Origin of the sequence: Streptomyces sp. NPDC016640, from assembly GCF_043076215.1 — a bacterium.
Lineage (GTDB): Bacteria > Actinomycetota > Actinomycetes > Streptomycetales > Streptomycetaceae > Streptomyces.
Window position 1 is genome coordinate 112,317 of sequence record NZ_JBIBRG010000004.1, and the last position, 49,886, is coordinate 162,202.

80 protein-coding genes and 1 pseudogene (2 of these 81 cut by a window edge) are annotated in these 49,886 nt (G+C 69.7%); 61 read left to right on the forward strand and 20 right to left on the reverse strand.

Translation table 11 applies throughout. The features are described from left to right. Positions 1–558: the final stretch of a sensor histidine kinase gene (locus ACF07S_RS09870; protein WP_391964220.1), read on the forward strand. Its footprint begins 648 nt before the window's first position; the window shows 558 of its 1,206 coding nt (coding positions 649–1,206); the start codon falls outside the window, past its left edge; it ends in the stop codon at positions 556–558. 22 nt (positions 559–580) lie between these two features. Here ACF07S_RS09870 and ACF07S_RS09875 read toward each other — a convergent pair whose 3' ends face one another. The 7 genes from ACF07S_RS09875 to ACF07S_RS09905 form a co-directional block, all read right to left on the reverse strand. Then, a complete protein-coding gene (locus tag ACF07S_RS09875) occupies positions 581–757 on the reverse strand; it encodes a hypothetical protein (protein WP_391964219.1) in 177 nt (58 codons plus the stop codon). 13 nt (positions 758–770) lie between these two features. After that, positions 771–2,579 carry a protein kinase gene (locus tag ACF07S_RS09880; protein ID WP_391964218.1) on the reverse strand — a complete coding sequence of 603 codons (1,809 nt, stop codon included), beginning with the start codon at positions 2,577–2,579 and terminating at the stop codon, positions 771–773. Between the two features lie 4 nt (positions 2,580–2,583). Then, positions 2,584–4,038, reverse strand: coding sequence for a DUF6777 domain-containing protein (locus ACF07S_RS09885; protein ID WP_391973864.1), 1,455 nt, complete (start codon positions 4,036–4,038; stop codon positions 2,584–2,586). Positions 4,039–4,160: 122 nt separating this feature from the next. Continuing rightward, positions 4,161–5,111, reverse strand: a complete 951-nt coding sequence (locus ACF07S_RS09890; protein ID WP_391964216.1) for a cytochrome c oxidase assembly protein — start codon at positions 5,109–5,111, stop codon at positions 4,161–4,163. Positions 5,112–5,234: 123 nt separating this feature from the next. Then, complete coding sequence (locus ACF07S_RS09895) at positions 5,235–6,260, reverse strand: 6-phosphofructokinase (RefSeq protein WP_391964215.1); 1,026 nt, start codon at positions 6,258–6,260, stop codon at positions 5,235–5,237. A gap of 224 nt (positions 6,261–6,484) precedes the next feature. Next, entirely contained in the window at positions 6,485–7,213 is a 729-nt protein-coding gene (locus tag ACF07S_RS09900) for a type 1 glutamine amidotransferase (RefSeq protein WP_391964214.1), read from the reverse strand. Between the two features lie 23 nt (positions 7,214–7,236). Next, entirely contained in the window at positions 7,237–8,475 is a 1,239-nt protein-coding gene (locus ACF07S_RS09905; protein ID WP_391964213.1) for a MurT ligase domain-containing protein, read from the reverse strand. 147 nt (positions 8,476–8,622) lie between these two features. On the opposite strand from ACF07S_RS09905, the gene def reads away from it, so the two are divergent. After that, on the forward strand, positions 8,623–9,168 hold the full coding sequence (gene def, locus ACF07S_RS09910) for a peptide deformylase (protein ID WP_391973865.1): 546 nt from the start codon (positions 8,623–8,625) through the stop codon (positions 9,166–9,168). 4 nt (positions 9,169–9,172) lie between these two features. Here the strand turns inward: def and ACF07S_RS09915 are convergent, their stop codons facing one another. Continuing rightward, positions 9,173–9,814, reverse strand: a complete 642-nt coding sequence (locus ACF07S_RS09915) for a TetR family transcriptional regulator (RefSeq protein ID WP_391964211.1) — start codon at positions 9,812–9,814, stop codon at positions 9,173–9,175. 172 nt (positions 9,815–9,986) lie between these two features. Here ACF07S_RS09915 and ACF07S_RS09920 point away from each other — a divergent pair, with 172 nt between their 5' ends. After that, entirely contained in the window at positions 9,987–11,213 is a 1,227-nt protein-coding gene (locus ACF07S_RS09920) for an acyl-CoA dehydrogenase family protein (protein WP_391964210.1), read from the forward strand. 94 nt (positions 11,214–11,307) lie between these two features. On the opposite strand, the gene ACF07S_RS09925 is transcribed toward ACF07S_RS09920, so the two are convergent. The 3 genes from ACF07S_RS09925 to ACF07S_RS09935 form a co-directional block, all read right to left on the reverse strand. After that, positions 11,308–12,600, reverse strand: a complete 1,293-nt coding sequence (locus tag ACF07S_RS09925; protein ID WP_391973866.1) for a tyrosine-type recombinase/integrase — start codon at positions 12,598–12,600, stop codon at positions 11,308–11,310. 29 nt (positions 12,601–12,629) lie between these two features. Then, positions 12,630–12,818 carry a hypothetical protein gene (locus tag ACF07S_RS09930; RefSeq protein ID WP_391973867.1) on the reverse strand — a complete coding sequence of 63 codons (189 nt, stop codon included), beginning with the start codon at positions 12,816–12,818 and terminating at the stop codon, positions 12,630–12,632. 139 nt (positions 12,819–12,957) lie between these two features. After that, positions 12,958–13,506, reverse strand: coding sequence for a hypothetical protein (locus ACF07S_RS09935; RefSeq protein ID WP_391973868.1), 549 nt, complete (start codon positions 13,504–13,506; stop codon positions 12,958–12,960). A gap of 291 nt (positions 13,507–13,797) precedes the next feature. Here ACF07S_RS09935 and ACF07S_RS09940 point away from each other — a divergent pair, with 291 nt between their 5' ends. From ACF07S_RS09940 to ACF07S_RS10050, 23 genes are all read left to right on the forward strand, one after another. Then, on the forward strand, positions 13,798–14,034 hold the full coding sequence (locus ACF07S_RS09940) for a helix-turn-helix domain-containing protein (RefSeq protein ID WP_391973869.1): 237 nt from the start codon (positions 13,798–13,800) through the stop codon (positions 14,032–14,034). Continuing rightward, on the forward strand, positions 13,988–14,317 hold the full coding sequence (locus ACF07S_RS09945) for a helix-turn-helix domain-containing protein (protein WP_391973870.1): 330 nt from the start codon (positions 13,988–13,990) through the stop codon (positions 14,315–14,317). The genes ACF07S_RS09940 and ACF07S_RS09945 overlap by 47 nt, the downstream gene beginning before the upstream one ends. Positions 14,318–14,423: 106 nt before the next feature. Then, positions 14,424–14,702 (forward strand): hypothetical protein, encoded by a 279-nt coding sequence (locus ACF07S_RS09950; RefSeq protein ID WP_391973871.1) that lies wholly within the window; start codon positions 14,424–14,426, stop codon positions 14,700–14,702. Next, complete coding sequence (locus ACF07S_RS09955; RefSeq protein ID WP_391973872.1) at positions 14,699–15,466, forward strand: hypothetical protein; 768 nt, start codon at positions 14,699–14,701, stop codon at positions 15,464–15,466. Before ACF07S_RS09950 ends, ACF07S_RS09955 begins: the two co-directional genes overlap by 4 nt. 14 nt (positions 15,467–15,480) lie before the next feature. Next, a complete protein-coding gene (locus ACF07S_RS09960; protein WP_391973873.1) occupies positions 15,481–15,771 on the forward strand; it encodes a hypothetical protein in 291 nt (96 codons plus the stop codon). Next, a complete protein-coding gene (locus ACF07S_RS09965; RefSeq protein ID WP_391973874.1) occupies positions 15,768–16,619 on the forward strand; it encodes a hypothetical protein in 852 nt (283 codons plus the stop codon). The genes ACF07S_RS09960 and ACF07S_RS09965 overlap by 4 nt, the downstream gene beginning before the upstream one ends. Then, on the forward strand, positions 16,619–16,786 hold the full coding sequence (locus ACF07S_RS09970) for a hypothetical protein (protein WP_391973875.1): 168 nt from the start codon (positions 16,619–16,621) through the stop codon (positions 16,784–16,786). The genes ACF07S_RS09965 and ACF07S_RS09970 overlap by 1 nt, the downstream gene beginning before the upstream one ends. Further along, positions 16,786–17,022 (forward strand): hypothetical protein, encoded by a 237-nt coding sequence (locus tag ACF07S_RS09975; RefSeq protein WP_391973876.1) that lies wholly within the window; start codon positions 16,786–16,788, stop codon positions 17,020–17,022. The genes ACF07S_RS09970 and ACF07S_RS09975 overlap by 1 nt, the downstream gene beginning before the upstream one ends. A gap of 1 nt (position 17,023) precedes the next feature. Next, entirely contained in the window at positions 17,024–17,227 is a 204-nt protein-coding gene (locus ACF07S_RS09980; protein ID WP_391973877.1) for a hypothetical protein, read from the forward strand. Further along, complete coding sequence (locus ACF07S_RS09985) at positions 17,224–17,490, forward strand: phiSA1p31-related protein (RefSeq protein ID WP_391973878.1); 267 nt, start codon at positions 17,224–17,226, stop codon at positions 17,488–17,490. The genes ACF07S_RS09980 and ACF07S_RS09985 overlap by 4 nt, the downstream gene beginning before the upstream one ends. A gap of 91 nt (positions 17,491–17,581) precedes the next feature. Next, positions 17,582–17,938 (forward strand): hypothetical protein, encoded by a 357-nt coding sequence (locus tag ACF07S_RS09990; RefSeq protein ID WP_391973879.1) that lies wholly within the window; start codon positions 17,582–17,584, stop codon positions 17,936–17,938. Beyond that, on the forward strand, positions 17,935–18,252 hold the full coding sequence (locus ACF07S_RS09995; protein WP_391973880.1) for a hypothetical protein: 318 nt from the start codon (positions 17,935–17,937) through the stop codon (positions 18,250–18,252). Before ACF07S_RS09990 ends, ACF07S_RS09995 begins: the two co-directional genes overlap by 4 nt. A 109-nt stretch (positions 18,253–18,361) precedes the next feature. Further along, positions 18,362–18,904: a hypothetical protein gene (locus ACF07S_RS10000; RefSeq protein ID WP_391973881.1), complete on the forward strand. Its 543-nt coding sequence runs from the start codon at positions 18,362–18,364 to the stop codon at positions 18,902–18,904. A gap of 126 nt (positions 18,905–19,030) precedes the next feature. After that, positions 19,031–19,153, forward strand: a complete 123-nt coding sequence (locus ACF07S_RS10005; protein WP_391973882.1) for a hypothetical protein — start codon at positions 19,031–19,033, stop codon at positions 19,151–19,153. Further along, complete coding sequence (locus ACF07S_RS10010) at positions 19,150–19,650, forward strand: hypothetical protein (protein WP_391973883.1); 501 nt, start codon at positions 19,150–19,152, stop codon at positions 19,648–19,650. Before ACF07S_RS10005 ends, ACF07S_RS10010 begins: the two co-directional genes overlap by 4 nt. Then, positions 19,647–20,519: a PD-(D/E)XK nuclease-like domain-containing protein gene (locus ACF07S_RS10015; RefSeq protein ID WP_391973884.1), complete on the forward strand. Its 873-nt coding sequence runs from the start codon at positions 19,647–19,649 to the stop codon at positions 20,517–20,519. The genes ACF07S_RS10010 and ACF07S_RS10015 overlap by 4 nt, the downstream gene beginning before the upstream one ends. Beyond that, positions 20,516–21,376: a hypothetical protein gene (locus tag ACF07S_RS10020; protein ID WP_391973885.1), complete on the forward strand. Its 861-nt coding sequence runs from the start codon at positions 20,516–20,518 to the stop codon at positions 21,374–21,376. The genes ACF07S_RS10015 and ACF07S_RS10020 overlap by 4 nt, the downstream gene beginning before the upstream one ends. Before the next feature lie 74 nt (positions 21,377–21,450). Further along, complete coding sequence (locus tag ACF07S_RS10025; protein ID WP_391973886.1) at positions 21,451–22,026, forward strand: hypothetical protein; 576 nt, start codon at positions 21,451–21,453, stop codon at positions 22,024–22,026. Between the two features lie 68 nt (positions 22,027–22,094). Continuing rightward, on the forward strand, positions 22,095–22,856 hold the full coding sequence (locus tag ACF07S_RS10030) for a hypothetical protein (RefSeq protein ID WP_391973887.1): 762 nt from the start codon (positions 22,095–22,097) through the stop codon (positions 22,854–22,856). Continuing rightward, the gene (locus ACF07S_RS10035) at positions 22,853–23,218 is read left to right on the forward strand and encodes a hypothetical protein (RefSeq protein ID WP_391973888.1); all 366 of its coding nucleotides are present in this window, start codon (positions 22,853–22,855) and stop codon (positions 23,216–23,218) included. Before ACF07S_RS10030 ends, ACF07S_RS10035 begins: the two co-directional genes overlap by 4 nt. Continuing rightward, a complete protein-coding gene (locus ACF07S_RS10040) occupies positions 23,218–24,117 on the forward strand; it encodes a hypothetical protein (RefSeq protein ID WP_391973889.1) in 900 nt (299 codons plus the stop codon). The genes ACF07S_RS10035 and ACF07S_RS10040 overlap by 1 nt, the downstream gene beginning before the upstream one ends. Continuing rightward, positions 24,114–24,365, forward strand: coding sequence for a WhiB family transcriptional regulator (locus ACF07S_RS10045; RefSeq protein ID WP_391973890.1), 252 nt, complete (start codon positions 24,114–24,116; stop codon positions 24,363–24,365). Before ACF07S_RS10040 ends, ACF07S_RS10045 begins: the two co-directional genes overlap by 4 nt. 83 nt (positions 24,366–24,448) lie before the next feature. Continuing rightward, entirely contained in the window at positions 24,449–25,135 is a 687-nt protein-coding gene (locus ACF07S_RS10050) for a Bro-N domain-containing protein (RefSeq protein WP_391973891.1), read from the forward strand. A gap of 66 nt (positions 25,136–25,201) precedes the next feature. On the opposite strand, the gene ACF07S_RS10055 is transcribed toward ACF07S_RS10050, so the two are convergent. After that, positions 25,202–25,777 carry a type II toxin-antitoxin system prevent-host-death family antitoxin gene (locus tag ACF07S_RS10055; protein ID WP_391973892.1) on the reverse strand — a complete coding sequence of 192 codons (576 nt, stop codon included), beginning with the start codon at positions 25,775–25,777 and terminating at the stop codon, positions 25,202–25,204. A 15-nt stretch (positions 25,778–25,792) separates the two neighbouring features. Beyond that, positions 25,793–26,053 carry a hypothetical protein gene (locus ACF07S_RS10060; protein ID WP_391973893.1) on the reverse strand — a complete coding sequence of 87 codons (261 nt, stop codon included), beginning with the start codon at positions 26,051–26,053 and terminating at the stop codon, positions 25,793–25,795. Between the two features lie 176 nt (positions 26,054–26,229). Here ACF07S_RS10060 and ACF07S_RS10065 point away from each other — a divergent pair, with 176 nt between their 5' ends. From ACF07S_RS10065 to ACF07S_RS10140, 16 genes are all read left to right on the forward strand, one after another. Continuing rightward, a complete protein-coding gene (locus ACF07S_RS10065; RefSeq protein WP_391973894.1) occupies positions 26,230–27,201 on the forward strand; it encodes a hypothetical protein in 972 nt (323 codons plus the stop codon). Continuing rightward, the gene (locus ACF07S_RS10070; RefSeq protein ID WP_391973895.1) at positions 27,198–27,815 is read left to right on the forward strand and encodes a hypothetical protein; all 618 of its coding nucleotides are present in this window, start codon (positions 27,198–27,200) and stop codon (positions 27,813–27,815) included. Before ACF07S_RS10065 ends, ACF07S_RS10070 begins: the two co-directional genes overlap by 4 nt. Further along, a complete protein-coding gene (locus ACF07S_RS10075) occupies positions 27,812–28,198 on the forward strand; it encodes a hypothetical protein (protein WP_391973896.1) in 387 nt (128 codons plus the stop codon). The genes ACF07S_RS10070 and ACF07S_RS10075 overlap by 4 nt, the downstream gene beginning before the upstream one ends. Then, positions 28,195–28,512 (forward strand): helix-turn-helix domain-containing protein, encoded by a 318-nt coding sequence (locus ACF07S_RS10080; RefSeq protein WP_391973897.1) that lies wholly within the window; start codon positions 28,195–28,197, stop codon positions 28,510–28,512. Before ACF07S_RS10075 ends, ACF07S_RS10080 begins: the two co-directional genes overlap by 4 nt. Positions 28,513–28,609: 97 nt before the next feature. Further along, positions 28,610–31,378 carry an LAGLIDADG family homing endonuclease gene (locus ACF07S_RS10085; RefSeq protein WP_391973898.1) on the forward strand — a complete coding sequence of 923 codons (2,769 nt, stop codon included), beginning with the start codon at positions 28,610–28,612 and terminating at the stop codon, positions 31,376–31,378. A gap of 184 nt (positions 31,379–31,562) precedes the next feature. After that, entirely contained in the window at positions 31,563–32,543 is a 981-nt protein-coding gene (locus ACF07S_RS10090) for a DNA adenine methylase (RefSeq protein ID WP_391973899.1), read from the forward strand. Positions 32,544–32,589: 46 nt separating this feature from the next. Further along, a complete protein-coding gene (locus ACF07S_RS10095; RefSeq protein WP_391973900.1) occupies positions 32,590–33,858 on the forward strand; it encodes a hypothetical protein in 1,269 nt (422 codons plus the stop codon). Positions 33,859–34,004: 146 nt separating this feature from the next. Further along, on the forward strand, positions 34,005–34,328 hold the full coding sequence (locus ACF07S_RS10100; protein ID WP_391973901.1) for a MazG-like family protein: 324 nt from the start codon (positions 34,005–34,007) through the stop codon (positions 34,326–34,328). Further along, on the forward strand, positions 34,328–34,597 hold the full coding sequence (locus tag ACF07S_RS10105) for a hypothetical protein (RefSeq protein WP_391973902.1): 270 nt from the start codon (positions 34,328–34,330) through the stop codon (positions 34,595–34,597). Before ACF07S_RS10100 ends, ACF07S_RS10105 begins: the two co-directional genes overlap by 1 nt. A gap of 58 nt (positions 34,598–34,655) precedes the next feature. Further along, positions 34,656–34,883 carry a hypothetical protein gene (locus ACF07S_RS10110; protein ID WP_391973903.1) on the forward strand — a complete coding sequence of 76 codons (228 nt, stop codon included), beginning with the start codon at positions 34,656–34,658 and terminating at the stop codon, positions 34,881–34,883. Next, positions 34,880–35,059 (forward strand): hypothetical protein, encoded by a 180-nt coding sequence (locus ACF07S_RS10115; protein WP_391973904.1) that lies wholly within the window; start codon positions 34,880–34,882, stop codon positions 35,057–35,059. The genes ACF07S_RS10110 and ACF07S_RS10115 overlap by 4 nt, the downstream gene beginning before the upstream one ends. Continuing rightward, the gene (locus ACF07S_RS10120; protein ID WP_391973905.1) at positions 35,056–35,244 is read left to right on the forward strand and encodes a hypothetical protein; all 189 of its coding nucleotides are present in this window, start codon (positions 35,056–35,058) and stop codon (positions 35,242–35,244) included. The genes ACF07S_RS10115 and ACF07S_RS10120 overlap by 4 nt, the downstream gene beginning before the upstream one ends. Then, complete coding sequence (locus tag ACF07S_RS10125; RefSeq protein WP_391973906.1) at positions 35,241–35,558, forward strand: hypothetical protein; 318 nt, start codon at positions 35,241–35,243, stop codon at positions 35,556–35,558. Before ACF07S_RS10120 ends, ACF07S_RS10125 begins: the two co-directional genes overlap by 4 nt. After that, positions 35,549–35,938, forward strand: a complete 390-nt coding sequence (locus ACF07S_RS10130) for a hypothetical protein (protein ID WP_391973907.1) — start codon at positions 35,549–35,551, stop codon at positions 35,936–35,938. Before ACF07S_RS10125 ends, ACF07S_RS10130 begins: the two co-directional genes overlap by 10 nt. Continuing rightward, on the forward strand, positions 35,895–36,194 hold the full coding sequence (locus ACF07S_RS10135; RefSeq protein ID WP_391973908.1) for a hypothetical protein: 300 nt from the start codon (positions 35,895–35,897) through the stop codon (positions 36,192–36,194). Before ACF07S_RS10130 ends, ACF07S_RS10135 begins: the two co-directional genes overlap by 44 nt. Positions 36,195–36,443: 249 nt before the next feature. After that, positions 36,444–37,268 (forward strand): DUF3800 domain-containing protein, encoded by an 825-nt coding sequence (locus tag ACF07S_RS10140; protein WP_391973909.1) that lies wholly within the window; start codon positions 36,444–36,446, stop codon positions 37,266–37,268. 333 nt (positions 37,269–37,601) lie between these two features. On the opposite strand, the gene ACF07S_RS10145 is transcribed toward ACF07S_RS10140, so the two are convergent. After that, positions 37,602–38,327, reverse strand: a complete 726-nt coding sequence (locus ACF07S_RS10145) for a hypothetical protein (protein ID WP_391973910.1) — start codon at positions 38,325–38,327, stop codon at positions 37,602–37,604. Positions 38,328–38,357: 30 nt separating this feature from the next. Further along, positions 38,358–38,912, reverse strand: a complete 555-nt coding sequence (locus ACF07S_RS10150; RefSeq protein WP_391973911.1) for a hypothetical protein — start codon at positions 38,910–38,912, stop codon at positions 38,358–38,360. Positions 38,913–39,098: 186 nt separating this feature from the next. Here ACF07S_RS10150 and ACF07S_RS10155 point away from each other — a divergent pair, with 186 nt between their 5' ends. Further along, complete coding sequence (locus ACF07S_RS10155; RefSeq protein ID WP_391973912.1) at positions 39,099–39,581, forward strand: DUF4429 domain-containing protein; 483 nt, start codon at positions 39,099–39,101, stop codon at positions 39,579–39,581. 50 nt (positions 39,582–39,631) lie between these two features. Here the strand turns inward: ACF07S_RS10155 and ACF07S_RS10160 are convergent, their stop codons facing one another. The 5 genes and pseudogenes from ACF07S_RS10160 to ACF07S_RS10180 form a co-directional block, all read right to left on the reverse strand. Then, positions 39,632–40,105 (reverse strand): GntR family transcriptional regulator, encoded by a 474-nt coding sequence (locus ACF07S_RS10160; RefSeq protein WP_391973913.1) that lies wholly within the window; start codon positions 40,103–40,105, stop codon positions 39,632–39,634. Between the two features lie 27 nt (positions 40,106–40,132). After that, positions 40,133–40,369 (reverse strand): annotated as a pseudogene (locus tag ACF07S_RS10165) (GIY-YIG nuclease family protein); the annotation flags it as partial. Between the two features lie 77 nt (positions 40,370–40,446). Continuing rightward, entirely contained in the window at positions 40,447–40,746 is a 300-nt protein-coding gene (locus ACF07S_RS10170; RefSeq protein WP_391973914.1) for a hypothetical protein, read from the reverse strand. A gap of 893 nt (positions 40,747–41,639) precedes the next feature. Next, positions 41,640–42,401 (reverse strand): GntR family transcriptional regulator, encoded by a 762-nt coding sequence (locus ACF07S_RS10175; RefSeq protein ID WP_391973915.1) that lies wholly within the window; start codon positions 42,399–42,401, stop codon positions 41,640–41,642. Between the two features lies 1 nt (position 42,402). After that, positions 42,403–42,909 carry a UTRA domain-containing protein gene (locus ACF07S_RS10180; RefSeq protein WP_391973916.1) on the reverse strand — a complete coding sequence of 169 codons (507 nt, stop codon included), beginning with the start codon at positions 42,907–42,909 and terminating at the stop codon, positions 42,403–42,405. Positions 42,910–43,123: 214 nt separating this feature from the next. Between ACF07S_RS10180 and ACF07S_RS10185 the strand changes: the two genes are divergently transcribed. The 18 genes from ACF07S_RS10185 to ACF07S_RS10270 form a co-directional block, all read left to right on the forward strand. Next, the gene (locus ACF07S_RS10185; RefSeq protein WP_391973917.1) at positions 43,124–43,345 is read left to right on the forward strand and encodes a helix-turn-helix domain-containing protein; all 222 of its coding nucleotides are present in this window, start codon (positions 43,124–43,126) and stop codon (positions 43,343–43,345) included. Continuing rightward, entirely contained in the window at positions 43,345–43,626 is a 282-nt protein-coding gene (locus ACF07S_RS10190; RefSeq protein ID WP_391973918.1) for a hypothetical protein, read from the forward strand. Before ACF07S_RS10185 ends, ACF07S_RS10190 begins: the two co-directional genes overlap by 1 nt. Beyond that, the gene (locus ACF07S_RS10195; protein ID WP_391973919.1) at positions 43,623–43,838 is read left to right on the forward strand and encodes a hypothetical protein; all 216 of its coding nucleotides are present in this window, start codon (positions 43,623–43,625) and stop codon (positions 43,836–43,838) included. Before ACF07S_RS10190 ends, ACF07S_RS10195 begins: the two co-directional genes overlap by 4 nt. Beyond that, on the forward strand, positions 43,835–44,008 hold the full coding sequence (locus ACF07S_RS10200; RefSeq protein WP_391973920.1) for a hypothetical protein: 174 nt from the start codon (positions 43,835–43,837) through the stop codon (positions 44,006–44,008). Before ACF07S_RS10195 ends, ACF07S_RS10200 begins: the two co-directional genes overlap by 4 nt. Then, positions 44,005–44,163, forward strand: coding sequence for a hypothetical protein (locus ACF07S_RS10205; RefSeq protein WP_391973921.1), 159 nt, complete (start codon positions 44,005–44,007; stop codon positions 44,161–44,163). Before ACF07S_RS10200 ends, ACF07S_RS10205 begins: the two co-directional genes overlap by 4 nt. A 98-nt stretch (positions 44,164–44,261) precedes the next feature. Next, positions 44,262–44,579, forward strand: coding sequence for a hypothetical protein (locus tag ACF07S_RS10210; protein ID WP_391973922.1), 318 nt, complete (start codon positions 44,262–44,264; stop codon positions 44,577–44,579). A 37-nt stretch (positions 44,580–44,616) separates the two neighbouring features. Continuing rightward, the gene (locus ACF07S_RS10215; RefSeq protein ID WP_391973923.1) at positions 44,617–44,841 is read left to right on the forward strand and encodes a hypothetical protein; all 225 of its coding nucleotides are present in this window, start codon (positions 44,617–44,619) and stop codon (positions 44,839–44,841) included. A gap of 88 nt (positions 44,842–44,929) precedes the next feature. Next, a complete protein-coding gene (locus tag ACF07S_RS10220) occupies positions 44,930–45,118 on the forward strand; it encodes a hypothetical protein (protein WP_391973924.1) in 189 nt (62 codons plus the stop codon). A gap of 146 nt (positions 45,119–45,264) precedes the next feature. Continuing rightward, the gene (locus ACF07S_RS10225; protein ID WP_391973925.1) at positions 45,265–45,639 is read left to right on the forward strand and encodes an ATPase; all 375 of its coding nucleotides are present in this window, start codon (positions 45,265–45,267) and stop codon (positions 45,637–45,639) included. A 45-nt stretch (positions 45,640–45,684) separates the two neighbouring features. After that, on the forward strand, positions 45,685–45,903 hold the full coding sequence (locus ACF07S_RS10230; RefSeq protein WP_391973926.1) for a hypothetical protein: 219 nt from the start codon (positions 45,685–45,687) through the stop codon (positions 45,901–45,903). A gap of 62 nt (positions 45,904–45,965) precedes the next feature. After that, on the forward strand, positions 45,966–46,223 hold the full coding sequence (locus ACF07S_RS10235; protein ID WP_391973927.1) for a hypothetical protein: 258 nt from the start codon (positions 45,966–45,968) through the stop codon (positions 46,221–46,223). A 61-nt stretch (positions 46,224–46,284) separates the two neighbouring features. Beyond that, the gene (locus ACF07S_RS10240) at positions 46,285–46,419 is read left to right on the forward strand and encodes a hypothetical protein (RefSeq protein WP_391973928.1); all 135 of its coding nucleotides are present in this window, start codon (positions 46,285–46,287) and stop codon (positions 46,417–46,419) included. Positions 46,420–46,444: 25 nt separating this feature from the next. Next, the gene (locus ACF07S_RS10245) at positions 46,445–46,597 is read left to right on the forward strand and encodes a hypothetical protein (RefSeq protein ID WP_391973929.1); all 153 of its coding nucleotides are present in this window, start codon (positions 46,445–46,447) and stop codon (positions 46,595–46,597) included. A 28-nt stretch (positions 46,598–46,625) separates the two neighbouring features. After that, the gene (locus ACF07S_RS10250; RefSeq protein ID WP_391973930.1) at positions 46,626–47,729 is read left to right on the forward strand and encodes a hypothetical protein; all 1,104 of its coding nucleotides are present in this window, start codon (positions 46,626–46,628) and stop codon (positions 47,727–47,729) included. A 189-nt stretch (positions 47,730–47,918) separates the two neighbouring features. Then, positions 47,919–48,152: a hypothetical protein gene (locus ACF07S_RS10255; protein WP_391973931.1), complete on the forward strand. Its 234-nt coding sequence runs from the start codon at positions 47,919–47,921 to the stop codon at positions 48,150–48,152. A 131-nt stretch (positions 48,153–48,283) separates the two neighbouring features. Next, positions 48,284–48,751, forward strand: coding sequence for a hypothetical protein (locus ACF07S_RS10260; RefSeq protein WP_095749940.1), 468 nt, complete (start codon positions 48,284–48,286; stop codon positions 48,749–48,751). A 1-nt stretch (position 48,752) separates the two neighbouring features. Next, complete coding sequence (locus ACF07S_RS10265) at positions 48,753–49,583, forward strand: hypothetical protein (RefSeq protein ID WP_391973932.1); 831 nt, start codon at positions 48,753–48,755, stop codon at positions 49,581–49,583. Positions 49,584–49,666: 83 nt separating this feature from the next. Then, positions 49,667–49,886: the start of a hypothetical protein gene (locus tag ACF07S_RS10270; protein WP_391973933.1), read on the forward strand. The gene runs 1,808 nt beyond the window's last position; only the first 220 of its 2,028 coding nucleotides appear in the window; it begins with the start codon at positions 49,667–49,669; its stop codon lies beyond the right edge, outside the window.

Here is a 49,886-nt window from a genome sequence, read left to right on the forward strand (position 1 = left end):
ACCGACCCCGAACGCGCCCGCGAACTGCTGCTGGAGTTCGCCGACTTCACCCGCTACTCGTTCCGCCGGCACGGCGACTTCACCACCCTGGCCGACGAACTGCACGCCATCGACCACTATCTGGCGCTGGTGCGGGCGCGCTTCGGCGACCGCCTCTCCGTCACCCTGCAGATCGCCCCCGAGGTGCTGCCGGTCGCCCTGCCCTTCCTCTGCCTCCAGCCGCTCGTGGAGAACGCCGTCAAGCACGGCCTGGAGGGCAAGGCCGACACCTGCCGCATCCAGATCACGGCACAGGACGCCGGCGCCGAGGCCCTGGTCGTCATCGAGGACGACGGCGCCGGCATGGACCCCGGCCTGCTGCGCCGCATCCTCGCCCGCGAGGTCAGCCCCACCGGCGGCATCGGCCTGTCGAACGTCGACGACCGGCTCCGTCAGGTCTACGGCGACGACCACGGCCTCGTCATCGAGACCGCCGTCGGCGCGGGCATGAAGATCACCGTCCGGCTGCCCAAGTACCAGCCGGGCGTGCATCTGGCGGGGCGGCTCACCCCGAGGTGAGGCGAGGCCGCCCGAGGGGTCCTCAGGTGCCGCGTGTGCCGGCCATCGCGAGGGTGATCAGGCCCAGGACCACCCAGCCGAACCACAGCCAGCCGTTGCTGCCGAGCGCAACCGTGTAGGCCGTCACGGCGACGAGGCCGCCGAGGGTGAGCACTCCCATGGTCTTCGTCGACGTTGAACCGTTCGTGGAACCGGGCATCGCGGCACCCTCCTCATGGTCCGACTCCCTCCATGGTGCCCCCGTTCTGCCTCCTTACGGTGCACACGACGACATGTGTGCCCGATTTCCACGGTCCCGCGCCGGTCCACGACCCGGCCTCGTGGACCGAGGGGTCGAAGCCGTAGTCGCGCGGCGGCACCTCCCGCGCGCACGCCGCGTCCGACTCGGTGCGCGCCTCGGCGAGCGTGACGTCCCCGCCCAGCCGGGTGAACCCGAGCACCTGCTCGTCGTACCGCCCGCCGCACGGCACCAGCCGCGCCTCCCGACGGGAGCGCACGTCCAGACAGTCCCGCCGCTGCATCGTCGCGGTGTCGGCGAACGCCGTCCCGAACCGGCGCCGCTCGCCGAGGGGCCCGTACACCGGCCCGTGCGCCCCCAGCACCAGACAGGCGGTCCGCCGCCCGGCCGCCTCGAACCCGTCCGACGCCGGTACGACGGCCAGCGCGCGCACGTCGGCCAGCCGGCCGCGCAGCTCGCGCGTGCGCTCCTCGCAGCCCGCCGGCCCCAGTTCCCGTGCCTCCTGCGCGGAGACGGCCCCGACGAACGCCACGACCTGCCCGTCGGGTGCCTCGTCCGCGCAGGTCGGGTCGAGGGTCAGCCGGGGCGTGCCGGCGAACCGGGTGCCGCCGGGCCAGTCGGCCAGCACGCAGTCGCCCTCCTCCAGCGGCTGCACCAGCCCGACGGCCTCGCCGTACGGCGCCGCTTCGCCGCCGCCCTCCCGGCCGGCCAGCGCGTACCAGGCGCCGCCCAGTGCCAGGACCAGGCCGAGCCCACCGGCGAGGACACCCCGCAGGGCGCGCGGGCGGGCGCGGCGGCGCGTGCCGGTGGCGCCGCCGGGGCCGTGGGTGTCCGCGCGGGGCGCCGGGGCGCCGGGGGCCTCCCAGGGCGACAGGGACCCGAGGTCGTTCCGCGTCCGCGCGTACGCCTCCGACTGGGGCGTGACGATCCGCGCCAGCTCGGTCTCCACCTCCCGCGCGGTGCTGCGCAGCTCCGGATCCTTGCCGAGCAGTCCGCGCAGCACCGGCTCCAGCGCACCGGCGCGCACGGGTGGACGCGGGTCCTCCGTCACCACCGCCGTGATCGACGCCAGGGGGGACGGACGGGCGAAAGGGGCGCGGCCCTCCACCGCGTGGTAGAGCGTGCAGCCGAGCGAGAACAGGTCGGCCGCGGGGGCGGGCGGGCCGCCGGTGGCCCGCTCCGGCGCGAGGTAGCCCGCCGTGCCGACCAGCGCGGACGCCATGGTGTGGCGCGTCTCCCCGGTGTCCGGCTGCACGGAGATGCCGTAGTCGGTGAGCAGCACCCGGCCGTGCGGCGAGCCGGTGCGGTCCGGCGCGAGCAGGATGTTCGCCGGTTTCACGTCCCGGTGCATCACGCCCCGCTCGTGCCCGGCGGTCAGCGCGTCCAGCACCGCCAGCCCGATCCGGGCGCACTCGGCGGGGGCGAGCGGGCCGCTCCGGGCGAGCAGCTCCCGCAGGTCGACGGCGCCCGCGACGTACTCCATGACGATCCAGGGAAGTCCCTCGTGCTCCAGCACGTCGTGCACGGTCACCACATGCGGATGACCGCGCAGACCGGCCGCGTGCCGGGCCTCCGCGCGCGCCCGGGCGACCCGGGCGTCCCGCTCCTGGCCGGGCTCGGCCGGATCGCCGAACGCGACCTCCTTCAGGGCGACCTCGCACGCGAGCCGCTGGTCGTGGGCGAGCCAGACGTGCCCCATGCCGCCACTGCCGAGCCGGTGCAGCAGCAGATAACGGCCGGCGACGACCCGGCCCACTCCCGACGTCGGTGATCCTGAGGGCATCGGGTCACTCCGGGGTTCGGCGGGGGCGCTCGGCGGGGGCGCTCGCGGTGGGTGCTTCGGTGGTGGCGGGAGCGCCGGTGACCGGGGCGGTGGTGCCGCCCGGCGGGCTGCTCGGGGGCTGGCCGGCCGGCGGCGGCGCGGGGCCGGTGACCGGGTCGCCGGGCGGCGGTGAGGAGGCGGTGGTCCTCGGGGGCGGCTCGGCCGGGCCGGGCGGAGAAGTACCGGTCCCGGGCGCTCCGGGGCCCGTCGAAGGGGGCGCGGAGCCGGTTCCGGGATCCTCGGAGTGTGCCGGAGGCGGTGGTGGGCCCTCCTTCGGGGGCGACGCCGCTCCGGAGCCGGACCCGGTGTCCGGCGGGGACGGCGGCGTGGAGCCGGGCGGCGGGGTGCCGTCCGGCGACCCCGGCCGCTCGGATCCCGTCGGCCCGGACGGCGACGGGGGCGGTGAGGACGGTGCCGACGGCGACCGGGGATCCCGCGTCGTCGCCGGCGGTCCCGCGTCCGGGGGAGTGGCCCCACCACGGGAGGCCCCCTCGTCCGGGTCCTCCGTCACGCTCAGCGTGACGTACGCCCCGAACCGCAGTTCGGTCCCGGCCGCCGGGTCGGACGCCGTGACCCGCGCGCCCTCCGGCGGCACGTCCCCGCCGTCGTGGGCGGCCGCCAGTCCCCGCCCGGCCAGCCGCCTGCTCGCCTCACCGAACGTGGTGCCGGTCAGCGACGGCACCGCCCGGCGCTCGCGCGTGTCGAAGGCGGAGTCGTCCTCGCCCGTGGTCCCCACGGGCCGCTCGATGCCCCGGTCGGGATTCCGGACGTCGACGAGGGCGATCCGCTCCAGTCTGTGGGACGCGGGCCGCACGACCACGACCTCGGAACGGTCGTATCCCTTCCACTTCTCGTTCCGGTCGTCGAACGTGACGGAAATCCTGCTCCTGTCGCCCTCGAAGGGCCGCAGGGGATTACCGCACGAACACTTCACCGCCGGCAGTCCCCGCTCATCGACCAGAACGGCGATTCCGGCCTGCAACAGCGCATTGAAGGGAACAGCCTTTCCCTTTTTGTAGTCGTGATTCCTCACGAGCGTGTCGTGACGCAGGAGAACGGGTGTGAGCCGGTCCAGATACTCCGGTATCCCAGCCGTACGGAGATCGAGCGCCTCGGCCCAGGCCCGTGCCTTGCGGTCGTTGCGCGGCTCGGTGAGATACCGCTTCAGCCGCTCGACGTCGCAGATCACGGCCTCACCGGTGCCGCCGTACAGGCCGGGGACGTCCCCCTGCTGCAGGCCGCCGTGGGCGGGCCGCGACCGCACGGCGGCATCCCGGCCGAGGCCGCTGCCCTCGTCGAAGAACGGCGCGAGAGAGGCGGCCCCCGCGGCGACCGCCTTCACGTCGAACAAAGGTGTGGCCGATTCGCACCCGCTGACGAGCAGAAACAGCAATGACAGGACGGCGATCTTACGGATCACTGCTTTTCCTGCCCTGTGCGTGAACGCGCGACGTTTCATCACCGCTCCCCCCGGCGGTCCCCCTGACGCATCATGCTACTGGAGGAAATTGCCCGTTCAAGGGGAGTCGGGAAACAGTGAATTCAGTTCCCGCGTGCGTGCAGTGAGGCCAGATAGGCGTTGTACGCCTCGAGTTCCTGGTCCCCGTCCCGGTCGGCGGCGCGGTCCTTGCGCCTGGCCTGCCGCTGGTCCGAGGCGTACCACTGGAACAGCAGCGCGAGCAGCACCAGGACGGAGGGGACCTCGCTGAACGCCCAGGCGATCCCGCCGGCCGCGTTCTGGTCCGACAGCGCCTCGATCCCCAGGGAGGCGGGCGGGTTCCCGAACGTCGTGACCATCGGGGCCGACGCCATCATCAGCGCGATGCCGAAGAACGCGTGGAACGGCATGCCCGCGAACAGTTCCAGCATCCGCATGAGGTACCCCGGCCGGTGCGGACCCGGGTCCACGCCCATGATGGGCCAGAAGAAGATCAGGCCGACGGCGAGGAAGTGCACCATCATCGCGATGTGCCCCGCCGTCGAGCCCATCAGGAAGTCGAACAGCGGGGTGAAGTACAGCCCGTACAGGCTCGCGATGAACATCGGAATGGTGAACACCGGGTGGGTGACGACCCGCATGTAGCGGCTGTGCAGCAGCATCAGCAGCAGCTCGCGCGGTCCCCTGCGGCCCCGCCCGGCCGGCGGCAGCGCGCGCAGGGCCAGGGTGATCGGGGCGCCGAGCAGGATCAGGATCGGCGACACCATGCTGATCACCATGTGCTGCACCATGTGCACGCTGAACATGACCATGCCGTAGTCGTTCAGCCCGGTGCACATCATGAGCCCGATGCTCAGCACGCCGGCCGCGAACGCGACGGTCCTGCCGACCGGCCACCGGTCGCCGCGCCGCACCAGGCGCGCCACACCCCAGCCGTACAGGGCCAGCCCCAGCAGGCAGGCGATCAGGAAGAACGGGTCCGCCGACCACGCGAGCCCTCGCCCCAGCGTGAACGGCGGCAGATCCATGGTCATGCCGTGCCCGCTGTGATCCATCCGCCGGCTCCTGTTTCGTGGGGGTTGTACGCAGTCTGTCCGCACCAGACTAGAACCGCCCCCGGCGACGGATGTCACCGGGGGCGATGAACGCCCTGCTGCGGGCGGCGCACTACCACGACCTCACAGAACGCACTCCGCCTCCGCGTACCGGGCGTCCGGCACCGTCTTCAGCGTCTCCACGGCCTCGGCCAGCGACACCATCACGATCTCGGTCCCGCGCAGCGCCGTCATCTTCCCGAACTCGCCGCGGTGCACCGCCTCCACCGCGTGCCAGCCGAAGCGCGTCGCCAGCACCCTGTCGTACGCCGTCGGCGTCCCGCCGCGCTGGATGTGTCCGAGGATCACCGGCCGGGCCTCCTTGCCGAGGCGCGCCTCCAGCTCCAGGGAGAGCTGGCGGGCGATGCCGGCGAACCGCTCGTGGCCGTAGACGTCCTTGTCGCCCTCGTCGAAGTCCATCGTGCCGGCCCTCGGCTTGGCGCCCTCCGCGGCCACCACGATCGCGAACCGCTTGCCCGCCGAGAACCGCTCGCCGACCTTCGCGGTCAGCTCGTCGATGTCGAAGGGCCGTTCGGGCACGACGACGGCGTGCGCGCCGGCCGCCATGCCGGAGTGCAGCGCGATCCAGCCGGTGTGACGGCCCATGACCTCCACGATCAGCACCCGCTGGTGGGACTCGGCGGTCGTCTTCAGCCGGTCCAGGGCCTCGGTCGCCACGCCGACGGCCGTGTCGAATCCGAAGGTGACGTCGGTCACCGCGATGTCGTTGTCGATGGTCTTCGGAACGCCGACTATCGGCAGACCGCTGTCCGACAGCAGCCGGGCCGCCTTCAGCGTGCCCTCACCGCCGATCGGGATGATCGCGTCGATGCCGAGGTCCGCCACGTGCCCCTTGGCCCGCTCCACACCGTCCCGCAGATGCTCGGGGCGTACCCGGGAGGAGCCGAGGATGGTGCCGCCCCGGGCGAGGATGCCGCTCACCGCGTCGAGGTCGAGCTTGAGGTAGTCGCACTCCAGCAGGCCCTTCCACCCGTCCCGGAAGCCGATGACCTCGTCGCCGTGGTCGACGACGGCACGGTGCACGACGGACCGGATGACGGCGTTCAGGCCGGGACAGTCGCCGCCGGAGGTGAGGACACCAATGCGCATAGCCCGAAGCAACCTTCTCGAAGTGGGCCGGGACCGGACCTCGCTGTCCGGCTCGATCCCCGCCACCCTAGCGGCATCCGGGGGCGCGATCGCACCCCGCGTCCGCCTGCTGGACGACCCCGCTCACCTGTGCGGAGCAGCCGTCAGACGGGCCGGTTACGCCCGTCCGGCGGCCGGGTTTCCCGCGGGTTCGGCACCCCCGTGTCCGCCGTGTCGGGCACGCCTCACGCCGGCTGCTGCGCCGCCGCGATCCGCTCGCCCCGCAGCGCCTCGTACCAGCGGTCGTCGGTCGGCGGCAGCGCGTTGACGTCGAGCGCCAGCTTCAGCAGCAGGTCCGCGATCAGCGGGTTGCGGGCGAGCACGGGACCGTGCATGTACGTGCCGAAGACGGTGTCGTTGAACGCGCCCTCGGTGCCGTCCCCGGTGCCGTTGCCGTTGCCGAAGCGCACCTGGGCGAGCGGACGGGCCGTCGGGCCCAGGTGGGTGACGCCCTGGTGGTTCTCGAACCCGGTCAGCGGGGGCAGCCCCAGCCGTGGGTTGATGTCCGCCAGCACGTCGCCCACGCACCGCTCGCCCTCACCGCGCACCGAGACGACGTCGAGCAGACCGAGGCCGGGCTCGCGCTGGCCGAGGTCGTTGATGAACTCGTGGCCGAGGATCTGGTAGCCGGCGCACACCGAGAACACGATGGCGCCGTTCTCCACCGCCCGGTGCAGACCGGCGTCCCGGCGCAGCCGCTCGGCGGCCAGCCGCTGCGGACGGTCCTCGCCGCCGCCGATCAGGTAGATGTCGCCCGAGGTCGGGATCGGCTGGTCGCTGCGCACGTCGAGCCGGGCCACGTCCAGGCCGCGCTGCCGGGCCCGGCGCTCCACGACGAGGACGTTGCCCTGATCGCCGTACGTGCTGAGCAGGTCCGGGTAGATCCAGACGATCCGCAGCTGGTTGTCGCTCACTTCAAGTCCCTGAGGTGTGGTGGTCAGTTGCCGACGCGGCGGCGCAGGTCCTGGAACGCGGTGTAGTTGGCGATGACCTCGATCCGGCCCGGCGGACACATCTGGACCGCCTGGTCGAGATTGTCGCAGACCTGGAACTGCTGGTCGGCGACCTCCAGGCGCACCGCGAGGTCCAGCTTCCGGTCGCCGACGACGCAGATCGGGTGGCCGGTCAGCCGGGTGTAGTCGACGTCCCACAGCCAGGAGGTGTCGGTGCCGTCGGCGGAGCGCGCGTTCACCGACAGGATCACGGGCGTGGGCGGCGGGTCGATCAGCGAGAACGTCTCGAGCCAGCCCGCGGGGTTCTTGGCGAGCAGCAGACGCAGGTCACGGCCCTCGAACTGCACGACGTCGTAGCGGCCGGCCACGGCCTGCACCTGGTACATGCGCTCCAGGGCGACCTGTGGCGGCACCCCGAAGACGGCGGCGACGGCCGCGGAGCTCGCGGCGTTGGCCTTGTTGGCGCGGCCCGGCAGCTGGAGGTGGATCGGCCAGGCGGAGCCGTGCGGGTCGAGGACGTGGTCGCCGGAGAGCGCCCAGCTGGGGGTCGGCCGGCGGAAGCCGCACTCCCCGCAGAACCAGTCGTCGCCCGGGCGCTGCATCACGCCGCCGCAGGACGGGCAGGACCAGGCGTCGTCCTTCCACATCTGCCCGGCGGCGACCCAGATCACGTTGGGGGAGGAGGACGCGGCCCACACCACCAGCGGGTCGTCGGCGTTGGCGACGACGACCGCCTTGGAGCCGGCCAGGCCCTCGCGCCAGTTCTCCGCGAGCATGCGGGTCTCGGCGGCGCGGTCGAGCTGGTCGCGGGAGAGGTTGAGCAGGGCGATGCACTTCGGGTCGGTGTCCCGGGCGACGCCCGCCAGGTACTTCTCGTCGACCTCGATGACGCCGAACTTCGCGTCCGAGCCGCCCGCGAGGGCCGAGGTGATGCCGGCCGGCATGTTGGCGCCGAGCGCGTTGGAGACGACGGGACCCGCGGCCCGCAGCGCCTCGGCGATGAGCCGGGTGGTGGTGGTCTTGCCGTTGGTCGCCGAGACCAGGACGCAGTCCAGGTTCTGCGCGAGCCGGGCGAGGAGATCGGGGTCGAGCTTGAGTGCCACCCGGCCGCCGATCACCGAACCGCTGCCGCGCCCGGCGGCGCGGGATGCCGCCGCGACCGCCTTGCCGGCGGTCACGGCCAGCTTGGCCCGCGGCGTGAGCGGGTCCGAGTTGCCTGCCATCAGTTCTCGATCCTCCTTGCGTACGCGCCGCGGCTGTGCCTGACGGCCACGTGGTGTGGACCTCAGCCTATCGAGATCCGTTCGCACTCCAGAACCGCGGCACCATCGTGAGACGGGTGCTGCTGCAAGGACCGTACTCTTGCCGCCATGCGACACGGCTCCATCCCCGGCGTCCACGGACGCGTGCGGCCCCTCACCCTGCTCGGCGACCCGGTGCTGCACGCGCCCTGCCGGGAGGTCACCGGCTTCGGTCCCGAACTCGCCCGTCTGGTGGAGGACTTGTTCGCGACGATGTACGCGGCCCAGGGAGTGGGCCTGGCCGCGAACCAGGTGGGCGAGCCGCTCAGGGTGTTCGTGTACGACTGCCCGGACGACGAGGACGTCCGGCACCGGGGCCATGTGGTGAACCCCCGGCTCGTGGAGACGGACGGGGTGGTGCTGCGCGGCCCGGAGGGCTGTCTGTCCCTGCCCGGCCTGGAGGCGGGCACGGAGCGCCACGACCACGCGGTCGTCGAGGGCGTCACGGTGACCGGCGACCCGGTCACCGTCCACGGCACCGGCTTCTTCGCCCGGTGCCTGCAGCACGAGTGCGACCATCTGGAGGGCCGGGTCTACGCCGACCGGCTGACGGGGTGGCGGCACCGCCGGCTCCTGCGTCAGGTGGGCCGTGCCCCCTGGAACCGGCCGGACTGAGCGCTCAGAACCCCGGCCCGCCGGCCTTGTCGCCCGCCGCCGCCAGCCGCCCCCACAGCAGGTCGGCCAGGCTGCGCACCAACTCGGACCGCGGGCAGGGCCGTTCACCGAGCCACCAGTCACCGGCCGCGTGCATCATGCCGACGATGCCGTGCCCCCACACCCGGGCCAGCTGCCGGCCGTCCGGTCCGAGGTCCAGCCGGTCCCCGATCACCTGGGCCAGTTCCTCACCCATGCGGCGCAGCAGCGGTGCCGAGTGCTTGCCGACGTCGAAGCCCTGGTCGCCCGGCGACCCCTCCGACGGGTGCATCAGGAACCGGTACACCTGGGGGCGCGCCTCGATCGCCGAGAGATAGGTGTCCAGGGTGGCCTCGACCCGCTCGCGCCGGTCCGCCGGGGCGTCCAGCGCGGCGCGCAGCGAATCCAGCAACGCGTCGGTGTGCCGCTTGGCCAGGGCGGCGTAGAGTCCTCCCTTGTCACCGAAGTGCCGGTAGAGGATCGGCTTGGTGATGCCGGCCTCGGCGGCGATCGCGTTCATCGAGGCCCCGGGGCCGTCACGCAGCACCACTCGGTCGGCGGCCTCCAGCAGCTCGCGTCGGCGTCGGTCGGCGGACCGTTGCTGATCGGTCCGCTGTGTGGTGTCCATGAGCTCTCCCCACCCGTGCTGATTCGGTGACGCCTGCGCAAACTAACACTGAAGGCGCCCCGGTCATCGAACGGGATACCGACCGGCTTCGGGCGGTTGACTTTTCCTACCCGGCGGTAACACACTCTGGTTACCGCAAGTAACATGCACGTGCGCCGCCGCTGGAGGGGACATGGCCGAGTTCACCATGGAGCTCAACGACGAACAGAAGGAGGTCAGGGACTGGCTGCACGGCTTCGCCGCCGATGTGATCCGCCCCGCGGCCGCCGAATGGGACGAGCGTGAGGAGACTCCCTGGCCGGTCATCCAGGAGGCCGCCAAGGTCGGCATCTACTCCCTGGACTTCTACGCCCAGCAGTACTTCGACGCGACCGGCCTCGGCATCCCGATGGCCATGGAGGAGCTGTTCTGGGGCGACGCGGGCATCGCCCTGTCGATCGTCGGCACGGGCCTCGCCGCCGTCGGCGTCCTCGCCAACGGGACCGAGGAGCAGATCGGCACCTGGATCCCCCAGATGTACGGCGACGCGAGCGACGTCAAGGTCGCCGCCTTCTGCTCCTCCGAGCCCGACGCCGGCTCCGACGTGGCCTCCCTGCGCACCCGCGCGGTGTACGACGAGGCCAAGGACGAGTGGGTGATCAACGGCACCAAGACCTGGGCGACCAACGGCGGCATCGCCAACGTCCACGTCGTGGTCGCGGTCGTCGACCCCGACCTCGGCTCCAAGGGCCACGCCTCCTTCATCGTCCCGCCGGGCACCCCCGGGCTCTCCCAGGGCCAGAAGTTCAAGAAGCACGGCATCCGCGCCTCCCACACCGCCGAGGTCGTCCTGGACGACGTCCGGGTCCCCGGCTCCTGCCTGCTGGGCGGCAAGGAGAAGCTGGACGAGCGCCTCGCCCGCGCCCGGGAGCGGGCCAGGAAGGGCGGGGAGCGCGTCAAGAACGCCGCCATGGCCACCTTCGAGGCGTCCCGCCCCGCCGTCGGCGCCATGGCGGTCGGCACCGCCCGCGCGGCGTACGAGGTCGCCCTGGAGTACGCCTCGACGCGCGAGCAGTTCGGCCGCCCGATCATCGACAACCAGGGCGTGGCCTTCCAGCTCGCCGACATGCGCACCCAGATCGACGCCGCCCGCCTGCTGGTGTGGCGCGCCTCCTGGATGGCGATCAACGGCAAGCCGTTCACGGCCGCCGAGGGCTCGATGTCCAAGCTGTTCGCCAGCGAGACGGCCAAGAAGGTCACCGCCCAGGCGATACAGATACTCGGCGGCAACGGCTACACGCGCGAGTACCCGGTCGAGCGGATGCACCGGGACGCCGCGATCTACACCATCTTCGAGGGCACGAGCGAGATCCAGCGCCTGGTGATCGCCCGCACCCTGTCGGGCATGCCCATCCGCTGACGCCATTCCGGCAGCAGGACACGCGTAGATCAACATGGCGAAAGCGGCCCCTCCCGACACGGGGAGGGGCCGCCTTCGTGCGCTATCAGGGAAATCAAACCGGGTTTGGGAGACGGTTGGGAGATCGTCTCTTACGGGACGGCTTCAGCGGGGGATACGAGCCGAACTCGCGGCGGTCCACGACGACCCTCAACGAGTCCTCCCACAACTTCTGGAGGTACTCGGCGATCGCCAACTCCATCGCCAACGTCACATGCGAGTACGTGCCCTCGACGCCCTGGAGCACATGCCCCATCCGCGCCTCAACAGCAACTCTAGGATGGTTCCCCTCATCCAGCCAGACCTTGTGAGAGTGCCGCAACCCGTGCGGCGTCAGTCCCTCCACACCTAGCACCGGACGGATACCGACCCGCGCCTTCGCGCCGCGCACCACACCGCGTGGCGCCCGGCCCAACACCATCGGCTGCCACGTCTCGGTGTACCAGTCCCCGCCCCGCAGCAGCCGGCCGCCCTTCGGTGCGGTGAACGCCCACTCGCTGCCGGGCCGCGAGTCGAGCAGCTCCTGCAGCAGTTCCGCGAGGAACGGCGGCAGGATCAACCCGCGGCCCGAGTCGTACTTGTTGCCGATCTCTGTGAACTCCCCGTCGACGTACTGGGACTGCTGCACCGAGTGCAGCCGCGCCCCCTCCCCGCCGTCCTTCAGCGCCAGCTGGTCGCGGTGCACGCCGGCCAGCTCCCCGATCCGCAGGCCCGTATAGGCGGAGGCGAGGACGATCGCGTATTCGTTCAGCCCTCGCATCTCCAGCGCGTTCCGGGCGATCAGCAGCACCTGGCGGGGGGTGGCGATGACCTTCTCATCCTTCGGCTTGGGCTTGTACCGGCCGCGGCGGCCGGACTTCCGCGCCGCTACTGGGTTGTCGCCGCGCAGCTTTTCGGCGACCGCGTCGTCCAGCATGGTGCGGAAGACGCTCATGACGTTGTCGGCGTAGTTCTTCGACAGACGCTGCCGCAGTCCCTTCTCCCATGCGGCGATGCCGGTGGGGGACAGGTCACCGACAGCTGTCTCGCCCCACTCAGGCAGGATCTGGTTCTTCAGGCGGAGCCGGTACTCCTTCTCGCTGAGCGGGCCGACGTCGATGGACGGCAGCCACTTCTCCGCCCATTCCTCGACGGTGATCCGTCCGTCGCGTGGGTTGATGAACTGCTTGCGCCGCACGTCGACCTCAAGGCCATGCGCGTACTGCTCGGCGGCCCGTTCCGTGTAGAACGGCTGCCCGTGCTCGTCCTTGCTGACCGAGCCCCACTTGCCGTTGGGGAGCTTGTACCGGCCGCGGTAGCGCCACTTACGCGCACGCTTGTCGTAGGTGCGCTTCTCTCCATACGCCATGGTTCACCTCGCCGTGCAGGCAGCTCTGATCAGCCTGTGACTGCTCGAAGTGTGGCGTACACGGTGGCCTCGTCGAGCCGGCTCCAGCCAGCGGCGGTGGTGTTGAGGATCATCTGCAGGGCGCGAGCGCCCGGCTCGGATATCAACTCGGCGTCGACGTAGACGTTGAAGTGGCCGTCGTCGCAGTCCTCAACCCAGACTTTGACGTTGCACGGCATACCCGTCACTACAGAAACCCGCACAGACATAGGTCCCCCAAGACCATGGCCACTGCGGGCGCCCCCCTTTGTGGTCCCGATATGAGACCACACTTCGGACAGAACGGGGAGGGGATGTGCGTGATCGGTGTGCGGGAAGTTACGCCCCGTTCGCTGCCTGTGGCTCGTCGCCGTCGTCGTCGGACAGCCGTCGCAAGTTGCGCTCGGCCTTTCGCCAGGCCAGAAGTGCCTCTTGGATCTGCTCAGGCGTGGCGTCGGGTGTCCCGTGCACAACGACGGTCATGCGCGCCCCTTGGGTGCCGGGAAGCTGGATGACCTGAGAGTCGAGGAGGGGGTCGTCGCTCTCCAGCTCGTCCACGATCCGCAGGGGCAGTTTTCCGCGCAGCCTGTCCGGACCGCCGTGAAGGCTGGCGGAGGCATCGTGGACGACAGGGGCCGGCGTGGGTTCGCCGCCGCGGAGGATAGCGAGTCCGGATCCTTCTGCCCAGCCAAGGTGCGGTTCGACTTTAGCGAGCGAGGGGGGGATGCGCCCCGGCCGGCGGCTGATGTCCTCAAGGTTCTGGACGCTGCCTTCGCTGATGCCGGCGAGTTCGGCGAGGGCGAGCTGCGTAAGGCGGCGTGCTTCGCGGGCCGCCCGGATGGCGGTTGCGAGCTTTGGCCAATGCAGCTTGGTCCGGTCCTCTGTCATGGCGGTCATCATGCCGCACGGTTTGGCAACACGCACCTAGCGAATCCCCTAATTGACCAGGATTGATCGGTCTTGAAGGCGCCTTCTTTGTTGCTTCGTTAGCTCCCCGTTGCGCCTGCGTCCCGTGAGTACGCCTGTGCGCGCCGTGTGCCTCTGGCCATCGATCAAGCCCCAATGCCTTCCGTGACACCCAAAGAAACCAGAGAAACACCCAAGCAACCCAGAACAACGCCTTGCGTTCGTCGCTTCTTTGGGTCTACGTTGGGTGTTGTGAGACCCAACGGAGCCGCAATGAAGGCCATCCGCGAGGCGCAGGGGATCAGCCTTCAGCAGCTCGCGAAGGACATAGGCAGAGACCCCGGCTACCTCTCCCGAGTCGAACGCAACAAGCAGGGAGCGAGTGACCGGACCCTCCGCCTCTACGCCAAGCGCCTGAACGTGCCAATCGACGCCATCACTCATGACCACAAGGAGAGACCTCGTGACCAGGACCGACCTGGCTCCCCCCACCCGGAACACCCCCACTGACCGGCCGGCGGCCGACGAGAGCACTCTCATCCTCCGCCTCGCCGAAGTGGTCGAACAGCTCGCCGCCATGCACACGGCCGCCGACCTGGAACTGCGCTGCTTCACTCCCGCGCAGGCCGCCGAGATGCTCGGCAAGAACGAGAACTGGGTCCTCGAAGCCATCTACGAAGGCCGGATCCCGTACACCCGCGTCGGCAAGTCGCCGCGGCTGACGGCCGCCCACATCCGGCAGATCCAGGCACAGGGCGAGTACCTGCCCAACAAGTACGCCAACGCCGCCTAAAGCCGGCCCGCGCCGCCTGATCGGCAAGCAAAGAGGCCGCCCCGCGCCTACGGGACGACCTCGCGATCCACCCCTACCGAACCTGTCGAACCGAAAGGGGCTTCACGTGAAGCCATCATCCCAGATCCAGCAGGCGACCGGCCCGGTCGTCTGGGTCCTCTCCAAGGGTGAGGATCACGAGGGCGGCGACGTTCTCGGCGTCTACGCCTCGAAGAGCATCGCCAAGGGTCCGTTCGCCGAGGCCGCCTGCAGCATCCCGTTCGACCTCGACGGGGCATGGCAGGACGAGACCGGCGCCGTCCACGCTCACGGCGGATGCGACTGGGTCTCCCTGGTGCCGTACCCGCTCGTCACGCAGCTCGCGGTCGACGGCGGTGCGGCATGAGCGACTACCCCGAGATCGCCACCCGCTTCGCCTGCGACGTCGTCAGCCACGAGATGGTCGTGCTGCACGACGACGGCGTGTACCGGCACCTAGTCTTCCGTGAGCCGACGCACGGCTACTACTGGTTCGAGCTGATCACCACGCCGCAGCAGCTCGTGTTCTCTGGGGACGGCAACAGCTACGTCTTCCGCTGCGCCACGGACATGTTCCAGTTCTTCCGCTCCGGGATCTACCGCGACGGCTCGCTGCACATCAACCCCGGCTACTGGTCGGAGAAGCTGACCAGCGGGCGTGAGGCCGCCACCTCCTACAGCGAGAAGCTGTTCGAGGAGGAAGTGGCCGAGACCCTCACGGCCGTCGAGGAGGACTATCCCGGCATCGCAGCAGCTTGGGCCGAGCACGTCGAGTCCGAGTTCAACTGCGAGTACGAGGAAGAGGCCCGCCGAGCCCTCTCCGAGTTCCGGTTCGGCGAGGCGTACCTGGCCAAGTGCAGCGAGTGCAACTGGGAGTTCGAGTGCGACTCCTACGCGGTCGCTGCAGTGAAGGCGCGTGGTCACCGCCGGGAGGCTGGCGACAAGCATGCGGCCCCGGTGCGTGACCTGACCTTCACCTTCTCCGACATGGGTGAGATGCAGCTCCAGGACTTCGACTGGTGGTTCCTGTGGGCCTGCCAGGCGATCGTCTGGGGTATCGCCCGCTACGACAAGGTCCGCAAGTACGGGCTGCAGTCGCTGGCCACCCCGAAGGCGGGGGTGGCGGCATGATGCGTGCCCGTCGTGTGAACCACTTCGCCGTTGCCGCGGCTTGCCAGGCCAGCCCGGGTGAGTGGCTGCCGGTCGGCGACTACAACTCCGGGCAGACCGCTTACGGGATGGTTTGGGGTATCCGCAACGCCAGGTTCGGGGCGCGGTCGGCGCAGCAGCGGTCGGCTTACGATCCGGCTGGTTCGTTCGAGGCGCGGGCTGTCCAAGGCGAGTTCGGTGTCCGGGTGGAGGCGCGCTACGTCGGAGTCAGCAATGACGCAGCGTGGGCCGATGCGCTCGCCTCCGTGGTCGGGGGTGCTGCGTGAACGCCGAGCAGTGGAATGCGCTGTACCCGGTCGGCACGCCGGTGTTCGCCTACCCCGGTTTCCGGCCGGAGGACGCCTCTGACGCCCGCCGGCTGGTCACCCGTACCCGCACCGCAGCCCAGGTGTCGGCCAGCGGTCATCCCGTGGTCTGGGTCGAGGGGGAGGGCTCGTACATCTGCCTCACCCACGTGGACCCGGTGTCGGAGGAGCAGTTCGCGGAGGCGCGGAAGGCTGTGGCCGCCGCCGCTGTGGCCGCGACGCCTGCCCTGCCGGTGCCGGTCGGCGACCAGCCGCAGCCGCTGACTGACGAGCGGCTCGCGGGGATCGCGGCCCGTACTCCGGAGCGTGCCGCCGCCCTGACCGCATGGCTCGACAAGTTCGCCCCGGTGGACGGACAGCGGGCCCTGGAGAACGCAGAGACGGTCCTCGGGGAGGACGTCCCCGCCCTGCTGGCGGAGATCCAGCGGCTCAAGGCGGAACTGGCGAAGTACGTCGGCAAGGAGCCGACCGTCGCCGAGGAAATGGAGTACCTGTCCCGTTGCCTGGACGCCGTGCGCGACCTGTGCGACGAGGCGGAGAAGCAGGCCACCCGCTGGGAGAACCCGCTCCCGGTGCCCGAGTGGGTCGAGCAGGTTCGTGCCGCCGCCAGCGGCGAGCGCCCCGAGGACCCGAACGACAATCGCCGCCGCATCTACGTGGACGGCAAGGGCAACGGCTGGATCTCCGTCTGCCACGACGAGGGCACCGAGTGGGTCGTGCCCGTGCAGCCCGAAGTGGCCGTCGAACAGGACGTCAGGGACGTCGCCGACGAGACCGGCTCCCTGCGGGAGATCGGCAGGTGCTGGTGATGACCCGCCCGATCTCCGACCTGGACGTGCCGCTGCCGACGCTGCAACAGAAGGTCGCCGATCTCGTCGATCGACAGCGCGAGCAGCGCGCGGAACGGTCCGCCGAGCGACTGCGGAACTTCCTCGCCCCCACCGACCAGACCAACCCTGCGCCGAAGGAGGCGTGATGAGTGCCCAGTTGTACGGCCCGATAGCCCTCGACCTGGGTGACGGTCCGGTCGCCGCCACTTACGGCCGAGACGAGGACGGCCGGCCGTTCGCCCGGCTCGTGTTCGGCGAGGGCAGCCAGACGGTTGTCGTAAGCGTCACCCGCACCCCGGCCGACACGCTCACCCAGCTGCAGGAGGCGATCGCCCAGCTCGCCGCCTGGACGAAGCGGCAGACGCTCCGAGAGGCGGCCTGACATGGCGACCGCGACCGAGCCCCGTCCGCTCGCCGACCTGGAACAGGACGCCTTAGCCCGCGTCGAAGCCGAGTTCGCCCGCCGGGCCCGCGGCGTGAAGCCGTGGACGACCGGCGAGTACGTCGACCGGATCGCCAAGGTCCACGCCCACTACGAGCAGCGCCGGCAGTGGCTGCGCATGCACGAACAGGAGACGGCCTCATGAACACCTACACGCATGACGGCACCACCTTCGACCTGGACGTCCCGCACCTCGACGTCACCGGCACCGAATGGCAGTTCATCGGCCAGTACAACGACGCTGGCGAACCGCTCATGGGGTCTGTGCCCCACGGCTGCTCCATGCCGGAGGGCCCGGTCGTCTCCCTGCCGGACGTGTACGCGTGGCACGGCCCGCTCATCCCGACCCCGCGCAAGGCGACCGCCGCCCTCTACCGGCGAGTCCTGCTGACGGTGGTGACCCGATGACCGTCCTCGCGCCGCTCATCCTCCTCGCCCCGATCCCCGTGATCTTCGCCATCGAGCAGTTCTTCGCCTGGATCGACCGCAAGGAGAACCAGTGAGCACCGTGACCGCGCCTGCGGCGACCGACATAGCCGCCGTCCTCGACCTCGCGCACGACCACATCAGCACGGTCGGCTACTGCAAGAAGTACCTGTACGACACCCGCCAGGCGTCGACTGGGCTGCCGCTCGACAAGTGCAGCGTGGACCTCATCGGCGCGATCAACGTCGCCGTGCACGGCACCCCGCGGCACGTCGGCGGCGACCCGCTCACCTGGGCCGCCGAACAGGCCCTCGCCGCCCGGGTCGACGCCCCGTCCCTCGCGGCTTGGTGCGACTACCCGGGCAGCAGCAAGACGACCGCGTTGGCCCTGCTCCGCGACACCGCCGACGCACTCCGGGACACGGCGTGATCCACGGCAAGGGCAAGCGACGAGCCGGCGAAGACAACATCCGACTCCGGCAGAGGCTGACTGACGCCCACGACGACCTCGCCTGGTACCGGCGCCGCCTCATGGCCGTCACCGCCCGCTGCCGCGCGTTGCAGGCGCAGGCCGACATCGCCGACGGGCAGCGGGTGATGGCCGAACAGCTCGTCGCCCGGCAGACCGCCCAGCTCATGGAACGCGACTCGCGGATCGCCGAACTCGAACGGCTCGCCAAGGTCGCCACCGACGACACCGTCGAAACGCCCATCCCCACCGCGGCCCAACTCGCCGCCGCCTGAACCGCCGCCCAGGCCGGATGCAGCCAGGCCGGCCGGGCGGCGCCCAAAAAGAACCCCGCCCGGGGCTATCGGGCGGGATCCGACACCAGCATCCCACGGAGGAATTCCCATGATCGGTGAGACCACCGAGTACCGCATGGTCATCCACGGAGAGCAGCGGTACACCGTCCGCGACGCCATCGAGGCGGCACCCGGACTGGTCGTGTTCCGCATGCCCGACAACCAGTCCTTGAACTGCGCGGCTCGCTGGCGGATCGGCCACCACGGCGGGCTCGCCATCGCCGAAGCGATGCGCCGCGAGGACGCCTTCAAGGGCGCCGAGATCCTCGTGCAGTCCGGCATCGACTGGACGCAGGACACCGAAACCATCCAGGCCGCCCTGTCCGGCGACACCGTCAGCGACCTGACCGCCAAGCTCAGCTGGGCCTGGTGCGAACAGCCCGGCAGCTCCTACATGCCCGGCAACGTCACCCGCAACGGCACCTACACCGACGCCGACATCGAGGCCGCAGCCGCCGAATACAAGGCCGACGGTCTCAACGCGCTGCAGATCCTCACCGCAATGACCCACAGCGTGCCGTGGATGGGCCTCGACACCGAGGACTTCAACGAAGCCCAGAACCGGATCGTCGCCCTCGCCGACGCCGCCTGACCCACAACTCCACAGGCCGGCGGTCGTGTCGAGGCCCCCACTCCACGACCGCCACCCGAGCCGCCAGCCCCACACCCCCCGGTCGGGGCTGGCGGCCACCCATCAGCACACCCTCAGGAGAGTCACATGAAGACCGAAACCACCACAAAAGCCACCGGCCCGCTCGGCTGCCGGAACTGCGGCGACACCACCGGACCCTTCACACGCGACGGACTCTGCGAAGACTGCGCCGACGGAGACCAGCAGTGACCGCCGCCGTCGAGACCCGGGGCGGCCTGGACGTCACCGAGCGCCGCGACAGCCTGCTCGCCCTCATCAAGCGCGAGCCACAGCAGCCCGTCACCACACGCCAAGCCCAAGACCTCTACAGCATCACTCCGTGGAGCGGCATTGGGCGCAACGCGGCACGCCGAGACCTGCGCGACCTCGCCTGCCGTGGCCAGCTCCTCCCCATCACCGTCGACGGACAGCGGGCCTACCTGCTCACCCCCAAGGTGGTCCACCGACACCCCGGCGGTCGCATCCGTCCCGAACTCGCACTCCTCCAGGCCATCGCCAACGAGGGCGGCGAGTGGACTCCGGGCCGGGCAAAGGTCATCCTCCGTCGCGCCCTCGGTACCAACGTCTATCGGGCCGTGGCTCACCGCCACCTCGACACCCTGCACCGCGACGGCCTCCTCGAACTCCACAGCGAGCGGCCCGGCCACTGCTACTACACGTCGCTCATAGAGGGCGGTGCCGCATGACCACCTTCGCTGAGCCGGCCGTCGAAGCGCCCGCCTTGGGCCTGCACACGGACCTGTCGAACGAGGACTACCACGCCGACAGGACATCCCTGTCCTCGTCCGGCGCCCGCAAGCTCCTGCCCCCGTCCTGCCCCGCCAAGTTCCGCTACGAGCAGGACAACCCGCCGGCCCCGACCAAGACGTTCGACTACGGCAACGCCGCCCACAAGCTCGTCCTCGGCCGCGGCCCGAAGCTCATCCTCGTCGATCACGACGCGTGGACCACCAAAGACGCCAAGACGGAAGTCGCCGAGGCCCGGGCGCAGGGCGGCATCCCCCTCAAGCGGCACGAGATGCAGATGGTGAAGGACATGGCCGAGGCCATCCGACGCCACCCGCTCGCCGCCGCACTGCTCGATCCCGCCACCGGAGCGCCCGAGCAGTCCGGGTTCTGGATCGACGGACCCACCGGCATCCGCCGCCGCGTCCGCTTCGACTGGCTGCCCTCCATCCACTCCGGGCGGCTGATCATCCCCGACTACAAGACCGCGGACGACGCCAGCGAAGAGGCGATGCAGAAGGCCATCGCCAAGTACGGCTACAACCAGCAGGCCCCTTGGTACGAGGAGGGCGCTCAAGCCCTCGGAATGGGCGGCGACGACACCGAGATGCTCCTCGTCGTCCAGGAGAAGAAGCCGCCCTACCTGGTCAACGTCATCGGCTTCGAGTTCTTCTCCCGCGAGATCGGCCGGGCCAAGAACAAGGCCGCTATCGAGAAGTTCGCCGAGTGCATGTCGACCGGCCACTGGCCCGGCTACGCCGACGAGAACCCCAACTACCTGCCCCTTCCCGGCTACGCCGAGAACCGCGAGAAGGAGATCTACCTGTGAGCTTCCCCGTTCAGATGCCCGCCGCTGCCGGACCGGACCGTGTCGGCCAGTCCACCGCCGTCGAGCAGTCCCGCGCCGTCGCCGAAGTCCAGGCCGCTATCTACGTCGCCCGCCAGTTCCCCCGCGACGTCGGCCGCTCCCGCGCCGCCATGCAGGCCGCCTGCGGGTCCATGGCCCTCGCCGAGAAGGCGTTCTACGACTTCCCGCGAGCTGGCGGCAAGGTCACCGGCCCCACCATCAACCTCGCCAAGACCCTCGCCCAGGCGTGGGGAAACATCCAGTACGGCGTCTCCGAGATGCGCCGTGACGACGAGTACCGCCAGTCCGAGATGCAGGCCTGGGCGTGGGACGTCGAAGCCAACACCCGGCACGTCCTCACCTTCGTCGTCCCCCACGCCAAGTTCGCCAAGGGCAAGGTTGAAGCACTCATCGACCTTCGAGACATCTACGAGAACAACGCGAACAACGGTGCTCGCCGACTCCGCGAGGCGATCTTCGCGGTCATCCCGGACTTCTTCATCGCCGAGGCCGAAGAACTCTGCCGGGAGACCCTTGCCAAGGGCGACGGCAAGCCGCTGCCGGAGCGCATCGACGGCGCCGTGAAGGTGTTCCAGCAGCTTGGCGTCAACCCGGACCGGCTGGAGCAGAAGCTCGGCCGGCCGCGAGAGCAGTGGAACGGCGCCGACATCGCCCAGCTGCTCATCACCCACAAGTCGATTCAGCGACGCGAGATCGCCGTCGACGAGGCGTTCCCGCAGGCCCGCATCACCGGCGCCGAGATCACCGGCAAGAGCAGCGGCGGACGCAAGCAGGGCCCGCCGGACGACGACCCGTGGGCCGGCACCCCCACCAAGTAGCCCACATCCACAAGCCGGGGCCCCGGCCGTCCGAAGCAGCCGGGGCCCCGGTCCATCCAAGGAGATCACGAACCATGACCATCGACCAGACCAAGACCGTCCAGCAGAACGTGTCCCGCTCGCTCCTCGACACGCTGATCGAGCGCTGGCAGGAGGTCGCCGACGCCTACCAGCCCAAGGCCAGCGGCCCGGACGACGACCTGGCCCGCCGCTACAGCGACTACCGGCACATCTACCTGCGGAACATCCGCGACCTGCGGCACCTCCTCGACACCGGCCGATTCCCCTGCTCCCTGATGAGCACCGACGAGCGCCGCCGCGGCGACTGCGGACGCAACCACGAAGACGAGCACGACAAGCGCGGCTGGATCGGGGCCATGGCTGCCGCCGATGACCCGTTCGCTCAGGCGGAGAAGGCCGCCGCCCGCGAACCGTGGGGGCCCGGCGTCACCCGCGACCAGGCCATGGCCAGCGTCGTCACCCTCCACCTCGCCGAAGCGCTCCTCGACGGCAAGTCCGAAGAGGTCCGCACCTGGGCCCGTGGTCTTGCCCACGAACTGCGGCGCGAGCAGATCGACCTGATCGACGACATCGGCCGGCACATGCAGCGGATGGCCCTCGGCGGCCCCACCAACGAAGTCCCCTTCTAGCCCGCACACGCGAAGGCCGGCCCGCGGGCAATGCGGGCCGGCCCCTCACCCGACAAGGAAACCACGCCATGACCCGTTGGTACCCGCGCCAGCACTACAAGCGAGGCGGCACGCACCCGCCCCTCACGTCCGTAAACCGGATCGGCGAGCACTCCTCCGCGATGCGACGGCAGAAACAGCGCATCCACGACAAGCGGATCCTCGCGAACTACGTCCAGCTCAAGCCCGGCGTCCTCGTCGTCTGGGACCGGCAACCCCACCGCGTCATCGAGCTCGCCGAGCGCCCGCTGGACCTGTGGGGCGAGAAGCACGAGATGCGGTTCGCCACAGCCGTCGAAGCCTGGGAGCGGTACGGGCGGCGCGGCGAGCGGCCCGAGAAGGCCACCTGGGACGGACGGCCCTACGTGTTCGTCCTCCAGCCTGACGGCAAGCCGCACGAGAAGCCACTTCACCTGATCGGCCCGGCGAACCACTCCTGGGACGTCCTGCCCGAGCATTACATGATCTGCGCGGCATGCGGCGAGCTCCCACCCTGCCGCCACGAGGAAGCCGAACGCATCGCCGACCAGCAGGCCGCAGTCGCCGACGTCCTCATGGACATCCCGCCCGGCCACTGCCTCGGTTGCGGCGAGTTCATCACCAGCCGCCAACAGGCCACCCGCTTCCCCGGCCCCAACCTGTGGCGGTTCGACCTTCCCGACAACTCCGCCGTCTTCCACGCCCGGCAGGAGTGCTCGGAGCCGCGCGAGAAGTACCGCGCGCAGTGGGAAGCCCGAGGCGGCATGAAGCAGCAGACCAGCCTCTTCGCCGACGAGGAGAACACGCCATGACCCAGCAGCTCCAGTTCCCCGAGCCGGTGCAGGGCACCATCTCCCCGGCCGCCGCCGAGACTGCCAAGCAGGACGGCATCGCCCGCGCCACCGCGAACACCCCGCCCGACTGGGCCACCGCCTGCCGCGCCGCGATAGAGCTCATGGCCCGCCGCGGCACCCCGTTCCAGGCCGCCGACCTCATCGCCGAAGGCCTCGTCGACGAACCCGACCACCCAGCCCGCTGGGGAGCTGCGTTCAACAACGCCGCCCGCGCCGGCGTCATCCAGGAGGCTGGCTACGTCCGGTCGAAGCGGGCCACCGTCCACGGCTCCATCTGCAAGCAGTGGACCGGCACCAGCAGCTTCCGGAGGGCCGCCTGATGGGACGCCCCGCCATCCCCGCTGAAGCCTTCGAGCACGGAGACGTCCGCCGCTACCGCCGAGGCTGCAAGTGCCGCAAATGCCTCGACGCCGTCACCGCCGACGTCCGCCGCGGACGCTACCTGCGAGCCACCGGACGCGGCTACATGACCGCCCCCCACCGCGCAGCTCGCCACATCGAACACCTCCGCGCAGCCGGCATGCCCGACCGCGACATCATGACCGACGCCCTTATCAGCCAGAGTGTCCTTTACCGGATCGTCCGCCAGGAAGGCGAGATCCGCCGCGCCACCGAGGTCCGCCTCCTCGCCGTGAAGCCACGCGAAACCGACCTCCCCGGCTCAGGCAGCCACATCCCCGGCATCGGCACCAGCCGCCGCCTGCGCGCCCTCGCCGCCGACGGATGGCCCGCCACCCAACTCGCCCGCCGCTGCGGCAAGCACAAGCAGTTCATCGTCTACCTGCAGAACCAGCCCGACACCCTCGTTGTCCGCCGCTGGGTCGCCGACTACGTCACCCAGCTGTACAGCGAGCTCGAAGGACTCAAGCCAGAACAGCACGGCGTCGCCCCCCACATCGCCAAACGCACCCGCGACCGTGCCGCCTCCAAGGCATGGATGGGCACCGCCTACTGGGACGACGAAGCGTTCGACGACCCCACCTTCAACCCGGCGGATGCCCTGCGGGAGCTCAACTTCCACGAGCGTGGCCAGCTCCGCCGCGAAGAGATCATCCACCTCGCCTGGTGCGGCCACGACCCCGAGCAGATCCTCGACCGCCTCAACAACGAGGTCTCGATCTCCACCGTCCGGCAGATCGTCCTCGAGTGGCGCACCGGCCAGAAACGCGACCGGAAGCAGCAGGCCGCAGAACAGTCGGAGCTGGAGGCCGCCGCATGAGCGCCGACCGCTACGCCTGGATGTCCGCCGCCCTCTGCGCACAAACCGACCCCGACGCATGGGTCGACAACCTCGCCGGCGGAGGCAGCCGCACCGCCACGAAAATCTGCGCCCGCTGCCCCGTAACCGCGGCCTGCGCCGCACACGCCACCGCACTCGAAGCCCACGACGGGACCACCATCCCCGGCGTCTGGGGCGGACGGACACAAAACCAGCGACGCAAGGAACGGCAGCAGCAAGCCGCCTGATCAGCCGCGGGGCCGACCGAGTTCGGCCCCGCCCAACAGCTCCCCGCCAGGCGGAGTGCACAGCCACCTAGGAGATCAGCCCTGTGAACATCGAACGCTTCACCAACGCCGAGTTCGACATCGAAGTCCTACCCCGGGACAACTCCTTCATCGTCCTCGCGCCAGGGCTGGCCCGAGGACTCGCGTACAAAGACGCGCACGACATGCTGCGGTCCGTTCCAGAGGATGAAAAAGGGTCCGCACCAGTGCGGACCCTTGGTGGTAACCAGCGGGTTTGGCACCTCACCGAGCCTGGCTTCTACCGCGTGATCGGGCAGCGGCAGGTCTCTCGGATCAAGGACGACTTCATTCGGGACCAGGTCGACCGCTTCCAGCGCTGGATCTTCCACGAGGTACTGCCCTCGCTGCGGCAGAACGGCCACTACAGCCCACCCGTCCCCGGCAACTTCCCCGAGCCCGTCGTCCTGCCCTGGGACACCGCGGCTGCACACCTGCGCCAGCGATACGGACTCCCCATCGACGGCGTCATCGAAATGCGCGAACGCCTCACCGACGCCGGAGTCCTCAAGCTCACCGGCACCCCACGCAAGGAGTACCGCGACCTGTTCTGGCCCGTCGGCCGCCGCTTCGACATCCACATGCACGCCCTGCCGATCCTCGCCGGCCGCGTCGCCCAGGAGCTCTACCGGCTCGCCGAAGCCCAGTCCGGAGTGCAGACGGCTCTCGAACTGGACGCCATCAGCCGCCGGGCCCTCGAGGGCGGTCGCTAACCCGCACGACAAAGGGCCCCGCAACCGCGGGGCCCCAGAGGGACCGAGAGAAGGGAGGACCGGATGTCAGCCGTCGGACTCGAGAGCACGCCGCTTGGCCACCGCCAGGGCTTCGCGCAGGACGCTGGCGGTTTCCCTTGCGTCAGCGTTCCCCTCCGCCTCCAGCAGATCGGGCAGCCGACGCAGGGCTTCGACTATGCGCCGGTTCTCCATGATCTCCTGATATTTGGCCGGGGAGACGATGACGGCGTCGCGGCGCCCGTAGTTGAGGAGAGCTACCGGGGTGCCGGCCTCGGCTTTGCGAACGAGGCTGGTCAGCTTCGAGCGGGCCAGGGTAAGGGAGATTTCCTCGACGCCATCGGCGGCAACGACGTGCCGGATGCTCTTACGGGAGCGCCGCGGCGAGTACGTCCCGTTGTGCTCGGGGTCTTCGGAACGGATCGCCTCTTCCTCAGCCTTGGCCGCGGTCGGTCGGTTATCGAACCACTCCACCTCTCGGCGAGCGACGTGCGGCCACCACTCCTTCGACTTGGAGTGCTGCTCGAAACGAACTTCGGGCTGGTGGCTGATGCCGATGTACAGCAGCGTGCCCGCCTCGTCGTACAGGCGGTACAGGGCAGTTCGGCAGTGGTCGAGCCACACGGTCAGTCTCCTCGGTCAGGCCGGGGAGTCTCCCGGCTGGGCTTTCTTCCTGCTGGTGACGGTCGGTTCGCGCAGGCGACCGATGTCGTTGGCGCGGGCGATGCGCCGGATCGTTTCGTAGCTGTAGCCGGTCGCGGCGGCGACCTTGGCCGGCTTCAGGCCGGTGCGCAGGGCGTCGACGACGGCGGTCTCGAACTGCTTGGCGGCGGCCTCTTCGGCGGCACGCTTCGCTTCGGCTGCCTGCTTCAGGCGGGTCACGACTTCCTCCTCGGTCATGGCGGCATGGTCCCACAGGGGTGTGGCCACATCCAGTTGCACAACAGTAGCCAACATTCATGTGTCCAAGTGTATGTTGGCTATATGGGTTCGCGCCAGCCGCGAAACCGACCGCCCTGAAGGGCCTGGTTCCGCGTGCCCGAGACCCCTGATGACACCGCCCTAAGGAAGAACTGATGCCCTGGTTCAGGATCGACGACAAGGCACACTCCCACCCGAAGCTGATCAAGGCTGGGAACGCTGCGCTCGGTCTGTGGCTGCGCTGCGGCTCCTACGCCGCCCAGCACCTGACCGACGGCATCGTGCCCGGCGTCGTGGCCGAGTTGTACGGCACCAAGCCCCAGGCGGCCAAGCTCGTCAAGGCCGGCCTGTGGCACGAGCACGGACACGACTGCCCCGACGGCTGCCCCAACCCGGCGCCCGGCGACTACGTCTTCCACGACTTCCTCGAGGACGGCCGCAACACCTCCCGCGCCCGCCACGAGGCGGAGCGGAAGAAGGCTCGCGACCGCCAGTCGAAGCACCGCGAGGGCGCCCGCAGCGACCGCGGCGGAGCCCAAAAAGGCGACCGAAACGCCGACGAATCGAAGGACTTTACCTTCGATTCGTCCTCGAAAAAAAGTGAAAGTGCTTCGGAAAAATCTCAAAGTTCCGACAGCGGTGCAGGTCAGCAGGGTTCGTCACGGCGTGACGCTTCCGTCACGGGTATCCATGCCGGTGCCACTCCATACCCCAGTACTTCCTACGGAAGTACTGGTGCTGCAGGCGAGCCGCGACCGGACGGCCTCCCCGACCCCCTCGCCGAACTAAAGCGCGGCATCGCCAACGCGGGCCTCGCAGGCGTCGCCTGGGACCTCCGAGAGTCTGGCTGGGAGTACACGCGGCAAGCCATGAACCGCGTCGGCGTCGCCGCGATGGTCGCCTTCGCCGTCAACTCCGCCCGCCTCAAGGGCGTACCCGCCGGCGCCTCCGCCTGGGTGCAGGGCTGGAGAACCCTCGAGCCCCCCGAGGAGCAGGGCGACGTCACCTACCTGCCGGTCGCCGTCGGACAGACCGGCCAGGCCAGCCGCAACCAGCAAGAAGTCGACGACTGGGCCAGCCGCGCCATGGCCCGAGCCCGAGCCCGCATGAATCAGGAGGACCAGTGACCCCCGACGAAACCGTGATGCTCGCCCGCTACGTGCGAGCGCTGTGCCCCCAGCAAAAGTTCGACGAGTACACCCCCGACGCTTGGCACGACGTCCTCGCCGACTATGCGCTCCCGAACGCTCGTGCAGCTGCTGCCGCGGTGGCCCGCAAGCAGCCGTTCGTCAGCCCGGCCGAGATCATCGCCGAGATCCGCCGAACCCGCGACGACCGCGCTGCTGACATTCAGGGACCGGGCCTGCCCGCTGAGGTACCGGACGCCGATCCGGACGACGTACAGGCGTACCTTGCGGCCCTTCGTGGGCAGCGCACCCGGGCCGCCGACGGCCAGGTGATGAGGCGTCGTCCGGTCGCCGAGCTGCTGGCCGGTGTCGGCCGGGAAATCCCGACCGAGGTGGCCGCAGTGAAGCGCCCGGGGCCACTCGGTATCGAGTGCCCTGCTTGCGGGGCGCCGATAGGCCGACCGTGCCGGATGGACAACGGTCGGGAGCGTGCTCCGCACTCCGCGCGATCTGGTCGCGACGAGCAGGCGGAGATCGAGCGCCGCAAAGCGGCCTCTGCCCGTCTCCTCGCCAGCCAGCGGGGCGACGCCGACATCGTCGAGGAGGCGTCGTGACTGACTTCGACGCCGCCCAGATCGCGGCGGCCCGCAGGAACGGGTCGCTGAAGAGCCTGCTGCGTGAGCAGATCGCGGAGGGCAAGGCCCGGCTGGGGACCGCGGTGGTGAAGGAGTGGCCGTCCGGTCGGCGCCGGGACGTTGGCGGCATCACCTGCCCGCACTGCCACGCCGACCCCGACCAGCGCTGCCACGTTCTGAGCCGCGACAAGACGTTGCCGAAGCCGCATCAGCAGCGGCTCGCCGTGTGGGCGCAGACCGTCGCCTGCTGCCCCACGTGCCAGATCGGGCCCGGGGAGCGCTGCCACGCCGACGGGATCCCGCTGCCGCCCGCCACCGTTCACGCCCGCCGCTACCAGGAAGCCGAGGCCACCGCCGCATGACCCGCACCTGCGCTATCGACGACTGCACCAACCCGGTCCGTCCCGGTCGGCGTATCTGTCATAAGCACAGGCACCGTCTCGCCCGGCACGGCGATCCGGACTTCACCGAGTGGACGGTCGCTGACGAGTACGACGTCGAGATCGTCGTCGAGCAGGCCCGACCGGTGGAGGGGTTGACCCGACTGGAGCGGGTCATGGTCGGGCGCGGTCTCAGCCGGCGCGGGCTGCCTGCGGCCGAGGTTGCTCGCATCGTCGGCGTCGACCCGCGCACCGTCTACCGCTGGCGTCGCGAAGACCGGAGGGCTGTCGCGTGACCGCCACGGGCCCGACCTCGCCGCCAGACGTCTGCACCTGCGCCCGATGCGGCGGCAACGCCAACAAGCACACCACCCACCGAGAGGACGCCGCCTGATGTACCGCCACGACGACAAGTTGACGCTCATGGACTGGTTCTGCGGGGCTGGCGGCAGCTCCCAGGGTGTTCACGCCGTGCCCGGGGTTCGGGTGGAGCGGGCCGCGAACCACTGGAAGTTGGCGATCGAATCGCACGCCGCCAACTTCCCGACCACGAGCCACTACCAGGGCGACATCCGCAAGGCCCCGGTGTGGGACTGGCCGGTGACCGACATCTTCTGGGCGTCCCCGGAGTGCTTCCCGGCCGGTACGACCATCCTCGCCCGACGCGGGCTCGTGTCCATTGAGGACGTGGTGGTTGGCGACGAGGTGTTCACCCACGAGCGCAGGTGGCGTCCCGTCACGGCCACGATGCGGAAGGTCGCCGAGACCGTCCAGATCAAGGGCGTGGGTCTGGCTGGCGGTCTCGAGACCACGGGCGAGCACCCGTTCTACACTCGCCAGCGCGTCAGGGTCTGGCAGAACCACCCGCGCCGATACCGCTACCAGCTCGACAGCGCCGCAGAGTGGACCGAGGCGAAGAACCTTGCCGGCCGCTTGTGGGCAACCCCGATCGACTTCGGCGACGCGCTGCCTGTCCCGGAGGTCGGCGGCCGGGGCGGCCTTGAGCAGACCGCAGAGTTCTGGTGGCTGATCGGCCGCTGGCTCGGCGACGGCTCGCTGCGCCTCGAGGAAAGGCCGAAGGGCGAGAAGAGCCGCTACGACGTAGTCATCTCCTGTGGCCACCACGAGGCTGACGCTCTCGCCGCCCGGCTCGCTCTCGTGACGGGCCTTCGATGGGGGCGGCGCGACATCCGAACTGCCACCAATTTCACGGCCGCGCACCGAGGCCTGGTCGAGTGGCTGGCAGAGCACTTCGGCCAGTACGCCGCAGGCAAGACGATCCCCGCCTGGGTCCTGACGATGCCCGCCGGCGTCCGGCGGGCACTGCTCGACGGTTATGTATCCGCCGATGGCTGCACGAACGGGGCCTATCAGCGGATGACGACCGTCTCCAAGAGCCTTGCCGTTGGTCTGCGGATGCTCGCCAACTCTGTGGGACACGTGGCGAACCTGTCGGGCCCGTACACCCGCAAGGGAGAGCGGACGATCGAGGGACGGGCGATCAGCGAGCGGCCCTTCTGGTCGCTGAACTGGGTAACCGAAGGCCCGAAGCATGCTTTCCACCACGACGCGGACGGCTACCGATGGGCCCCGGTCAAGACCGTCGAGGTCACCGGCCGCCGGATCGAGGTGTTCAACCTCAGCGTGGCCGAGGATGAGTCCTACGTCGCCGACGGCATCACGGTCCACAACTGCACGAACTGGTCCGTCGCGAAGGGCAAGCGCCGCGACTTCGCCAGCGCCATGCAGGGCAGCCTGCTGGACCTCCTCGCCGGCTTGGACGAGGAGGAGGCGGAGCCGTCCGCCGAGGAGGAGTCCCGGGCGCTGATGGAGGAGGTGCCGCTGTACCTGCGCGGTGTCCAGGAGCGCGGCGGGTTGGTGAAGGCCGGGATCGTCGAGAACGTCGTCGACGTCCGCGCGTGGGATCAGTGGGACCGGTGGATCGGGGAGATTCACAAGCTGGGCTACAGGACGCGGATCATCGCGTTGAACTCGATGCACGCGAACCCGCGGTCGGTGCATGCGGCGCCGCAGTCCCGGGATCGCCTGTATGTCGGCTATTGGCACGAGTCCCTGGGCCGTACTCCGGACTGGGACAAGTGGCTGCGTCCGCGTGCCTGGTGCTCGGGGTGTGACGCGTTCGTGCAGGCGATGCAGGTGTTCAAGGACCCGAAGCGGGACATGGGCCGCTACCGCAGCCAGTACGTCTACCGGTGCCCGAACACCTCTTGCCACAACCAGGTTGTGGAGCCGGAGGCCCTGCCGGCGGCCGTCGCGATCGACTGGTCCATCCCGGGGCAGCGGATCGGTGACCGGGCCAAGCCTCTCGCGGAGAAGACGCTGAAGCGCATCGAGGCCGGGCTGCGGAAGTTCGCCCGCCCGGTGCCGATGATGGTTCCGGCCGGCGGGACGTGGCGGGACGCCGCAGTTTCGGTGGGGGAGCCGATGCCCGCCCGGACTACGCGTGAGAACGACGCGCTGATGGTGCCGCCGCTGATGATCCCCGTCGAGGGCCAGGACGGGAAGGAAGCCCTCTCCGCGCACAGCCCGCTGCGGACCATGACGACCCGCAACGAGACCGGCCTGGCGTGGCTGCCGTTCATCGCCGAGCTCCGCGGTGGCGGCTCCGTGGCGCGGTCGGTGACGGAGTCCCTGGCCACCGTGACGGCGTCCGGGAACCACCACGGTCTCGTCACGCCGCCGATGCCCGCAATGGTCATGCGGAACAACGGCTCGAAGGGCGACGGGGGCGAGCACTGCACCTCGCCGGCCGAGCCGTTCCGGACGATGACGACGGCCGGGCACCAGTCGCTGCTCACGTGGGAGCACATGCTCGTGCCCTACTACGGCAACGGCACCCCGCGGTCCGTGAACGACCCGATCGGCGCTCTCACGACGTGCGACCGCTACGCCCTCGTGCGCGGCGAGGTCGACATCGACGACGTCCTCTTCCGGATGCTCGAGCCGCACGAGATCGGCCGCGCCATGAGCTTCGCCGACGAGTACGTGGTCCTCGGGAACAAGCGGGAGAAGGTCCGCCAATACGGCAACGCCGTCACCCCGAACGCCGCCGAAGTCCTCGTCTGCGCGCTGGTGGAGGCCATCACCGGCGAGGAGCTGTCCCGATACGAGGAGACCGCGGACCTCGAGGCTGCCGCCTGATGTCCCGCTGTCTGGCGTGTGGCCGCCTGCTGCGCCGCCCGTCTCGCACGGGCTTGGGCCCTGTCTGCGCCCGCCGCCTGAGCCCCACCGCCCGCCGGCCCGCGCTCCGTGCCGCTGATCCGCCACCCGAGATCCACCCCGACCAGACCGCCCTCGACCTGACCCAGACCGCTGAGGAGATGCCGTGAGTACCGCCGTGCGGCCGCCCGTCCCGTACTTCGGGGGCAAACAGTCCATCGCCGACTGGATCGCCCACCTGCTGCCCGACCACGAGCACTACGTCGAACCGTTCTGCGGCGGCCTGTCCGTGCTGTTCGCCAAGTCGCCGTCCCGTATGGAGACCGCCAACGATCTCGACGGTGACCTGATGACGCGCGCGGCTATCGCGCCCCGAGGTCTGGCCCGACCCTACCCACCCCACCCGGAGGACACCATGACCACCACCGTTGTCGCCCATGGCTACACGATGCGCGACCTCGACCGCCTCGCCGCGTCTGCCTGCACCTACGACCGGTCCATGGCCTCCGACGCCACCACCCGCTATGAGGCCGCCTGGTCCGCGATCGCGGAGGCGTTGTGCGCAGCAGAGGAGCCGCCCGCCTGGCACGACTTGTTCACTGTTGGCTGGCGGGCCATCTACGCCGAGGTCCGCGAGATGCGACACATGTACGGCCACCGCGACAAAGACGGCACCAACGAAGTCGCCTCCAGTCAGCGGTTCCGCCAGTACTGGACGCTGCCGCCGGAGCGCCCGGAGGAGGGCATCGCCGAGCGCATGGCAGTCCCGCAGATCCTCGCCGTCCTGACCGAGACGGAGCGGGCCGCGGTCGTCGCGCTCGCCGTGCACGACGACTATCAGGCCGCCGCCGATGCTCTCGGTATCAAGTACACGGCGATGACTGTGCGGATGAGCAGCGCCCGCAAGAAGTTCCGCGCCCACTGGTACGCGCCAGAGACCGCGCCGCCCGTCCAGGGCACGGACCGCCGGGTCGGCTCGCGAACGCAGGCGCTGCGCACGCGCTGCCGCAACGGCCACGAGCTCACCGGCGACAACGTCTACCGCCGGCCCAACTCGAAGCCCGGCAGGCGTGGAGAGCGCGTCTGTCGAATCTGTGAGGCCGCCCGCAGCAAGGCCCGCTGGGCTCGCCAGCAGTCCGCCGCCTGACCGCCCTCGGCTGCCCTGTCCCGGGCAGCCACCGAAAGGACCCGTCATGACCCATCAGACCCGCATCACCCCGAACCCGGACGGCGGTGTGATCCTGCACCTGCCGGACGTCACGTACATCGACACGCAGGTGTGGTCGGCGGACGTCGGCCTGACGGACGCCGGGCTGACGGCGCTGCGCGCGCTGCTGGCTGGGCAGGCGCCCGCCACCGACAAGACCGCCGAAGCCGAGCTGACCGCCGAGGAAGCCCGCGCCCTCGCTGACGACTTCGGCCTGCAGCTGTACCGGGCGCAGGACGCGCTCGCGTTCGTTGGGGAGTGCTGCGACATCGCCGACCACAAGCAGCGCACGATCACGACCGCGGATGTGCGGGAGTGGCTGAAGGGCGCACGGTGCGGGCGGCAGTTGGCCGCCGACGGTGCGGACCACACTGCCAGCGACCCCGCCGCCGACCAGACCACCCTCCGCGACCGCATCGCCGACGCGCTCGCCGATGCCGAGGGCTGGCAGTGGGTCCCCGGCTTCGACAAGACCAAGAGCCCGGCCTATCAAGGATATCTGCGTCAGGCCGACGCGGTCATGGCCGTGCTGCCCGCGCCCGTCGACCAGGCCGAGGCGGTCCTCCGCGTGGTCGAGACGGCGCTGGGTGACACGCTGGTGGCCAGTGCCCGGGGTGAGGCACTGGCGGGGATCGCAGCCGTCCTGCACACCACACCCGCCGACCAGGCCGCCGAGGAGCGCATCGAGCAGGCCGAGGCCGACGCAGAGCTGCACGCCCGCAACACGCAGGCCGTGGCCCGCGAGCGCGAGTCGTATCGGAAGGCGTGGAAGGACGAGCAGCAACGGCGCGCCAAGGCTGAGGCCGAGGTGAAGCGGCTGCGCGCCGACCGGGCCGCCGTCCTCCGCGAAGCCGCCGAGGAGTTGCTCGCCAAGGCAAAGCGCATGGCGGGCAAGTTCAACGACAGCGACGTCCTCCACGAGGACGGTCCGGCCGCCACTGTGGCGACGTGGAAGCGCGCTGCCGACCGGCTGCGCCGCATGGCCGACGAGACACCGGCCGCCCCGGCCGTGGCCGTCGCCGACTGCAACGCCGGGCCCGGCTGGTACGAGGTGATCTCCCCGCGAGCGACCACCTGCATCGCATACGTCCACGAGGACGGATCCCTCTACCTGCCCGAGGGGGACGCGCTGACAGCCGAGAAGTTCGCGTTCGCCGCCGCCCGGGGGAACGCCCACAAGCTCGTGCGCGCCGACGACCAGCCCGCCACCAAGGCGCGGCAGGACGACCCCCGCCCGTCCTCTCCCCCCGCGTGACCCCGCGGGAGGTGCTCAGCGCCCGCTGTGGCGCCTCCCGCCCCATCCGGCAGGTATCGCGTCGCCGGGGACCGCTTCGAAGCCTCACAGGGGCGTACAGCGCCCCGCCCCTCGCCCGTAGTCAAACTCCACCGAAAGGAACCCCCGTGCCCAATCCGGACCAGTGGTCGACCATCCAGGGCCTCGTCGCCTGGCTCGACCGTGAGAACGGCCGCTCCGACTCTGAGATCGGCTTGCGGATCCTGAAGCTGTCCGAGGAGGTCGGCGAGGTCGCCCAGGCGTGGATCGGCGTGCGCGGCCAGAACCCGCGCAAGGGCATCACCCACAGCACGGCCGACGTCGCCGACGAACTCTGCGACGTGATCGTCACCGCGGCGGTCGCGCTCGCCTCGATCAGCGACGATCCGGCCGCGCACCTCGACGGCAAGCTCGCGAAGATCGCCGCCCGTTCGCAGGTGGTGGCCGGCTGATGCCCCGCGTGATACACGCCCGCGACGTCGACGCTGTCCTCGCTTGCAACGGCTACGAGCCGTCCGACTTCGACCCGGCGACCGGGTGGGAGCCCGGCTACCGCACCGCCCAAGCGGGCCGCCGCCAGGTCAACGTCTTCCACGACGGCCCCGGCGAGCAGACCAGCCTCGAGCAGTACCGGCAGCAGTTGCAGGCCGCCGGCTACCACGTCGTCGCCGACCAGCAGCCCGGCGGCGGACGACGCCGCCTCTACATCACCCGCCCCTGAACCATCCGCCGCCGCCCCGTTGTCGGGGCGGCGGCCCACCTGAAAGGCACCAGACCACGTGAACATCGAAGCCGTCCTCGTCAGCCTGCTGAGCGTCAGTCACACGCCTGAGCAGGCCGAGCACGCGGCGCGCACCGTGCTGCGGGACCACGCCCACCAACTCGCCGAGCAGCAGCGGCAGGCCCACGACCGATCCAGCTACCACATGGGCCTGTCGTGCAAGCCGGAGTACGACTGCGGCGTAGCCAAGATGATCAACCTGATCGACCCAGGGGCTACCCGATGACCCGGCCGCCGCTGCGCTGGCAGCCCGACGACGGGTCCGCGGCGATCCTCGCCGCCTACGCCCGCCGCGGCGAACGCCCCGGCAGCGTGCTCCGTCGGGCCCTGCTGCTGTTGGCCCGCGCCGACGGGCTGCTGGACGTCCGCGGGCGCGTGGCCCGGCAGGGGAGGCGGCCGTGAAGCCCGTAACCATTCGCCGTATCGCCGGGTGGGCTGTGCTGTCACTCATCCCGCTCACGCTCGTAGCCCTCGCCGTTCTCGCCGGGCAGCTGGCTGAGCTCGCGGTCGCCACAGGGATCGCCGCATTCCTCTGCCTGACCGCCTGGGTGGGCGTCCGGCTTCTCGACGACGGGAGGCAGTCGTGACCAGCCAGCCCCGCGTCCGCGCCCCGAAGCCGAACCAGCACGACCGCGCCCACCGCCAAGCCGCCGTTGAAGCGCTCATCCGGCGAGCCCTGCTCGGCATGCTCACCATCCCTGAAGCGGCGCTCCTCGCCGAGTACTGGCGGGCCGAACAACGCCTCGCGGAGAAGACCCGCCGCAGCCTCGCCGACACCACCCGCGCCCTGCAACGCCACCGCGAAGCCGCTGATGCGGAGATCCGCCGGCTCGAAGCCCGCATCGAAGAACTCACCGCCAACCACGACGACCAGGAGCAAGCCGCATGGCCATGTCCGTGACGGAGCTCGCCGAGCTCCCCACCGCGCCCACGCTGTCCCGGGCTCTCCGAGAGGCCGTCGAGTACGCCGATCAGGGTCCGCACCAGGCGCTACGGCGGGCACTGTTCGGCACCACGACGTTCGAAGACTTCGCCGCCGTCGTCACCCCAGAGCACGCCATAGCTGAAGGCGTCGCCCTGATCGTGGTCGGCGGCATGGTCGACCCGCAGGTGACCGATCAGGGCTGGCCCGACGCGAGCTGGTCGGCCGGCTACTTCGCACAGCGCGTCGGACGCGCCCATGACGCCCTCTCCGGCTGGGCAGCAAGCCACACCGCTGAGCAGTTGGCCCACCTCTTTGAGGCCGCCGCCGACCGCGCGCAGCCCATGGAGGCGCTGTGAAGCCGACGCGCACGCAGCCGACTGGGCGGCGGTCGCCGGGCAGTTCACCAGCGGCGTTCGGGAGGAAGCGCACCCCGCGGACTGGCGGCCCGGCGGCATCCTCGACCGGCGTGCGGGCTTCCGCCGCAACGCCGAGATGGTCGCCCTCGGCGCCGACGCCTGCCTCGCGTTCATCAAGGACGGCTCCCGCGGCGCCTCCCACACCGCCCGCCTCGCCGAACAGGCCGACATCCCCGTCAGGAGGTGGACCGTGTGACCGCGGAACGGCGTGCGGCGTGAGGCGAAGTGAGGGCAGAGTGATCTCGGAAGTGAAGAACGTCCCATTCGGTGTAACGTCGTCCAACCGGACGTGTGACTGGAGTTGACCGGACGGTAACGATCGATAGAAGTAAGCCCCCGGAGGCCGTCACCGCCGGGGGCCGCGACCAGAGGAGTTCGGACCTCCAGTGGTGCTTGCCCACCGTAACGCGGACGCCTGCCTTCGGGCGTTGTCCAAGGCGTTGCCATGATCACCCTCGCTACACCCGCCCGCTTCGGCCAACTGCCCAAGCTGCACGTCTACGTGGACGAGACAGGCGACCGCGGCTTCAGTGAGGCCAGTCGAGCCCAGTCGCCGTTCTTCGCCATGACCGCTCTCCTGATTCCCCAAGAGGAGGAGTGGGTCGTCAAGCACACCGCTGGCGGTCTGCGGGCCCTCGTACACGGCGCAGAGCCGCAGCGGATCTTGAAGCCCATCCACTGGGTCGAGCATTTCAAGGCGAAGCGGAAAGACCGGCGCATGCAGGCAGCCAAGGCGCTGGCCCTCATGCCCAACGCCATGGTCATCCACGTCATCGCCCACAAGGACACCGTGAACGAAGACGCCGGCATGCGGAAGGACAAGGGCGTGTTCTACAACTTCACGACCCGCCTGCTCCTCGAGCGCATTGCCTTCGCGGCCAAGGAATGGCCCGGTGGTTCCCGTCTGGCGATCGTGCGCCTCGGAACCGTCAAGCACATGGACCACACCACCACGGCGGACTACCTCAACTACGTCCGCCAGACGGCCGGCCTCACCAGCTACCCGATCCCCTGGAACTTCATCAAATGGCCGCTCACCTGGGAAAGCACCCAGCGAGACGGCATCCAGCTGGCCGACATCCACGCCGGAATCCTGAACAGCGCGCTCAGCGGCGACCCGCAGGACCGGGCCTGCGCCGAGAACCTGCTCCTCGTCCGGCACCAGATGCGGCGGGCGTGGAACGGTGGGCTGCTCGGCTACGGCGTAAAGATCATCGGAAGTCACAGCTTCATCACTGAGCGCGCATGGTGGCCTGACTGGCGAGGCTGACAGCAAAGAGCCCCCTGGGGGACTCCCGGGGGCCACAACCACCTCGAAGGGTGGAGGGATCCAGTTCCCTGGTTCCGGCCTTTGCCCCGGCAGCCCACCAAGGGGCTCCTGCGACGTTCCAACATGGAAACTATACCAGCTTTGAGTCTCTTTGAAGCCTGCTGAACGGGCTCTTTCCAAGCCATCCAGATGCTAAAACAGCAGGTCAGAGCGGTAAAGATGGGAACTTCATCCTCGGGCAACGCTAGCGTCATTAGTCACCCCATCAGGCTGTCAAAACCATGTAGCAACAGACACCCCCGCCCATCTGGGCGGGGGCGTCGACGTGTGCGGTCAGGCTGGCAGCAGCCGGTTAATCGTGGACCGGGACACGCTCGTCCTCTGCTGGACCTCCGTGCGCGTCAGGCCAGCGTCCTGCACCGCCCACGTGATCAGCGGGTCGCGCAGGTCCCGCACCGACGCCCAGCCGGCCAGCAAATCCCGCGCAACCTCCTGCGCCAGGCTCTTGCCCGGCATCCCACCCAGACCGGGCAGCTCCCACGCCGGATGGATCGGCCCCTCGGTCGGATCCGGGGCGAAAGCCAACGCCTTCCGCAGCCCTTCGTTGATCTGCCGCTCCATACGAGCCACGATCAACCGCGCCAGCGGCGCCAGGTCGTAGTCGTCGCCCGGGTCGGCCTGCTTGCGCTCCTGCACGGTGGCCATGGCCCGCAGCGCCGGGGCATCGACATCGTCCATCGGTCGGCCGTACTCCTCGGCATCCTCAGCCTCGTCGAGCAGTCGGCGTGCGCTGTCGAGGTGTCCGCGCAGCCGTCGCACCACGGCCAGGTAGCGCAGCGTCCGCGTCCATGGCTCGATGGCCTCCGCCACCTCGGTGCCCCGCTCCTCCGCGGCTACAGCGCCGGGCACTTCCAGCTTGCAGACGGCGATCGACTGCAGGCCGTCCATGAGCTCCAAGCGGACGCCGTGGGCCTGTGCGGAGTCCTCGGCCCAGGTTTGGGTGCCGACGGTGCGGATGACGTACACGCCCTTCTCGCGGGTGCCGGTGGTGATGTTCATGGGGTGTCTCCTTGCTGGCGAGGGCGGATGTCAGGCGGCGAGCTGGGTACGGAGCTTCGCGGCGAGGTCGAGGACGTCGTCGACGGTGATGCCGGCCGCGCCGCCGCGGTAGGTGGTGCGGAGCCGGCCGCTTTCGCGGGCCTGCGGGTCGCCCTCCCAATCGGCGTCGGCCCGGTCGGAGATGACGATGACGGCGGACTGGAAGACGGTCAGTGCGTGGATGCGGTCGCCCTCGTCGGTGATGGCGTCGAAGCGGTCGGCGAAGAGGGGGATGAGGCCGCGCACGGAGATCAGGTGCTCACCATCGTGGGTGGTGCGCTCCTTGACCTTCACGGTGAAGTCCCGCGGCTCCTCACCGGGGAGGAGGGCGTGGACGTAGGTGGCGGTCAGGTCGATCACGGGGCGAGCCTCCTGGCGGGCGGGGCGCTTCATCGCGCCGATGGCGATGCGAGCGGCGAGGGATGCGGTGTTGATGACCCACCGGCCGGCCGTCTTGGTAGCGGCGATGACGCCGCGGCGGCACCAGGTGCGGATAGTGGCGACGGTGACGTTGGCCTGGGCGGCGGCCGCGGCGGTGGTGGTCATCGAATCCCCCTTGCTTGTATCGAGTGATTCGACAGTATCGTATCGAACGATACGGACACAAGGGGTTGGGTAGAAGGCGCACCAGTACCGCTCGACCGCACGCACGACAGAACCCCCGCCCGCAGACTGCGTGGCGGAGGCCTCGTGCTGTGCCAGAATGCGGCCCTCACGCACCAAGGGGGGCACATGATCGAAGTGAAGGGCCACAATGGGCAGGTCGCCTTCGACGGCCAGTACGTCACGATCACCCGCAAAGGCATCCTCGGCCGGATGACCGTCGGCAAGGGCGAAAAGCGCATCCACATCTCGCAAATCAGCTCGGTGCAGTGGAAGCCAGCCGGCCCGTTCGTCAACGGCTTCATCCAGTTCTCCGCGGCCGGCGGCAACGAACGCCGCTCCAAGTTCGGCAGCCAGACCACGAGCGCCGTCAACGACGAGAACAGCGTCATCTTCACGACCCGACAGAAGACCGCGTTCGAAGAACTCCGGGCCGCCATCGAAACCGCCATCGCCAACCACCACACTCCAGGCGGGCAAGGGCTACCCCACACCGTCCCAGGCCTCCAATCCGTCGCCGACGAACTGCAGAAACTCCTCGAGCTCCACGAGAAGGGCGTCATCAGCGCCGACGAACTCAACCAGCAGAAACGGCGACTCCTCGACGGATGAACCACGAAGCCCCCGCCCAGACCATCCCGGGCGGGGACTTCCTGCTGTACTCAGGCGGCTTCCTTAGCGGCAGTACCGGACACTGCATTGACGAAGGTCGCCCACTGCGCATCCGTCATCTTCGCCCGGATCGCGGCAACTGCCTGCTCGGGGCGGTTGATCGCGAACCGGAAAACCTTATAGTCAGGCTTGTCTGGCGGCGCGCAGTCCTCGGGTGCTGGCGTGACCACCCTGCCCTTCCAGTCTGAGCAGTAGTACCGGCCGCCCTTCCTGGGTTGGTGCAGGTAGCCCTTGTCCGCCAGATCCCGCAGAACCTTGCCGCATGTCTGCTCTGACACGCCGAAGCGCTCGTGCAACTGCCGCGCGCTCGGCATGACGTCACCAGACTTGATCGTCCCGGTCTCGATCTCGTCCTGCAGGATGCGGGCGATCTGGACAGACCATGGGTTCAGGTGTCGATTGGTCCACTCGATCTCTGGTGAGAAGTGTCGCCACGAGACGAAAGACTTTCCATCAGCGCGCATCGCGCGGTTGTGTACTGGGCGCTCCGCCTTGATGGCCTTCGTTTCGGCCTCGTAAGCGGCGTCCCGAGATGGGAACCACTCGACGGTCCTGCGGATGACCTGCGGCCACCATGCTGACGACCGAGTTCCCCAGGAGTGCTGCTTCCAACGTTCCTCGGGGTCGATGGAGATGCCGACGTACAGCAGGACATCGTTGGCGTCGTATAGACGGTATAGGGCCGTGCGTTCTGCCTGCGTAGCTATGACTCCTCCTGGTGTGCTCAGCGAACGCGATCATTAGGCGAAGGGTCCGCTCACCCATCGAGCGGACCCTTCATGTGCCGAAGCATGAGGACTGAAAGCTAGACCTCGGTCGTGACGAACGGGGCCGGCAGCTTGGGCAGGTCGATATCGAAGACCTGGGCGAGGAGATAGCGGGCCATCGTGTCGTGTTCCAGCTCGCTGCGACCCGTGGGCATGGCGAGGATCACGTCGCCGTTCTTGTGCTGGACGACGGCTCCGAAGAACTCCCGGTCGGGGATTGCGCTGTTGATGACCTCGACGCCCGTCTCGGCGAGCAGCTGGTTCAGCGGCGCGTCGAGCAGGTGGTCGGGGGTCGGGATGGGGCGACGCGGGGGCATGGTGCATGTACTCTGCTGCATGAGCAGTCCTTTCGTGATGGTTGGGATGTGCTGATCAGCGAGGTGATGACTCGCTGGTCGAACCGGCCGGGCGGGTGATGACCGCCCGGCCGTTCGTGTTCCAGGACGGGTGATGACCGCCCCGGGCGCTGGACCTGAAGACGGGGACGAAACTAGCCGGTCGCCGAGACGGGAGCCTATTCAGCCACCTGGCAGACGACGGGATCCGGAAGAGAAGTACGCGGCAAACGACGCAGTATTCACCGTCACCACGAGCGTTCCTGGGTGGCATTTGACCTGCGCCGGAACGGTATACCGGCGTAAATGCCTGAGCAGGCATGAGCTGGTCATGCTGCAACAATGCGACGTCGATTGACGTAGGCAGCACATCCCCACTCCACGCTCCTGTGTCGAGCATGTCCCATACCTCCCTCCCTTAGACGTTGGCCAGATTGCAACGGCCAGAGCCGCAGCCCGCACAGCCACCCTGGCGTTCTGCGGCAACAGGCGGAAGTGGTTGATGTCCCAAGATGAATCCTGGGAAAACCGGACTAGGCGTCGCGCGCCCGGCCGTTCGCCGGGCTGGTCGATCACCTATGCAAGCGAACGGTAGGCCGCAAATCAAACACGAAACGGACAGGTCAACCGGCATGCGCTGGCCGGGGTGAGGGCTAGATCGCGGCCGATCGAAGCCTCGGGCTGCAGCGGCTTCTCTGTTCGGATGGCGTGAGCCTCGGCCGCGAGCGTGGTGCGGTCGGAAGGTTCAGGCATGCCACTCCTAACTGTGCGTGTGGCGGAGGCCACTCTCACGGCATCGACTGTAGGAGGGTCGTTGAGGAGTTGCAAGTCTCTCATTTGCGTTCAGGTGCAACGAAGCCCCGACGCAAACTGCATCGGGGCTGGTCGCAGGCGGTCTAGAACTCGTACTCCAGCTCGTACAGGTGGCCCGCCTTCGCCATGACCTCTACCTGGATAGGGCGGTCGTCGATGCTGTACGTCACGCGGAATTGCCGCAGTACGGGGAGTTTGGTCGGCATTTGAAGCGCCCGAGCCTGCTCGGGGGTCGGCCATCGAGCCGCCACCTTGTCGACGCAGCGCAGTGACGGGTAGCCGGCCTCCTGCAAGACCCGTCCCGCCCCGCCTTTGATCTTCCGGTTCTCGGCGATCGGCGTTCCCTGAGCGAGTTCGAGAGGGAAGTACACCTCCACCAGTTCGCAAGGCTGGTCGTCCAGGTAGAGAACCTGTCGACGTAGCACCGCGCGCCCGTCTTTCTTCAGGCCGAACGCGTCGCGCACGGCGGCGGGCGGCGTCGCCTCCTCGACGCCGATGAGGTCAACTCGGCCCGCCATGCCCTTCTGCTCTGCTGCGGCGAGCCACTGGTACTTGCTGCCGTCCGTCGGTGGATTCTTGTAGCTGGCCGGCGTCATCGTTCGCTGTCGATGCTGCCTGGCGAAGACGCCGGCTCCTTGCCGGGTGTAGGCCAGCCCTTCCTTCTCCAGTGTGGTGATGGCGTTGCGAATCGTTTGGGCTGCTGCGCCGAACATCTCTGTCAGAACGCGACTGGAGGGCAGCTTCTCTCCCGCGGGGAAGTCGCCGTTGAGGATGCCGTCGCGAAGGTAGGCGGCGATCTGGTCCTGGACGGGCCAGACGCTTTCTTCCTCGTGGAGTCCTGCCATGTCAGTCGACCTTCATTGAGTAGTGGAGCCGCCCAACGCGGCCGGGGCTGACCATGACGGACACCTCGTAGGGGTGCTCGTCTGGCGTGCTGATTGTGCGGGTGAGGGACAGGATCCATTCGGTGCTGTCGGTGAGGTCCAGGGCTTCTGCTTCCTCCTCTGTCGGTGGGCGGGTACTTACTTCCTCGGTTACGGCGCCGGGCGCGTAGCCGAGAGTGGCCAGGAGTGATACGGCGCCACCTGGTATGCGCTTCGTCGAGACGAGTGGGGCGTGTTGGGCGACCGGAGCTGGCCAGTACGACTGTGCGAGTTCGACCGGTGTGTCATCGAGCAGGATCAGTCGCTGCCGCGAGGCGACAAGTGCACCCGACGTGATGGCGAGGGCTTCGCTGACCGCAGGCGGTGCGACGACGTGTCCGGCTTTGAGGATGCGCTGCGTGCCCTTGCGCCCTTGGCCTGCTGCTTCCTTGCCCCATGCATCTCCGTGGCCGCTTTCGATATAGGGCATCGAAGATCCAATCCAGTGGTCTCTTGTCACTCCCGCTCCTCCAGTACGCGACTTCTCTTGAGGGCTCTGTCGATTTCTCCACCATAAGCCCAGGCCAACGGGGCTGGCGGAGCATACGAGACCGCTTCGGGCGGGCGAGACGATTGCAACCTCTCAAGAATGCACCTACAGTTGAGGGGCAAGCCCACCCCCGACTCCTGGATTGGAGAGCCCGATGCTGCCTGCGGCCCAAAAGCTGCTGACCGTGCGAGAGGCCGCAGCCGCGCTGCGCGTCTCCAAGCCGACGATCTACCGATGGATCGCGGCGGGTGAACTGCCCGCCATCCGCTACGGCCAGCCCCGGCCGGAGGGCGATGCGAGGCGCGGGGGAGCCATCCGAATCCCCGAGGCCGCCGTGCTGGCGTACCTCGACTTCGACGCCACGGAGGTGGCCTGATGACCAGCACCACCGCAATCACCCCCACTCCCACCGCCCCGCTCACGCCGGCCGCGGCCGAGCTGCTGGCCCGTCTGCAGTCCGAGTTCCCGCTGATCCGGGCCGTCGCCCAGTACGAGACGGCGGCACTGCACGCGGTGCAGCTCGCGGCGCTCGCCGAGGCCGGCAAGCTCACGAACCTCGACGCCGACTCGCTGGCCGCCGCCGAGGACATCATGGCCGCCGCCCGCGCCGTCCTCGCCAAGGCCGGTCGCCTCGACCTGATCGGCGGTGCGGCGTGACTTCCTACAACCCGCTGCGCGATCCGGACGACGCCGAGGTTCTCCCCGCATCTCTGGACGGCGAATTGCGGCTTGCCCGTGAGTACCTTGCCCAGGCGGCCACGTCCAACATCCACGACCACGTCGCGATGCTGAAGATCGCGGTGGGCTTCGATCACCGGCTGCGCGGACTGATCGCCGCGATCGAGGCGGAGCGGGGTGAGTCCCGATGACCCGCCGCCAGATCATCGAGCGGTTCCCGGCCGGATCTCCGCGCGGGTCGTGGCCGGCGGAGGAGTTCGCCGCCGCCCGCCGCGCAGAGGGCCAGCAGGCCGAGGTCGTCATGTCGCTGCCCGACGACGCGTTCCTCGTCGTCACCCCGGCCGAGGACGGCCAGTCGTGAGCGCCGAGCACGAGAGGGTCAAAGACCCGCTGCCGACCAGGCCGCCGCGCCCCCACCCGCAGGGCTTCGTCTGCTGGCTCGACGAAGAGGGCCACAAGGAGCTCTCCGAGAAGGTCCGCAAGGTCAACAAGCGCAGCGAGAACCGGCCCCGCTAGACCCCCTGTACCGCCGCGGGTGGCGGCGTCCGCCCCCGTCCCGCCGCCCGCGGCTTCCCACCCCTTCATCCCGGCATGACCAACCGAGGAGATCAGCCATGCCTTCTTCCGCCCAGACCGCCGAGTCGACCGTCTGGCCCGAGGGTGTCATCGCCCGCTACGTCACCGTCGCGGGCGCCACCGCCGACATCAAGGCCATCGGCATCGACCGCCAGACCAGCGTCGGCACGATCACCGACATCACGATCACCGCCTACTGCCAGGGGTGCAGGCAGAAGGACGTCTCCACGTACCTCGGGATGGACACCAGCACGCTCGGCGACGACTTCTTCACCAGCAGCCTCTGCGACGACGCCCGCAAGTGGGCGCAGTCCCACGCGGAGAAGTGCCGCGCCATGCCCCGCCCCACCGCCTGACCACCCCACCCCATCGACCCGAAAGGGCTGACCACCCATGTCTCCGTTCATCTCCGACGCCGACCTCGCCCGCACCGACCTGGGCCAGCGCGTCCGCTCCACCACCACGATCGCCGACCTGTTCGGTGACGCCCTGGACCGGGCGCTGCACCGGGAGGCCGTGTACGCGGTGCCGCTCGACCAGCGGACCACGTGCCCGATCCACCTGGACTGGGTGACCGGCTGCGCCGAGCTCCACCTGCACTACCCGGCCGCCGCCTGATGGCCGCCGTCCTCGACATGCACTTCCACGGCCCGGACTGCGGGCCGCTGGTCTACGGCGTCACCCGCGCCCACAAGAAGGGACACCGATGAGCCTCTTCCGTCGCGGCCAGGAGCCGACCGGCTACCGGCCCACCGAGCCCGAGGTACAGGAGGCCGCCGCCCAGCTCAACGCGGGCAGTCACCACGCCGCCTACGACCTGGCTGCCCACTCCGGCGACTACCGGCAGGAGACCGCGCTGCGGATCCTCGGCTACTGCATCGACGACCTGTCCTGACCCGTGACCGCCGGGCGGCGGTACCACCCCCAGCCGCCGCCCGGCACCAGCCCAACCAGGTCTGACGGCCGCCCGATCCGCCCGGCCCGCCCGGGCGGTGAGGGGAGCCGGGACAGCCCCGGCCACCCAACGAGAGGCAGCCACTGATGAACGTCTCGATCACCAGCTTCGGATACCTCCACGGCGCCCCGCCGGCCGCGCACCTGACCTTCGACCTCCGCCACCACTTCCGCGACCCGCACATCTCCCCGGCACTGCGGCACATGACCGCCCGTGACCCGCAGGTCCGCCTGGCCGTACTCGGTACGCCCGGCATCCGGGCCCTGATCGAGGCGATCTCCGCCGCGATCCTCGCGTACCGGACCGGTCCCGGCGGACAGCCCGTGGACGTGGCGGTCGGTTGCGCCGGCGGCAGGCACAGGGCCGCGGTCGTCGCCGAAGCGATTCAGACGGCCCTCGGTGCACTCACCACGGCCACCGTCACTCACCGCGACCTCGCGAAGCCCGTCGTCGACCGGTAACCGCACCACCCCGACAGTCCACCTCACACCTTGGATGGAGACCTCATGTCCTCAGCACGTCACTTCTTCGCCGCCGGCTCCCTGTCCGACGACGAGCTGAAGTCCCAGATCACGGCCGACATCGCCGCGTCCCGAGGCGCCCAGCGCGATCTTCAGGCGGCCGGCCAGCACGGTGTCGCCGCCCGCATGGCGGAGGCGGTCGACGAGCACCTGGACGAGCTGGCCGAGGCCACCAACGGCACCTGGACGCCCAAGCACGCCTGACCGGCTACCCGATCCGCCAGCCCCGTACCGGCACTCCACCACCCCAACCGAGAGGACCCGTCATGAGCGACACCACCAAAACCGCCGAGACCACCACCCCGGCCACCCCGCCGCAGGGCACCCACCAGTACCTGCTCACCCTCCAGGTCCCCATGGGATCCGGCTTCTCCGTCGGCACCTGGAGCGGCACGTGGACCCCGCGTCAGGGCTCCACCCGCCACGACGTCTACCTGGCGCTGCGCAACGACATCACCAGGAAGTACCCGCAGTACCGCGACGCGTCGGTCGTGTTCTTCGACGTCCAGCCCAATCAGCTCTGACGGCTGCCCGATCCACCGGACCCGTACCGCCACACCACAACCCCAACCGAGAGGACCCGTCATGGGCGAGACCTTCCAGGACCGCATGTTCCTGGCCGGCGAGGCCGTCTACGCCGGTATCGAGCGCGGCGACGTCGAGGACGTCCAGGCCGCCCTGATGGACGCGCAGGCCCAGGCCTCCGACAACGACTCCTGACCACCACCCACCCGGAAGGAACCCCATGTTCGGCACCCGTCACCGCACCCGCGTCAAGCCCGCCCACGCCGGCCGCTACCAGTTCGTGTGCAGCTGCGGCGCCCGCGGCTACGAGACCGACAGCTCCACCCGCGCCGACCAGATGGGCCGCGAGCACGAGAACAGCGCCCGCAAGTAACCACCCCCAATCACTGAAAGGAGGAGTCATGCACAGCATCAGCAACTTCCGCGACGCCGTCCGCAGGCTGGACGTGTTCGCCGTCGTTGAGAAGCTGCTCACCCTCGCTGCCCTGGTTCTGGTCGCCGTCACCGTTGGCGGACAGCTGGGCGTCATCCTCGGTCTGCACGGCAAGCCCGGGATGCTCGTCGGCTGGTCGATCGCCCTCGTCTACGACGCCCTGTGGATCGGCGCCCTGCGCATGTCGGAGGTGGCGATCCGGCAACGGTCGACGGTCGGTATCGCCGTGATGATCGGCCTGTCCGCGGTCGCGGTCGGCACGTCGACGGCGACGCTCCTGATCCTCGGGCACGCCCAGGTGTTCGCATTCGTTCCCGTCGCCGCCGCCGTGTTCATGGGGCTGCGTCTGTTCGCCGGGAACATCCTCGCGGACGCCGAGACGGCCGCCGCGATCGCCGAGCAGTCCGCCGCTGACCGCAACGCCCGAGCCCTGGCCGCGGCCAGGGCTCGGCATCTGGGCTCGGAGGCCACCACCGACGTCCTCACCGAGACCGCCGGTCACCTTGCGGAGATGGAGCGGCAGATCGCCCGCGCCGACGTCCTCACCCGGGCCCAGGCTGAGATCAACAAGGCCCGGTCCAAGGCCGAGGAGCGGCTCGCGGAGTCGGAGAAAAAGCACGGCGTGGCGGCCCTCGCCTTCACTCAGCGCGACCTGGCGCTGGCTGTCTCCCGTCCTGCGGTCACATCCGACGGTCACGCCCCCGCCGAGCTGGAGGGTCACACGGTGGTCACACAGGCCAGCCCGGAAATCGAGCCCGTGACCATTCCGCCCGCGACCGTGGACGAAACGGACACGGTCGAGGGTCCGGTACAGGCCCCGGTCGAGGGCGGCATGACCCTGCAGGAGCTCGCCGGCGTCGCCGGTGTCGACCTGCCCCGCCCGGGCGCACGACTGTCCGACGCGCAGCTCGCTGTCGTCCTGCGGTGGCTGCGCTACGACATGGAGCCGCCCCGCTCCTACCGGCAGGCGCAGAAGGAGTTCCGCGACCGCGGCTTCACCGCCCGCGAGGAGCGCGTCCGTCACGCCTGGGCGCAGATCGAAGCCCGCGAGGAAGCCGCCCCCATCAGCTAGCCGGCACCGCCAGTGAGGCCCAGCACCCCCACGGTTCTGGACCTTGCTGAGACTGCCGGAAGCAGTCGAACCAGCAAAACCCCAGGTCAAGCCCGGTGAGTGACCCGGTGAGCGGAACCATCGCAGACCCGGCGAGCAGACCCGGACCACCCGCAGAAGATCCCCGACCGAGCGAAGGAGGTGCATCCGATGGCGACCGCCAGCCGCCCGTCCCGTAAGGCCCTGCGACAGGCGCGGTCCGCCCAGTTCCTGGGAGACCGCCGCAAGGAGGCCGAGACGAAAGGACCGGCCGCGGTCCTGGCGGTCGCCATCGACCAGCTCCGGTCGGCGATCTCCCAGCTCCCCGAGGAGCGGCGATCCGACGCCGCCCAGCAGGCGACGCGAATGCTCGACCAGCTCCGCCAGTCCCTCACCGAAAGCTAACGGTCCGTAATGGCTCAACGGATGGCTCAAGCCGTCCCGAGCCGAGCCAGCGGACCCCAACGCGCCCGCTCGCGTGCACGCGCGCGCGAGGAAACCACTAACTCACCGTAACCGCAAGGGGGTACCCCGAAATGCCCGTCATCGATGCAGGGATCTCCGCCGCCACCGGCGGAACCTGCCTAGGAGCGGCCGGCGTGCTGTACGTCGCCGACCGGCTCCCCTGGATCAACCGGCTCGCTGCGAAGATCAAGAGCCCGCAGATTCAGGTGCTGCTCGTCCTCACCGCGTCCATCGGTCTCGTCTCCACCCCGGTCGGTCAGCTCATCAACCGAGCCACCACCGCCGTCGACGGGTTCGTCGACGGCCTGGCGGGGGAGTGGACCGGCTTCGGCATCATGTTCGCGCTGGCCCTGGCCGCCCTGCTGTGGCTGATCAGCGACTTCATGAGCGGGGTGCAGACCCGCACCCTGCTGCTGGCCGCGTTCGTCCCCCCGCTCACCGTGATGATCCCCGGCAGTCTCGGCGACGGAGCCGCCTCCGCCCTCGGCTTCATCGCCACCCAGGTCGGCTCCCTCGTCATGTGGCTGATGGGGGGCTGACGTGCTCGGACTCATCCTGCTGCTGGCCCTCGCCTACGCCTGCGCCACGGCCATCGACAACGCCACCTCCGAGGTATCGGCAAAACACAAGAAGCGGATCAAGAAAGCGTCGGCGAAGAAGGGCCGCCGCATCGGGGCGAAACTCGCCGCTTGGACGGCCACCGCGGCGACCGCCGCGGGCCCGTTCTGCAAGGGCTTCATCCGCGGCTTCAAACGCGAATGGCCCAAGGCCAAGAAGCGCGCCGAAGACAAGATCCGCCGCCGCCCCACCCCGGAGCCCGTCGCCACCGCCAAGCCCGAGCCGGAGCCCGCGCCGGACACACCGGACACTGCCCCCGCTCCCCAGCCCACCGCCCCCGCCGAAGGGGACGGCCGAAAGCTCGTCCTGATCAAGAACGACGACACCCAACCCGACACCACCACAGGAGAACCCATGGCCCTCGCCACCATCCCCGAGATCACCGGCGTCAACACCCTCAAGGCCGCCGTCGCCCGCTTCGCCTCCGAGGCCGGCGTCACCGCCGAAGAAGCCGGTGCCATCGCCCAGCGCGCCGCCGACCAGCTCGCCGCCATCGAAGCCGCCATCGAGCAGGCCTCCGCCCTGGAGTTCGGCGACGACGGCGGCACCCTCGAGGAGCTCGCCGCCCTGCGCGACCAGTACGCCGCCGCCCTCGCCGCCGCCCAGGCCATGCAGAAGGCCGCCGTCGACAACGCGGCGATCGCCGCCCAGTCCTCGAAGAACATCCACACCCGGCACGGCGGCATCCAGGAAGCCGTCGCCGCCACCGGCGGGCGCATGGCCTCCAAGCAGGCCTACACCGCCGACGTCTGACCCCACCCGCGTGACCCCGGCTCGCCGAGCCGGGGTCACGCCCCCACCGCAGACTTCACCAACCCGCAGGAGTAGCAGCCGCCATGCCGCAGACCACCACCGTCGAAAAGATCCCCGCCGACGAGCCCACCCGTCCGGCGGCCGGCACGCGCGGCTCCTCCCGTAAGCGCAACACCAAGGCCGCCCGGCGCGCGCTGCGTGTCGCCTACCGCACCCGCCGCGGCATGGCCCCCGTCTACGCCGCAGCCGCCCAAGCCATCGCCGGCAGCGTCCTCGCGGTGCCCGACGACGGCTGGAAGACCG

Excerpts from the sequence above, each read along its gene's own strand:
- ACF07S_RS09875 (WP_391964219.1), bottom strand. The coding sequence starts at position 757 with ATGCCCGGTTCCACGAACGGTTCAACGTCGACGAAGACCATGGGAGTG.
- ACF07S_RS09880 (WP_391964218.1), bottom strand. The coding sequence starts at position 2,579 with ATGCCCTCAGGATCACCGACGTCGGGAGTGGGCCGGGTCGTCGCCGGC.
- ACF07S_RS09890 (WP_391964216.1), bottom strand. The coding sequence starts at position 5,111 with ATGGATCACAGCGGGCACGGCATGACCATGGATCTGCCGCCGTTCACG.
- ACF07S_RS09895 (WP_391964215.1), bottom strand. The coding sequence starts at position 6,260 with ATGCGCATTGGTGTCCTCACCTCCGGCGGCGACTGTCCCGGCCTGAAC.
- ACF07S_RS09905 (WP_391964213.1), bottom strand. The coding sequence starts at position 8,475 with ATGGCAGGCAACTCGGACCCGCTCACGCCGCGGGCCAAGCTGGCCGTG.
- def (WP_391973865.1), top strand. The coding sequence starts at position 8,623 with ATGCGACACGGCTCCATCCCCGGCGTCCACGGACGCGTGCGGCCCCTC.
- ACF07S_RS09915 (WP_391964211.1), bottom strand. The coding sequence starts at position 9,814 with ATGGACACCACACAGCGGACCGATCAGCAACGGTCCGCCGACCGACGC.
- ACF07S_RS09920 (WP_391964210.1), top strand. The coding sequence starts at position 9,987 with ATGGCCGAGTTCACCATGGAGCTCAACGACGAACAGAAGGAGGTCAGG.
- ACF07S_RS09925 (WP_391973866.1), bottom strand. The coding sequence starts at position 12,600 with ATGGCGTATGGAGAGAAGCGCACCTACGACAAGCGTGCGCGTAAGTGG.
- ACF07S_RS09930 (WP_391973867.1), bottom strand. The coding sequence starts at position 12,818 with ATGCCGTGCAACGTCAAAGTCTGGGTTGAGGACTGCGACGACGGCCAC.
- ACF07S_RS09935 (WP_391973868.1), bottom strand. The coding sequence starts at position 13,506 with ATGACAGAGGACCGGACCAAGCTGCATTGGCCAAAGCTCGCAACCGCC.
- ACF07S_RS09940 (WP_391973869.1), top strand. The coding sequence starts at position 13,798 with ATGAAGGCCATCCGCGAGGCGCAGGGGATCAGCCTTCAGCAGCTCGCG.
- ACF07S_RS09955 (WP_391973872.1), top strand. The coding sequence starts at position 14,699 with ATGAGCGACTACCCCGAGATCGCCACCCGCTTCGCCTGCGACGTCGTC.
- ACF07S_RS09970 (WP_391973875.1), top strand. The coding sequence starts at position 16,619 with ATGACCCGCCCGATCTCCGACCTGGACGTGCCGCTGCCGACGCTGCAA.
- ACF07S_RS09975 (WP_391973876.1), top strand. The coding sequence starts at position 16,786 with ATGAGTGCCCAGTTGTACGGCCCGATAGCCCTCGACCTGGGTGACGGT.
- ACF07S_RS09980 (WP_391973877.1), top strand. The coding sequence starts at position 17,024 with ATGGCGACCGCGACCGAGCCCCGTCCGCTCGCCGACCTGGAACAGGAC.
- ACF07S_RS09985 (WP_391973878.1), top strand. The coding sequence starts at position 17,224 with ATGAACACCTACACGCATGACGGCACCACCTTCGACCTGGACGTCCCG.
- ACF07S_RS10000 (WP_391973881.1), top strand. The coding sequence starts at position 18,362 with ATGATCGGTGAGACCACCGAGTACCGCATGGTCATCCACGGAGAGCAG.
- ACF07S_RS10005 (WP_391973882.1), top strand. The coding sequence starts at position 19,031 with ATGAAGACCGAAACCACCACAAAAGCCACCGGCCCGCTCGGCTGCCGG.
- ACF07S_RS10015 (WP_391973884.1), top strand. The coding sequence starts at position 19,647 with ATGACCACCTTCGCTGAGCCGGCCGTCGAAGCGCCCGCCTTGGGCCTG.
- ACF07S_RS10025 (WP_391973886.1), top strand. The coding sequence starts at position 21,451 with ATGACCATCGACCAGACCAAGACCGTCCAGCAGAACGTGTCCCGCTCG.
- ACF07S_RS10030 (WP_391973887.1), top strand. The coding sequence starts at position 22,095 with ATGACCCGTTGGTACCCGCGCCAGCACTACAAGCGAGGCGGCACGCAC.
- ACF07S_RS10035 (WP_391973888.1), top strand. The coding sequence starts at position 22,853 with ATGACCCAGCAGCTCCAGTTCCCCGAGCCGGTGCAGGGCACCATCTCC.
- ACF07S_RS10040 (WP_391973889.1), top strand. The coding sequence starts at position 23,218 with ATGGGACGCCCCGCCATCCCCGCTGAAGCCTTCGAGCACGGAGACGTC.
- ACF07S_RS10045 (WP_391973890.1), top strand. The coding sequence starts at position 24,114 with ATGAGCGCCGACCGCTACGCCTGGATGTCCGCCGCCCTCTGCGCACAA.
- ACF07S_RS10060 (WP_391973893.1), bottom strand. The coding sequence starts at position 26,053 with ATGACCGAGGAGGAAGTCGTGACCCGCCTGAAGCAGGCAGCCGAAGCG.
- ACF07S_RS10065 (WP_391973894.1), top strand. The coding sequence starts at position 26,230 with ATGCCCTGGTTCAGGATCGACGACAAGGCACACTCCCACCCGAAGCTG.
- ACF07S_RS10080 (WP_391973897.1), top strand. The coding sequence starts at position 28,195 with ATGACCCGCACCTGCGCTATCGACGACTGCACCAACCCGGTCCGTCCC.
- ACF07S_RS10085 (WP_391973898.1), top strand. The coding sequence starts at position 28,610 with ATGTACCGCCACGACGACAAGTTGACGCTCATGGACTGGTTCTGCGGG.
- ACF07S_RS10095 (WP_391973900.1), top strand. The coding sequence starts at position 32,590 with ATGACCCATCAGACCCGCATCACCCCGAACCCGGACGGCGGTGTGATC.
- ACF07S_RS10105 (WP_391973902.1), top strand. The coding sequence starts at position 34,328 with ATGCCCCGCGTGATACACGCCCGCGACGTCGACGCTGTCCTCGCTTGC.
- ACF07S_RS10115 (WP_391973904.1), top strand. The coding sequence starts at position 34,880 with ATGACCCGGCCGCCGCTGCGCTGGCAGCCCGACGACGGGTCCGCGGCG.
- ACF07S_RS10130 (WP_391973907.1), top strand. The coding sequence starts at position 35,549 with ATGTCCGTGACGGAGCTCGCCGAGCTCCCCACCGCGCCCACGCTGTCC.
- ACF07S_RS10140 (WP_391973909.1), top strand. The coding sequence starts at position 36,444 with ATGATCACCCTCGCTACACCCGCCCGCTTCGGCCAACTGCCCAAGCTG.
- ACF07S_RS10145 (WP_391973910.1), bottom strand. The coding sequence starts at position 38,327 with ATGAACATCACCACCGGCACCCGCGAGAAGGGCGTGTACGTCATCCGC.
- ACF07S_RS10150 (WP_391973911.1), bottom strand. The coding sequence starts at position 38,912 with ATGACCACCACCGCCGCGGCCGCCGCCCAGGCCAACGTCACCGTCGCC.
- ACF07S_RS10155 (WP_391973912.1), top strand. The coding sequence starts at position 39,099 with ATGATCGAAGTGAAGGGCCACAATGGGCAGGTCGCCTTCGACGGCCAG.
- ACF07S_RS10160 (WP_391973913.1), bottom strand. The coding sequence starts at position 40,105 with ATGCGCGCTGATGGAAAGTCTTTCGTCTCGTGGCGACACTTCTCACCA.
- ACF07S_RS10170 (WP_391973914.1), bottom strand. The coding sequence starts at position 40,746 with ATGCAGCAGAGTACATGCACCATGCCCCCGCGTCGCCCCATCCCGACC.
- ACF07S_RS10175 (WP_391973915.1), bottom strand. The coding sequence starts at position 42,401 with ATGGCAGGACTCCACGAGGAAGAAAGCGTCTGGCCCGTCCAGGACCAG.
- ACF07S_RS10180 (WP_391973916.1), bottom strand. The coding sequence starts at position 42,909 with ATGCCCTATATCGAAAGCGGCCACGGAGATGCATGGGGCAAGGAAGCA.
- ACF07S_RS10185 (WP_391973917.1), top strand. The coding sequence starts at position 43,124 with ATGCTGCCTGCGGCCCAAAAGCTGCTGACCGTGCGAGAGGCCGCAGCC.
- ACF07S_RS10190 (WP_391973918.1), top strand. The coding sequence starts at position 43,345 with ATGACCAGCACCACCGCAATCACCCCCACTCCCACCGCCCCGCTCACG.
- ACF07S_RS10200 (WP_391973920.1), top strand. The coding sequence starts at position 43,835 with ATGACCCGCCGCCAGATCATCGAGCGGTTCCCGGCCGGATCTCCGCGC.
- ACF07S_RS10210 (WP_391973922.1), top strand. The coding sequence starts at position 44,262 with ATGCCTTCTTCCGCCCAGACCGCCGAGTCGACCGTCTGGCCCGAGGGT.
- ACF07S_RS10215 (WP_391973923.1), top strand. The coding sequence starts at position 44,617 with ATGTCTCCGTTCATCTCCGACGCCGACCTCGCCCGCACCGACCTGGGC.
- ACF07S_RS10220 (WP_391973924.1), top strand. The coding sequence starts at position 44,930 with ATGAGCCTCTTCCGTCGCGGCCAGGAGCCGACCGGCTACCGGCCCACC.
- ACF07S_RS10225 (WP_391973925.1), top strand. The coding sequence starts at position 45,265 with ATGAACGTCTCGATCACCAGCTTCGGATACCTCCACGGCGCCCCGCCG.
- ACF07S_RS10230 (WP_391973926.1), top strand. The coding sequence starts at position 45,685 with ATGTCCTCAGCACGTCACTTCTTCGCCGCCGGCTCCCTGTCCGACGAC.
- ACF07S_RS10235 (WP_391973927.1), top strand. The coding sequence starts at position 45,966 with ATGAGCGACACCACCAAAACCGCCGAGACCACCACCCCGGCCACCCCG.
- ACF07S_RS10240 (WP_391973928.1), top strand. The coding sequence starts at position 46,285 with ATGGGCGAGACCTTCCAGGACCGCATGTTCCTGGCCGGCGAGGCCGTC.
- ACF07S_RS10245 (WP_391973929.1), top strand. The coding sequence starts at position 46,445 with ATGTTCGGCACCCGTCACCGCACCCGCGTCAAGCCCGCCCACGCCGGC.
- ACF07S_RS10250 (WP_391973930.1), top strand. The coding sequence starts at position 46,626 with ATGCACAGCATCAGCAACTTCCGCGACGCCGTCCGCAGGCTGGACGTG.
- ACF07S_RS10255 (WP_391973931.1), top strand. The coding sequence starts at position 47,919 with ATGGCGACCGCCAGCCGCCCGTCCCGTAAGGCCCTGCGACAGGCGCGG.
- ACF07S_RS10260 (WP_095749940.1), top strand. The coding sequence starts at position 48,284 with ATGCCCGTCATCGATGCAGGGATCTCCGCCGCCACCGGCGGAACCTGC.